At 70.0% G+C, this 56335-nt stretch carries 53 protein-coding genes (1 of these 53 cut by a window edge); 40 read left to right on the top strand and 13 right to left on the bottom strand.

All coding sequences use genetic code 11. The features are described from left to right. Nucleotides 1-683: the 3' portion of a WXG100 family type VII secretion target gene (locus ACT3T9_RS00265; RefSeq protein ID WP_441445086.1), read on the top strand. It extends 616 nt beyond the left edge of the window; 683 of the gene's 1299 nt are visible here — the last part of the coding sequence; the start codon falls outside the window, past its left edge; its stop codon occupies nucleotides 681-683. Nucleotides 684-894: 211 nt separating this feature from the next. Here ACT3T9_RS00265 and ACT3T9_RS00260 read toward each other — a convergent pair whose 3' ends face one another. Both ACT3T9_RS00260 and valS read right to left on the bottom strand, forming a co-directional pair. Continuing rightward, nucleotides 895-1386, bottom strand: coding sequence for a hypothetical protein (locus tag ACT3T9_RS00260; RefSeq protein ID WP_441445087.1), 492 nt, complete (start codon nucleotides 1384-1386; stop codon nucleotides 895-897). Between the two features lie 150 nt (nucleotides 1387-1536). After that, nucleotides 1537-4209 carry a valine--tRNA ligase gene (gene valS / locus ACT3T9_RS00255; RefSeq protein WP_441445088.1) on the bottom strand — a complete coding sequence of 891 codons (2673 nt, stop codon included), beginning with the start codon at nucleotides 4207-4209 and terminating at the stop codon, nucleotides 1537-1539. Between the two features lie 107 nt (nucleotides 4210-4316). Between valS and ACT3T9_RS00250 the strand changes: the two genes are divergently transcribed. Beyond that, entirely contained in the window at nucleotides 4317-5087 is a 771-nt protein-coding gene (locus ACT3T9_RS00250; RefSeq protein WP_444501708.1) for a metallophosphoesterase family protein, read from the top strand. Between the two features lie 23 nt (nucleotides 5088-5110). Here ACT3T9_RS00250 and ACT3T9_RS00245 read toward each other — a convergent pair whose 3' ends face one another. The 5 genes from ACT3T9_RS00245 to ACT3T9_RS00225 all read right to left on the bottom strand — a co-directional run bounded on the left by ACT3T9_RS00245 (nucleotide 5111) and on the right by ACT3T9_RS00225 (nucleotide 10278). After that, nucleotides 5111-6169, bottom strand: coding sequence for a lipoyl protein ligase domain-containing protein (locus tag ACT3T9_RS00245; protein ID WP_442331922.1), 1059 nt, complete (start codon nucleotides 6167-6169; stop codon nucleotides 5111-5113). Nucleotides 6170-6211: 42 nt separating this feature from the next. Further along, nucleotides 6212-7507 (bottom strand): hypothetical protein, encoded by a 1296-nt coding sequence (locus ACT3T9_RS00240; protein WP_441445090.1) that lies wholly within the window; start codon nucleotides 7505-7507, stop codon nucleotides 6212-6214. A 110-nt stretch (nucleotides 7508-7617) separates the two neighbouring features. Beyond that, nucleotides 7618-8619 (bottom strand): ABC transporter ATP-binding protein, encoded by a 1002-nt coding sequence (locus ACT3T9_RS00235; protein ID WP_441445091.1) that lies wholly within the window; start codon nucleotides 8617-8619, stop codon nucleotides 7618-7620. Continuing rightward, a complete protein-coding gene (locus tag ACT3T9_RS00230; protein ID WP_441445115.1) occupies nucleotides 8616-9401 on the bottom strand; it encodes an ABC transporter permease in 786 nt (261 codons plus the stop codon). Before ACT3T9_RS00230 ends, ACT3T9_RS00235 begins: the two co-directional genes overlap by 4 nt. Nucleotides 9402-9483: 82 nt before the next feature. After that, nucleotides 9484-10278, bottom strand: coding sequence for an ABC transporter permease (locus tag ACT3T9_RS00225; protein ID WP_441445092.1), 795 nt, complete (start codon nucleotides 10276-10278; stop codon nucleotides 9484-9486). Between the two features lie 181 nt (nucleotides 10279-10459). On the opposite strand from ACT3T9_RS00225, the gene ACT3T9_RS00220 reads away from it, so the two are divergent. From ACT3T9_RS00220 to ACT3T9_RS00195, 6 genes are all read left to right on the top strand, one after another. Continuing rightward, nucleotides 10460-11740: a dicarboxylate/amino acid:cation symporter gene (locus tag ACT3T9_RS00220; RefSeq protein WP_442331911.1), complete on the top strand. Its 1281-nt coding sequence runs from the start codon at nucleotides 10460-10462 to the stop codon at nucleotides 11738-11740. 117 nt (nucleotides 11741-11857) lie between these two features. Beyond that, nucleotides 11858-12253 carry an ArsR/SmtB family transcription factor gene (locus ACT3T9_RS00215; protein WP_444605741.1) on the top strand — a complete coding sequence of 132 codons (396 nt, stop codon included), beginning with the start codon at nucleotides 11858-11860 and terminating at the stop codon, nucleotides 12251-12253. Next, nucleotides 12250-13158, top strand: a complete 909-nt coding sequence (locus ACT3T9_RS00210; RefSeq protein WP_442331913.1) for a cation diffusion facilitator family transporter — start codon at nucleotides 12250-12252, stop codon at nucleotides 13156-13158. Before ACT3T9_RS00215 ends, ACT3T9_RS00210 begins: the two co-directional genes overlap by 4 nt. A gap of 53 nt (nucleotides 13159-13211) precedes the next feature. Beyond that, nucleotides 13212-14018, top strand: a complete 807-nt coding sequence (locus tag ACT3T9_RS00205) for an SDR family oxidoreductase (RefSeq protein WP_441445104.1) — start codon at nucleotides 13212-13214, stop codon at nucleotides 14016-14018. After that, nucleotides 14018-15949 carry an ABC transporter ATP-binding protein gene (locus ACT3T9_RS00200; RefSeq protein ID WP_442331914.1) on the top strand — a complete coding sequence of 644 codons (1932 nt, stop codon included), beginning with the start codon at nucleotides 14018-14020 and terminating at the stop codon, nucleotides 15947-15949. Before ACT3T9_RS00205 ends, ACT3T9_RS00200 begins: the two co-directional genes overlap by 1 nt. 208 nt (nucleotides 15950-16157) lie before the next feature. Beyond that, the gene (locus ACT3T9_RS00195; protein ID WP_441445106.1) at nucleotides 16158-16382 is read left to right on the top strand and encodes a hypothetical protein; all 225 of its coding nucleotides are present in this window, start codon (nucleotides 16158-16160) and stop codon (nucleotides 16380-16382) included. A gap of 69 nt (nucleotides 16383-16451) precedes the next feature. On the opposite strand, the gene ACT3T9_RS00190 is transcribed toward ACT3T9_RS00195, so the two are convergent. Both ACT3T9_RS00190 and ACT3T9_RS00185 read right to left on the bottom strand, forming a co-directional pair. After that, nucleotides 16452-16724 (bottom strand): 2Fe-2S iron-sulfur cluster-binding protein, encoded by a 273-nt coding sequence (locus tag ACT3T9_RS00190; RefSeq protein ID WP_441445107.1) that lies wholly within the window; start codon nucleotides 16722-16724, stop codon nucleotides 16452-16454. Nucleotides 16725-16880: 156 nt separating this feature from the next. Continuing rightward, nucleotides 16881-17138, bottom strand: coding sequence for a hypothetical protein (locus ACT3T9_RS00185; protein WP_444605740.1), 258 nt, complete (start codon nucleotides 17136-17138; stop codon nucleotides 16881-16883). 483 nt (nucleotides 17139-17621) lie between these two features. Between ACT3T9_RS00185 and ileS the strand changes: the two genes are divergently transcribed. The 3 genes from ileS to ACT3T9_RS00170 all read left to right on the top strand — a co-directional run bounded on the left by ileS (nucleotide 17622) and on the right by ACT3T9_RS00170 (nucleotide 23359). Beyond that, complete coding sequence (ileS, locus tag ACT3T9_RS00180; RefSeq protein WP_444605739.1) at nucleotides 17622-20918, top strand: isoleucine--tRNA ligase; 3297 nt, start codon at nucleotides 17622-17624, stop codon at nucleotides 20916-20918. A 207-nt stretch (nucleotides 20919-21125) separates the two neighbouring features. Beyond that, nucleotides 21126-21887 (top strand): hypothetical protein, encoded by a 762-nt coding sequence (locus ACT3T9_RS00175; RefSeq protein WP_442331916.1) that lies wholly within the window; start codon nucleotides 21126-21128, stop codon nucleotides 21885-21887. Further along, nucleotides 21884-23359 carry a hypothetical protein gene (locus tag ACT3T9_RS00170; protein WP_442331917.1) on the top strand — a complete coding sequence of 492 codons (1476 nt, stop codon included), beginning with the start codon at nucleotides 21884-21886 and terminating at the stop codon, nucleotides 23357-23359. Before ACT3T9_RS00175 ends, ACT3T9_RS00170 begins: the two co-directional genes overlap by 4 nt. Nucleotides 23360-23413: 54 nt before the next feature. On the opposite strand, the gene ACT3T9_RS00165 is transcribed toward ACT3T9_RS00170, so the two are convergent. After that, nucleotides 23414-23827: a hypothetical protein gene (locus ACT3T9_RS00165; protein ID WP_442331918.1), complete on the bottom strand. Its 414-nt coding sequence runs from the start codon at nucleotides 23825-23827 to the stop codon at nucleotides 23414-23416. A 239-nt stretch (nucleotides 23828-24066) separates the two neighbouring features. Here ACT3T9_RS00165 and ACT3T9_RS00160 point away from each other — a divergent pair, with 239 nt between their 5' ends. Continuing rightward, nucleotides 24067-25491: an S-layer homology domain-containing protein gene (locus tag ACT3T9_RS00160; protein ID WP_442331919.1), complete on the top strand. Its 1425-nt coding sequence runs from the start codon at nucleotides 24067-24069 to the stop codon at nucleotides 25489-25491. 56 nt (nucleotides 25492-25547) lie between these two features. Beyond that, entirely contained in the window at nucleotides 25548-25991 is a 444-nt protein-coding gene (locus ACT3T9_RS00155; RefSeq protein ID WP_441443611.1) for a hypothetical protein, read from the top strand. 52 nt (nucleotides 25992-26043) lie between these two features. Here the strand turns inward: ACT3T9_RS00155 and ACT3T9_RS00150 are convergent, their stop codons facing one another. After that, nucleotides 26044-27654: a WXG100 family type VII secretion target gene (locus ACT3T9_RS00150; RefSeq protein ID WP_441443610.1), complete on the bottom strand. Its 1611-nt coding sequence runs from the start codon at nucleotides 27652-27654 to the stop codon at nucleotides 26044-26046. Then, a complete protein-coding gene (locus tag ACT3T9_RS00145) occupies nucleotides 27651-28268 on the bottom strand; it encodes a hypothetical protein (protein ID WP_441443609.1) in 618 nt (205 codons plus the stop codon). The genes ACT3T9_RS00150 and ACT3T9_RS00145 overlap by 4 nt, the downstream gene beginning before the upstream one ends. 391 nt (nucleotides 28269-28659) lie before the next feature. On the opposite strand from ACT3T9_RS00145, the gene ACT3T9_RS00140 reads away from it, so the two are divergent. The 25 genes from ACT3T9_RS00140 (at nucleotide 28660) to ACT3T9_RS00020 (ending at nucleotide 52983) form a co-directional block, all read left to right on the top strand. Beyond that, entirely contained in the window at nucleotides 28660-30009 is a 1350-nt protein-coding gene (locus tag ACT3T9_RS00140) for a bifunctional folylpolyglutamate synthase/dihydrofolate synthase (protein WP_444501716.1), read from the top strand. A gap of 2 nt (nucleotides 30010-30011) precedes the next feature. Next, nucleotides 30012-30428, top strand: coding sequence for a DUF4233 domain-containing protein (locus ACT3T9_RS00135; RefSeq protein WP_444501717.1), 417 nt, complete (start codon nucleotides 30012-30014; stop codon nucleotides 30426-30428). Between the two features lie 63 nt (nucleotides 30429-30491). Beyond that, nucleotides 30492-30917: a nucleoside-diphosphate kinase gene (ndk, locus tag ACT3T9_RS00130; RefSeq protein WP_441443606.1), complete on the top strand. Its 426-nt coding sequence runs from the start codon at nucleotides 30492-30494 to the stop codon at nucleotides 30915-30917. 123 nt (nucleotides 30918-31040) lie between these two features. Then, nucleotides 31041-31196, top strand: coding sequence for a hypothetical protein (locus tag ACT3T9_RS00125; RefSeq protein WP_441443605.1), 156 nt, complete (start codon nucleotides 31041-31043; stop codon nucleotides 31194-31196). A 166-nt stretch (nucleotides 31197-31362) separates the two neighbouring features. Continuing rightward, the gene (gene ftsY, locus ACT3T9_RS00120; protein WP_444501718.1) at nucleotides 31363-32922 is read left to right on the top strand and encodes a signal recognition particle-docking protein FtsY; all 1560 of its coding nucleotides are present in this window, start codon (nucleotides 31363-31365) and stop codon (nucleotides 32920-32922) included. A 323-nt stretch (nucleotides 32923-33245) separates the two neighbouring features. Then, complete coding sequence (locus ACT3T9_RS00115; RefSeq protein WP_441443603.1) at nucleotides 33246-34628, top strand: ammonium transporter; 1383 nt, start codon at nucleotides 33246-33248, stop codon at nucleotides 34626-34628. Next, nucleotides 34625-34963: a P-II family nitrogen regulator gene (locus ACT3T9_RS00110; protein WP_441443602.1), complete on the top strand. Its 339-nt coding sequence runs from the start codon at nucleotides 34625-34627 to the stop codon at nucleotides 34961-34963. The genes ACT3T9_RS00115 and ACT3T9_RS00110 overlap by 4 nt, the downstream gene beginning before the upstream one ends. After that, entirely contained in the window at nucleotides 34953-37304 is a 2352-nt protein-coding gene (locus ACT3T9_RS00105; RefSeq protein WP_441443601.1) for an HD domain-containing protein, read from the top strand. The genes ACT3T9_RS00110 and ACT3T9_RS00105 overlap by 11 nt, the downstream gene beginning before the upstream one ends. Nucleotides 37305-37480: 176 nt before the next feature. Then, nucleotides 37481-39091, top strand: a complete 1611-nt coding sequence (gene ffh, locus ACT3T9_RS00100) for a signal recognition particle protein (protein ID WP_444605738.1) — start codon at nucleotides 37481-37483, stop codon at nucleotides 39089-39091. 541 nt (nucleotides 39092-39632) lie between these two features. Then, a complete protein-coding gene (locus tag ACT3T9_RS00095; protein WP_441443599.1) occupies nucleotides 39633-40544 on the top strand; it encodes a DUF559 domain-containing protein in 912 nt (303 codons plus the stop codon). 126 nt (nucleotides 40545-40670) lie between these two features. Beyond that, complete coding sequence (locus ACT3T9_RS00090) at nucleotides 40671-41783, top strand: amidohydrolase family protein (RefSeq protein WP_444501720.1); 1113 nt, start codon at nucleotides 40671-40673, stop codon at nucleotides 41781-41783. Nucleotides 41784-42076: 293 nt separating this feature from the next. Further along, nucleotides 42077-42556: a 30S ribosomal protein S16 gene (rpsP, locus tag ACT3T9_RS00085; protein ID WP_441443597.1), complete on the top strand. Its 480-nt coding sequence runs from the start codon at nucleotides 42077-42079 to the stop codon at nucleotides 42554-42556. Between the two features lies 1 nt (nucleotide 42557). After that, nucleotides 42558-42800: a KH domain-containing protein gene (locus ACT3T9_RS00080; RefSeq protein WP_345082588.1), complete on the top strand. Its 243-nt coding sequence runs from the start codon at nucleotides 42558-42560 to the stop codon at nucleotides 42798-42800. 208 nt (nucleotides 42801-43008) lie between these two features. Then, nucleotides 43009-43827: a hypothetical protein gene (locus ACT3T9_RS00075; protein WP_441443596.1), complete on the top strand. Its 819-nt coding sequence runs from the start codon at nucleotides 43009-43011 to the stop codon at nucleotides 43825-43827. Then, complete coding sequence (gene rimM / locus ACT3T9_RS00070) at nucleotides 43824-44408, top strand: ribosome maturation factor RimM (protein ID WP_441443595.1); 585 nt, start codon at nucleotides 43824-43826, stop codon at nucleotides 44406-44408. Before ACT3T9_RS00075 ends, rimM begins: the two co-directional genes overlap by 4 nt. 8 nt (nucleotides 44409-44416) lie before the next feature. After that, nucleotides 44417-45139 carry a tRNA (guanosine(37)-N1)-methyltransferase TrmD gene (gene trmD, locus ACT3T9_RS00065; protein ID WP_441443594.1) on the top strand — a complete coding sequence of 241 codons (723 nt, stop codon included), beginning with the start codon at nucleotides 44417-44419 and terminating at the stop codon, nucleotides 45137-45139. A gap of 332 nt (nucleotides 45140-45471) precedes the next feature. Continuing rightward, nucleotides 45472-45822, top strand: coding sequence for a 50S ribosomal protein L19 (gene rplS, locus ACT3T9_RS00060; protein ID WP_010551346.1), 351 nt, complete (start codon nucleotides 45472-45474; stop codon nucleotides 45820-45822). Nucleotides 45823-45830: 8 nt separating this feature from the next. After that, a complete protein-coding gene (gene lepB / locus ACT3T9_RS00055; protein ID WP_441443593.1) occupies nucleotides 45831-46409 on the top strand; it encodes a signal peptidase I in 579 nt (192 codons plus the stop codon). A gap of 30 nt (nucleotides 46410-46439) precedes the next feature. Then, complete coding sequence (gene lepB, locus ACT3T9_RS00050; protein WP_441443592.1) at nucleotides 46440-47213, top strand: signal peptidase I; 774 nt, start codon at nucleotides 46440-46442, stop codon at nucleotides 47211-47213. Continuing rightward, entirely contained in the window at nucleotides 47210-48052 is an 843-nt protein-coding gene (locus ACT3T9_RS00045; RefSeq protein WP_441443591.1) for a ribonuclease HII, read from the top strand. Before lepB (ACT3T9_RS00050) ends, ACT3T9_RS00045 begins: the two co-directional genes overlap by 4 nt. Further along, on the top strand, nucleotides 48049-48351 hold the full coding sequence (locus ACT3T9_RS00040) for a DUF2469 domain-containing protein (protein WP_441443590.1): 303 nt from the start codon (nucleotides 48049-48051) through the stop codon (nucleotides 48349-48351). Before ACT3T9_RS00045 ends, ACT3T9_RS00040 begins: the two co-directional genes overlap by 4 nt. A 205-nt stretch (nucleotides 48352-48556) precedes the next feature. Beyond that, nucleotides 48557-49087 (top strand): YraN family protein, encoded by a 531-nt coding sequence (locus ACT3T9_RS00035; RefSeq protein WP_441443589.1) that lies wholly within the window; start codon nucleotides 48557-48559, stop codon nucleotides 49085-49087. Then, nucleotides 49087-50628 carry a YifB family Mg chelatase-like AAA ATPase gene (locus tag ACT3T9_RS00030; protein WP_441443588.1) on the top strand — a complete coding sequence of 514 codons (1542 nt, stop codon included), beginning with the start codon at nucleotides 49087-49089 and terminating at the stop codon, nucleotides 50626-50628. The genes ACT3T9_RS00035 and ACT3T9_RS00030 overlap by 1 nt, the downstream gene beginning before the upstream one ends. Next, a complete protein-coding gene (dprA, locus tag ACT3T9_RS00025) occupies nucleotides 50625-51857 on the top strand; it encodes a DNA-processing protein DprA (RefSeq protein WP_441443587.1) in 1233 nt (410 codons plus the stop codon). Before ACT3T9_RS00030 ends, dprA begins: the two co-directional genes overlap by 4 nt. Before the next feature lie 136 nt (nucleotides 51858-51993). Beyond that, nucleotides 51994-52983 carry a tyrosine recombinase XerC gene (locus tag ACT3T9_RS00020; RefSeq protein WP_441443586.1) on the top strand — a complete coding sequence of 330 codons (990 nt, stop codon included), beginning with the start codon at nucleotides 51994-51996 and terminating at the stop codon, nucleotides 52981-52983. Nucleotides 52984-53064: 81 nt separating this feature from the next. Here the strand turns inward: ACT3T9_RS00020 and ACT3T9_RS00015 are convergent, their stop codons facing one another. Continuing rightward, nucleotides 53065-53799 carry a peptidoglycan DD-metalloendopeptidase family protein gene (locus tag ACT3T9_RS00015; RefSeq protein WP_441443585.1) on the bottom strand — a complete coding sequence of 245 codons (735 nt, stop codon included), beginning with the start codon at nucleotides 53797-53799 and terminating at the stop codon, nucleotides 53065-53067. A gap of 581 nt (nucleotides 53800-54380) precedes the next feature. On the opposite strand from ACT3T9_RS00015, the gene rpsB reads away from it, so the two are divergent. Further along, nucleotides 54381-55334, top strand: a complete 954-nt coding sequence (gene rpsB, locus ACT3T9_RS00010; RefSeq protein WP_441443584.1) for a 30S ribosomal protein S2 — start codon at nucleotides 54381-54383, stop codon at nucleotides 55332-55334. Nucleotides 55335-55435: 101 nt separating this feature from the next. Further along, nucleotides 55436-56260, top strand: a complete 825-nt coding sequence (gene tsf / locus ACT3T9_RS00005) for a translation elongation factor Ts (RefSeq protein ID WP_441443583.1) — start codon at nucleotides 55436-55438, stop codon at nucleotides 56258-56260. Nucleotides 56261-56335: the final 75 nt, after the last annotated feature.

The raw sequence follows: 56335 nt of genomic DNA, 5'->3' as shown, positions 1-56335 counted from the left end.
ACGGCAACTACACCGCGAGTGCAGGTGCTCGGGCCGGCGCCGAGGTCGGCTTCGACGAGATGGTCTACGGCCCTGACGGCAAGCCCCTGATCTCGGCCGACGGACGCATCGGCGCGGAAGCCTATGCTGAGGGCGGTGCCAGCCTCGGCCCTGACGGGGCGAGCGCCGGCGTCCGCGCCGGAGCGGGGGTCTACGGCGATATCTCGAACACCTTCCACGGGCCGATGGGCTCGAGCTACGAGATCGGTGTCGAAGGCTATGCGGGCGCCCACGCCGAGACCAACGCCTACGCGAACCTGACCCGCAACGAGGACGGCCAGGTCAACGGCGCTGAGTGGGGCGCGGGAGCTGAGGCCTTCGCAGGCGCCGAGGGTGCGGTGAAGTTCGAGCGGACCAGTCCCGGAGGCTGGTTCTCCAGCGAGGGTTCTGTGGGCGGCCAGGCAGGTTTCGGTGCTGGCGCGTCGACCGGCGGCTCCGTCTCGACCGATGAGATCTCCTTCGGCCTCGGTGGCGAGTTCGCCGTCTACGGGGGAGGTACCGGTAACCTCTCGGTCGCGATCCACCCCAACGCCATCGTCGACTCCTTCACCCCCGGTGACTACAACATCGATGACGCGCTCGGTGATGCCTCCGGAGCAGCTCGCGATGCCGGACATTGGGTGGCGGACCGGTGGCCCTTCTGAGCGCTCCTCGGTGACGACGAGACCGGGCAGGGGAGTTCCCCCCATGGGCATCTCCGCACGGGAGATATAGGCCCTTCGGAACGGGCGAGTACGACCTCGAGAACATCATCGACGACGCCTCCGGCATCTTCGACGGGGCGAAGAACTTCGTCGAGTAAAACTGGCCGTTCTGACCTGGCCGGCTCAGCCCAGCAGCCCCGGCCGGGCGGGCTCAGCGCCCGGACTCGGGGTTCTGCGCAAGCCACTGCTGATGCGCCCTGATCACAGCGGCACCGGCACGCACGTACCACGGATGAGGGCCGGTGCTGTCGCCGGCGCTCTGCGTCTTCCGCAGCGGCGTGATCGGCACCATGGAGCCGTCCCGGAGCCACAGCAGCACCGAGTCGCCTCGCTCGTGCATCCCTGGGACCACGACCTGGTGGACCTGCTCCCAGGGCACGAAGCTGCGAGCTCCGAACATCGTGGACCAGGCGACCCCGCGGGCATCCAGACGTGCGCAGGCCCGGCGGGCGAGCAGGAACAGGGCGACCCCGACCCCGACCACAAGCAGTCCGAGCAGCACCACGAGCACGGCACCCAGCACCTCACCCTGGACGATCAGGGCCACGGCGAACAGCGCAGTGAAGACTCCGGTGGCGGCGACCGCGGCACCGGCCCACATGAGTCCGGAGCTGGATCCTGCCCGGACGGTGGCGAAGCCCATGGGGTCTCCTTTTCACAGCGCCGGCCACTCAGCTCCGGCGACGATCGGGTCTGCACAGACTGAGTCGGGTCTGCACAGGCCGAGTCGGGTCTGCGCAGACTGAGCCGGGCCTGCGCAGACTGCGACTGTGCAGAACGAGCCTGCGCGGGCTCAGCCCTGGTTCCGGGGCTGCTTGACCGGCGGCTCGCCGAGCTCGACATCGCGGGTGAGGATCCCTTCGACCTCACCGGCGACCAGCTCGAGCTTCTCGATGCGGCCCAGCGCCGTGAGGTCACCGGCGGCGGCCTCGAGGTGGGCGAGCGCCGCCTGTGGGGCCACGACCGTGACGGACAGGATCGGGGTCTTCTGTGAGACCTTCGCATCGGACTTGATGCGCCGCAGCGTGATCGCGGCCTGCGCGACCGTGTCCACGAGCGCCGCGTCCTGACCGGCTGCCGCTTCCCGCAGGGGAGCGGCCTCGGGCCAGGCCTGGGTGTGCACGCTGCCACCCCGCCACCACGACCAGACCTCCTCGGTCGCGAACACGACCACGGGGGCGAACAGCCGCAGCAGCACCTCGAGCGTGATCGCGAGCGCGGCCCGGGCCGAAGCTGCCCCGGCCTCACCGGCGGGGGAGTTGCCGTGGGCACGCTCCTTGACCAGCTCGATGTAGTCATCGCAGAACGCCCAGAAGAACGGCTCGATGACCTCGAGCGCGCGGGCGTAGTCCATGTCGTCGTTCGCGGCGGTGGCCTGCTCGATGACATCCGCCAGCTGTGCGAGCAGCGCCCGGTCCAGCGGATCGGTCACCACGGCAGGATCTGCGGCGAGGCGTCCGGCGGGATCGGCCGGGGCGTCCCCGAAGCCGAGGGCGAACTTCGAGGCGTTGAGGATCTTGATCGCGAGGCGTCGGCCGATCTTCATCTGCCCCTCGTCGAAGGCGGTGTCCACGCCCTGACGGGCACGACCGGCCCAGTAGCGCACCCCATCGGAGCCGTGCTGCTCGAGCAGACCGATGGGGGTGACCACGTTGCCCTTGGACTTGGACATCTTCTTGCGGTCCGGGTCCAGGATCCAGCCGTTGATCGAAGCGTGCTTCCAGGGCAGCGAGTCCTGCTGCAGGTGGGAGCGCACGATCGTGGAGAACAGCCAGGTGCGGATGATGTCGTGGCCCTGGGGCCGCAGATCCATCGGGTACACCTTGGAGAAGAGCTCCGGGTCGGAGTTCCAGCCACCTGCGAGCTGCGGGGTCAGCGAGGACGTGCCCCAGGTGTCGAGGATGTCGGGGTCGGCGACGAAGCCGCCGGGCACGCCGCGCTGGGACTCCTCGAAGCCGTCGGGCACGTCGATCGTGGGATCGATCGGCAGTGACTGGACCGACGGAGTGAGCACGGTGTCGTAGTCCGTCTCGCCATCGGCGCCCACCGCGTACCAGATCGGGAAGGGCACACCGAAGAAGCGCTGGCGGGAGATCAGCCAGTCACCGGCCAGGCCCTCGACCCAGTTGCGGTAGCGGGACTCCATGTACGTGGGGTGCCAGGTCAGCTCCTTGCCACGGGCGATCAGCTCGTCGCGCAGGCCGCCCTCGGACTGATCACGGCCTCCGTTGGTGAGGTACCACTGGCGGGAGGTGACGTACTCCAGCGGCTTGTCGCCGTTCTCGTAGAACTTCACCGGGTGGGAGATCTTCTCGATCTCGCCGGTGAGGTCTCCGGACTCGGTCGCCATCTCCACCACGCGCTTCTGCGCGCTGAACACGGTCAGTCCCGCCAGCTCGGAGTAGTTCGCCTGGCCCTCGGGCGTGGTGATCCACGGCGCCTCGGTCAGGAAGCGGCCGTCGCGGCCGATCACGGAGCGGGTGGGCAGCTCGAGCTCGCGCCACCAGGTGACGTCGTTCGAGTCGCCGAAGGTGCAGATCATCGCGATGCCCGCGCCCTTGTCGGGCTGGGCGAGGGGGTGCGCCAGCACGGGCACCTCGACCCCGAACAGGGGAGAGGTGACGGTGCTGCCGAAGAGCCCCTGGTAGCGCTCATCGTCCGGGTGGGCCACAAGAGCCACGCACGCGGGCAGCAGCTCGGGGCGGGTGGTCGCGATGACGACCTGCTCGCCGGTGCCGTCGGTGCGGGTGAAGCCGAGGCGGTGGTAGGCGCCGTCGCGGTCGCGGTCCTCCTGCTCGGCCTGCGCCACCGCGGTGCGGTAGGTGACGTCCCACATGGTGGGGGCCTCGGACTGGTACGCCTGACCGGCCTCGAGGTTCTCGAGGAAGGCACGCTGGGAGGTCGCGCGGGAGTGCGCGTTGATGGTCTGGTAGCTGTAGTTCCAGTCCACCGAGAGGCCGAGGGTGCGGAACACTTCCTCGAAGGACTTCTCGTCGATCGCGGTGAGGCGCTCGCACAGCTCGATGAAGTTGCGGCGCGAGACGGGCACCTGGTTCCCGGGCTTGGAAGACTTGTTGTCGCCGCCCTCCTGCGGGGGCGTGTAGTCCTCCACATAGGGCAGCGAGGGGTCGCAGCGCACGCCGAAGTAGTTCTGCGCCCGGCGCTCGGTGGGCAGGCCGTTGTCGTCCCAGCCCAGCGGGTAGAAGACGTTCTTGCCGCGCATGCGCTGGTAGCGCACGATCATGTCCGCCTGCGAGTAGCCGAACACGTGGCCCACGTGCAGCGAGCCCGAGGCCGTGGGCGGCGGGGTGTCGACGCTGAAGACCTGGTCGCGGGTGGTGTCGGGGTCGAAGGCGTAGAGCTGCTGCTCGCTCCATACGCCGTCCCACTTGTCCTCGAGGCCCTCGAGGGAGGGTCGATCGGGGATGGACGTGGCGGTGTCAGGGCGCGGTGCAGTGTCGGTCATGGGGACATTGTTCCAGGTCTGTGCTCGGGTGCAACGCAGGCGGCGACAGTGTGAGCGCCCTCGCGTACGAGGCGGGGCGCAGCGGGGGCGGGCCGTACCGTGGAGGGATGTCCTTCGAACGCCTCGCCGTGGTCTCCGACGTGCACGGCAACCTCACCGCCTATGACGCTGTGCTCGCCGACATCGCCGCGCGCGGCATCACCCGGATCCTGAACCTCGGCGATGTAGTGGGCAAGGGCCCCCGCGGCGCCGCCTGCTCGGCGCTGACCCGAGAGCGCTGCGAGGCGACCGTGCGCGGGAACTGGGAGGTGTTCGTCGCCGGAGATGGCGAGCTGCGCAGCGAGGGCCAGGCCTGGTGGCGGAAGGAGATTCCCGCGGAGGACAGGCAGTGGCTGTTCGCCCTGCCCGGCAGCCTGGACCTCGAGCTCTCCGGGAGACGGGTGCGGGTGCTGCACGCCTCGCCGGTCGATGAGTTCACCCGGGTGCACCGCGAACACGGTGCGGAGCAGTTCGCGATGATGTTCGCTCCCACCCCGTTCACCGGGGACGGCGGCCCCGCGGATGTCGTCGTCTACGGCGACATCCATGACCCCTTCCTGCGCTCCGGCAAGGAGGGGACGCTGGTGAACGTCGGCAGCGTCGGCAATCAGCTCGACGATCCGACACCCTCCTACGCGATCCTCGAAGGCGACCCGGACGGCGGGAAGGACGCACCGTTCGGGATCCAGTTCGTACGGGTGCCCTATGACGTCGAGGCCGAGATCGCGGCGGCCCGTGCGCTCGGCATGCCCGAGCTCGAGGCGTACGAGATCGAGCTGCGCACTGGGGTGTACCGAGGGGACCACGCGGCGCTCGGGCTCAGCACGCCGCGTGGCTGAGCCTCACCGCGCATCTCGAGCGCTCACGGCACCCGCGCGGTCCACTCCTCGGTCCCGAACTTCGTCTCCACCAGCTCGCGGGCCTTGGCGAGCTCATTCTCGGTGTAGTCCGAGTCGACGGTGTCATAGCGGGCGCGGAAGAAGTCCAGGAACCCGGCGATGATCTGCTCACGGGCCAGGCCCGTCTGCGAGCGCATCGGGTCCACGCGCTTGTTCGCGCTCTTGGTGCCCTTGTCGGAGAGCTTCTCGCGGCCGATCCGCAGCACCTCGCTCATTTTGTCCGCGTCGATGTCGTAGCTCATCGTCACGTGGTGCAGCAGCACCCCGCCCGCGAAGCGGCGCTGGGCGGCGCCGCCGATCTTGCCCTGCTCGGAGGCGATGTCGTTCAGCGGCACGTAATGAGCCTTCACCCCGATCTCCGCGAGGGCGCCCATCACCCAGTCGTCGAGATAGGCATAGGACTGCTCGAAGTTAAGTCCCTCCACCAGGGAGGTGGGCACCACCAGCGAGTAGGTGATGCAGTTGCCCTGCTCCATGAACATCGCGCCGCCGCCGGTGATGCGGCGCACCACCCCGATGCCATGCCTCGCTGCGCCCTCGGCGTCGATCTCGTTGCGCAGCGACTGGTAGGAGCCGATCACCACCAGCGGGGAGTCCCAGTCCCAGATCCGGAAGTGAGGGTTGCGACGCCCGGCGATCACCTCGTTCGGCAGCACCTCGTCCAGCGCCACGTGCATCACCGGCGGCAGCACCTGTGGGCCGATCACGTCGAAGGTGAGGTCGTCCCAGCTGGTCGCGTGTCCGAGCGCCCGGCGCACCGCGATCGCGACCGCCTCGACGGAGAAGCCGATCATCTGCACCGGGTCCGGGCGGGTCTCGAGCCGGGTGGTGAGCGCCGCGCCGAGCTCGGCGGCGGTCGCGTCGGTGGGCATCCCCTCCAGCGCGGCGTTGAGATCCTCGAGGGCATCATCCGGCTCGAGGAAGAAGTCCCCGAAGACGTGGGCGGTCGCGATCCGGCCGCCCGCGACGGTGACGTCCACCGAGACCAGCTTGCCGCCGCGCACCTTGTACTGGCCGTTCATCACCGTGCTGTCGTTGCGCTCTTCCATGCCTGCCATTGTCCCTCAGTGGATCGTCAGCGACCGCAGAGCGCGGTGGACCTCCCAGACGAAATCCGCGGTGGACTGGCTCTTGCGCGGCGCGATCGCGTAGGTCTCGGCGGGGCGCCGTGAGGTCTCCTCACGAGTGACGCGGGGGATGAGGTTCTTCCACTCGCGCTCCCCGCCCACCCACAGGCGGTACTCGGTGCCGGACTCGTCCCCCCTGTGCAGCAGCCGCATCCCCATCGACGTCGCGGTCAGTGCCGGCTGGCGCTTGGCGGCTGCCGGCTCGAAGCCGCGGTCGCGCAGCAGCATGGGATTGAACAGCGCCCACAGCAGCAGCCGCGCTCCCTCCAGCTCGGGGGACGCGGGCGCGCCTATCAGCTCAGCGGAGACAGGCGGGCTCCCCGCCTCCGTGCGCCACGCGGTGCGACGGGAGAACATCGCCAGGCGCTGCGTGACAGCCTCCCGCTCCTCGTCGGTCTCGATCCGGCCGATGCCCAGCGGGACGGGGTCCTCGCCCGTGCGCAGGAAGTGCACCGGGGTGCCCTGCTCGACCTCTCCGAACTCGAGGCCCGTGCGATGCCGTCCCACACCCGCCTGGAGGTGGGCGCCGGTCTGGCCGCGACGGGTCGAGAAGTGCGGGCTCGTGCCGAGCAGGGTGCGGCTGGCTAGGTGGAGCACGTCCAGGTGGGCGCGGAACTCGCGGGCGGTGGAGGTCTTCGTCAGCAGCTTCTTCGCATCGACGGGGAACTGCACGACGGGCCGCCCGGCGTTCTCACCCACCTCGCCGAGGGTCTCCCACAGGTGGGCGTGGCCGGGATCGGCCTTCGGCATCCGCCTGGCCACTCGGGCCCAGCTGGTGGCGACGACCCCGTCGGGGACTTCGCCGTCGAGTTCGGCGCGGTCGGTGTGTCGGGCGATCGCGACCAGCAGGTGCTGGGGTGAGGGGCCGAGCGCCGCTCGCATCTCCCTCAGCCGGGTGGTGGAGAACGGGCCGCCGACGCGCAGAGCGATGCCCAGACGGGCGCCGTCGTCGGTTTCCCCTGCGGTGGGCAGCAGCTCGGCGAGCAGATCGGGGGAGGTCTTCCGCAGCCGTGGGGCGGCGGCGATCGAGCCGGTGGTGTGCTCGGTGCGGGCGATCGTGCGCAGGAACGCGTCCCGACTGCGAGGGGACATCAGCACGAACTCGAGCATGTGCCGCAGGATCACCTCGACCCGCACATGGCGCTCCGCCGAGGACTCCAGATCGGGGGAGAGCGCGGAGCGATCCACGGCATAGGTGAGCATCTGTCCGACGGTGGCGTACGAGCGGGCCATGATCCTCCTTCTCCAGGGCGGGCACAGGCGGTCCGGGCTGTGGTGGTGGGCCATTATCCTCCTCCTACAGTGTGCATCGTCGCAGGTGGAGGGTCTAGGCGTGTCCCGGGTCAGAGCCTCCCGTCGCGGGCGTAGATCTGCCGCACCAGGTCCTCGATCGCCGGTTCGGTCAGCGACAGGTCCCGCACCTGGGCCTGGGCACCGATCGCGGTGAGCAGCGCCGGGACCGTCAGCTCGGCGCCCGAGAACGCGATCCGGTGGCGGATCCCGTCGGCCTCCACCGCGAGGGTGCTCGCGGCGGTCGGGAGGGTGAGCGCGGCGAGGGGCTCCTCGAGATCCACGATCAGCTCGCGGGGAGCACCGAGGCGCGCACGGAAGGAGGCCAGCGCCCCGTCGTACGCGACGGTGCCCGAGTTCACCACGACGATCCGGTCGCACAACCGCTCCACGTCCCCCATGTCGTGAGTGGTGAGGAACAGGGTGGTGCCGCGCTCGGCGCGGTCCTCGCGCAGGAAGCGGCGCAGCCCCTCCTTGGAGACCATGTCCAGCCCGATCGTCGGCTCATCGAGCACCACCAGCTCGGGCGAGTGCAGCAGCGCTGCCGCCACCTCGCCGCGCATCCGCTGCCCGAGCGACAGCTGCCGCACCGGGCGGTCCAGGAACCCGCCGAGGTCGAGCCCTTCCACCAGACGCCCCAGGCGCTGCTCGCGGCCACGGTCGGTGAGCCGGTGCATCGCCCCCAGGATCCGGTAGCTGTCCCGCAGCGGCAGGTCCCACCACAGCTGGGATCGCTGGCCGAAGACCACCCCGATGTCGCGGGCGAGGTGACGGCGCTCGGGCACCGGGTCGCGGCCCAGCACCCGGACCGTGCCGGCGGTGGGCTGCAGGATCCCGGTCATCATCTTGATGGTGGTGGACTTCCCCGCGCCGTTGGCACCCACGAACCCGACCGTCTCACCAAGGTCGATGCGCAGGGTGACGTCGTCCACCGCGCGCACCAGCTGCCGTCGTCGCCGCCGGGAGCCGGCGACGGGAGTGCGGACAAGGTAGTCGCGACGCAGCCCCGCGAGCTCCACGGCGGGGGACTGCGGTGACGGTTCAGGGGTGCTCATCCACCGGCTCCTGTGTATCTGCGGACTCCCGCGCGCCAGAGCAGACCGGCGACGATCCAGGCCAGGACCGTGGCCGGCAGGCCCAGCCACCCGGCCCAGGCGGGGATCAGGGCCGGGCCGGGCAGGTCCAGCAGCGCGAGGGTGGGGGCGTAGGCGATCAGCGTCGCCGGGATGACGAAGGTGAAGAAGGCGCGCATCGGCAGTGCGAAGACGGCGCCGGGGGTGGTGGCGACGTAGTTGCCGCCGTAGGTGAAGGCGTTGGCGAACTCGCGGCCGTCGACCAGCCAGAACTGCAGGGCGCCGGCCACCGTGAACAGGGCGCCGAAGAGCAACGCGCCGGCGAGCGGTGCGAGCACGGCCAGCAGCAGCGTGGCCCCCGTCGGCTGGAAGCCGGCGAGCACCAGGGCGGTGACGTACATCGCCAGGCCCACCACGATCCGGCCGATGCGGCGCAGCGAGAGATCCAGGCTCGAGATCTGCAGCAGCACCGGAACGGGGCGGATCAGCAGGGTCTCGAGCTTTCCGGACCTGATCTGGGTGGAGAGCCCGTCGATCTCCCCGAAGAGGATGTCCCCGATCCCGAAGGCGAGGGCGCCGAGTCCATAGACCACGGCGACCTGCGTGAGCGTCATCCCGCCGAGCGTGCTCACCTGCGAGAGGATCACCCACAGCTCGAGGAACTCGGTGCCCACGATCAGCACCTGCCCCAGGAGGTCGGTGAGGAAGCTGGTGCGGAAGGTCGCCTGTGAGCGGATCCGGGAGCCGTACAGGGTGCGGACCATCCGGGCTGTGGAGACGGGGCGGTCCAGGGGATCGGGGCGGGCCGCCCGGGCGGCACGATCCGCAGGCGAGGGACGGGGCTGCTCAACCACCCTGCACCTCCACGCTCCGCACCCCGGCGTGCAGCATCGCCAGAGCCGCGGCGGTGAGCACCGCGATCCAGCCCAGCTGGGTCCCCAGCAACGGCAGCGCCTCCAGCGGGGACACCCGGCCGGAGAGGGTGTCGATCGGGGTCTGGATCATCGAGGGGAAGGGCGTGGCGCGGGCGATCGTGAGCAACCAGTCCGGAAACCACACGATCGGGATCAGGAAGCCGGAGAGCAGATTCATCACCGCGGTGTAGACCACGGTCAGACCGCGAGTCTCGAGCAGCCAGAAGGCGGCGAGGTTCACCAGCATGTCCGCGAGGAATGCGACCGTGATCGCCAGCAGCAGGGAGAGCGCGCCGAGCAGGTAGGACAGCGGATCCTCCGGCAGCGCGAGGCCGGTGAGCAGCGCGCCGATCAGCAGCGGCGGCACGCCGCGGCCGAGCAGCAGGAAAGCGGCACGTCCCAGCTTCTGCGCGTAATAGAGGCCCAGGAAGGAAGTGGGGCGCAGCAGGTCTATCGCCACATCCCCCTGGTGGACGCGCTGGGAGACCTCACGGGTGCCGAAGGCCTCGATAGGGGCCAGCAGCGCCTGTCCGAGCCAGACGTAGGTCGCCGCCTGGGCGATGGTGTACCCGCTGAGCTCGCCGCCGGCGGTGGTGATCGCGGCGAACAGGATCGAGGCGCGGATCAGGCCGAAGATCGAGTTGGTGAATACCCCGGCGGCCGTTGCCAGACGGTAGGTCGAGTACTGGCGGAAGGCCGCAGCGGCGATCGTCCAGTACGTGGGCACTCGCGCGAGCCTAGCGAGCTGTGGGAGGTGCCACAAGGTGAACGTGGAATCCGTGTCCACCTGGGCCGGGCCGCGCTGTCCCTCCGGGTGGCGAGCGATCGGGTCGAGGGCGCAGCCGGCGTGCGCACCGCCCGGGTCTACGCTGTTCCGGTCCCCACCCGACCCCTGTGAGAGCCGGCCCATGCACACCTACTCCGACGCCTCCTCCGACGCTCCCTCCGACACCGCCGTCGACCCCTCCGCGCGCGCACCTCGTCGGAAGCGCTTCGGACTGCTTCCCCGGATCCTCCTCGCGATCGTGCTGGGGATCCTGCTGGGCCTCGTGATGCCCGAGGCGCTCGCCCGCATCTTCACCACCTTCAACGGGGTCTTCTCCGGGTTCCTCGGGTTCCTCATCCCGTTGATCATCGTGGGCCTGGTGACGCCGGCGATCGCGGAGCTCGGCCACGGGGCCGGGAAGATGCTCGCCGCGACCGCCGGGATCGCCTACCTCTCCTCCATCCTGTGCGGGCTGTTCGCGCTGGCGCTCTCCCTGTTCCTGCTGCCGCGGATGCTGGGCGGGGCGCGCATCGACTCCCTCGAGAACCCCGAGGACTCCGCGATCGCGGCCTTCTTCGAGATCGAGATCCCGCCGGTGTTCGGCGTGATGACCGCGCTGGTCCTCTCGTTCTGCCTCGGCATCGGGCTCACGCTCGTGAAGAAGGGTGCGCTGCAGGAGTCCTTCGTGCAGCTGCGCACGATCGTGGTGCGCATCATCGAGGCGATCATCATCCCGCTGCTGCCGCTCTACATCTTCGGCATGTTCCTGGGGCTGACCATGAACGGCCAGATCTGGACCGTGATCGGCACTTTCCTCACCGTGATCCTGCTGGTCTTCGGGATGACCGTGGTGGTGCTGCTCGCGCAGTACGCCGCGGCCGGCTGGGCGATGGGCCGCAATCCCCTGAAGATGCTGTGGACGATGCTGCCCGCCTACATGACGGCGCTCGGCACCAGCTCCTCGGCCGCGACCATCCCGGTGACCACCGAGTGCACCAAGCGCAACGGCATCCCCGACGCGATCGCCGACTTCGTGATCCCGCTGTGCGCCACGATCCACCTCGCCGGCTCGACGCTGAAGATCACCACCTTCGCCGTCGCGATCATGATCGTCACCGGTATGCCGCTGAACATCGGCGCCCTGGTGGGCTTCGTGTTCATGCTGGGCGTCGTGATGATCGCGGCGCCGGGCGTGCCCGGTGGCGCGATCATGGCCGCCGCCGGTGTGCTCGCCTCGTTCCTCGGCTTCGGTGAGGCTGCCGTGGGCCTCATGATCGCCGCGTACATCGCGATCGACTCCTTCGGCACCGCCACGAACGTCACCGGGGACGGCGCGATCGCGGCGCTCATGACCAGGTTCTCCAAGGGACGCATCAGCGGCGACATGACCGCGCAGCACCATCCGCAGGTGCACGGCGTCTGAGCTGTCGAGTGAGCTCGGCCGTCGTGAAAGCGGGCCCGTCAGCACCCTGCGAGGTGCGGGCGGGCCCGCTTCTGTTCGTCAGCCGCTCGCACCTGAAGCATCTGCCATACTGAACATATGAGCAATCGTTCAGATGTTGAGGTGCGGTCCGCCGAGATCGCCGACCTCGCCGACGTCTTCTCCCTGCTGGGGGATCCCAGCCGCCTGCGCCTGCTGTTCGCGCTGCGCGGGGGCGAGGTGAGCGTGGGGGAGCTGTCGACCCTCACCGGGCAGTCGGATTCCGCGGTCTCGCATGCGCTGCAGCTGCTGCGCGCCCACCGCATCGTCCGCGTGCGTCGGGAGGGGCGGCGCGCCTTCTACCGTCTGGACGACCCGCACGTGCGGATGCTGCTCGAGGTCGCCCTCACCCACACCGAGCACAGCGAGCTCCAGCATCCCGAGAGGCGCACCGTGGACGCGCCGCAGGAGCGTGCGGGCTCGCCCCACGAGCCGGTCGAGCAGGCAGTCTCATGAGCCATTCCCACGGGGGCGGCGCCACCGGCCACGCCGGGGCCGCGCACCGCTGGCGGCTGATCGTCGCGGTGGTGCTGATCGGCGGGTTCTTCGTCGTCGAGCTGGCGGCCGGGCTGCTCTCGGGCTCCCTCGCGCTGCTCTCGGACGCCGGGCACATGGCTGCGGACGTGGTCACCCTGTCCGCGGCGCTCGCCGCGACGGTGTTCGCTGCGCGTCCCTCTCGTGATGGCCGGCGCACCTTCGGCAACTACCGCCTTGAGACCTTCGCCGCCCTGCTGGCGGTCCTGATCATGCTGGTCGTCGCCGCCCTCGTGACGATCAGCGGGATCAGCCGGCTGGGTGCCGAGGTCCACGTCGACACCACGCCGATGCTGATCGTCGGCGGGCTCGGCCTGGTCGTGAACCTGGTGGTGCTGCTGATGCTGCACGGCGGGGCGAAGGAGAGCCTCAACGTCAAGGGTGCCTATCTCGAGGTCCTGGCCGACACCCTCGGCTCGGTCGGGGTGATCGTCGCAGCGGTGCTGATCCGTCTGACCGGAGCGAGCCTCATCGACACGATCGTCGCGCTCGCGATCGGGGCGTTCATCGCGGTGCGTGCCGTGCTGCTGGCCCGCGAGGTGCTCACCGTGCTGGGCCAGGCCGCACCCGCAGACATCGACCCCCAGCAGGTGGAGGACGATCTGCGGGCCCTCGACGGGGTCGCCGATGTCCACGACCTGCACCTGTGGACCCTCACCTCCGGGATGGAGGTCGCCACCGTCCATCTGGTGACCGCGCCCGGAGCTGATCCGCACCCGGTCCTCGACGCCGCCCAGGAGCTGCTCAGCACCACGCACGACATCGCCCATGCGACCGTCCAGACCGAGCCGACCGACCACCACGGCTGCCTCGAGATCGGCTGGTGACCTGCAGGCCGGACCGCCGGATGAGAGCGTCGGGCTCCGCGTACGCTGGGGCCATGACCTCTACGACCTCCATGAATGCTGCGAAAACTGCTGGCAACGACCCCACCCGTCTGACCGCCGTCGTCACCGGCGCCTCCTCCGGCATCGGCCGCGCCACCGCCGTGCGCCTGGTGGCCGAGGGCTGGCGCGTGCTCGCTGTCGCGCGCCGCGAGGACCGGCTGCGCGAGCTCGCCGAGCAGACCGGCTGCGAGGTGCTCGCCGTCGACATCACCTCCGATGACTCCGTCCAGCGCCTGGTCGAAAGGGCCGCCGAGCTGTTCGGCGGCTCCCTGAACGCCGTGGTGCATGTGGCCGGCGGCGCCCTCGGCGTCGAGACCGCCGCCGAGGCGGACCTCGAGAAGTGGCAGCGCATGTACGACATCAACGTGCTGGGCACGGTGCGGGTCACCCGCGCCCTGCTGCCGGCACTGCGGGAGAGCGGCCGTGGAGACCTGCTGTTCGTCACCTCGGTGGCCGGTCACGAGGCCTACCCCGGCGGTTCCGGCTACAACGCCGCCAAGGCCGGGGAGCACATGCTCGCCAACGCCCTGCGCCTCGAGCTGAACGGGGAGAGGATCCGCGTCATCGAGATCGCCCCCGGAATGGTCCGCACCGAGGAGTTCTCCCTCACCCGCCTCGGCGACCAGGACGCGGCCGACGCCGTCTACGACGGAGTCGAGCAGCCGCTGACCGCGGAGGACTGCGCGGACGTCATCTCCTATGCGCTCAATGCCCCGCATCACGTGAACCTCGATCTGGTGACCGTCCGTCCCCTCGCGCAGGCGGCCGCCCACCGCGTCGCCCGCCACCAGGGAGTCTGATGGTCCACGGCGGGATGGGCGGCCCCGGCGGAGGGATGGGCGGCGGGGGCGGCCGGATGCGCGACGACCTCAAGCTCGCCCCCGGCCAGCGCCCCGACCTGCGACGGGTGCTGTCCCTGTTCCGCCCGTATCGCGGGATCCTCACGGGGGTGCTGGCACTGATCGTGATCGGTGCCGCCGTTGGGGTGGTCTCCCCGTTCCTGATCCGCGAGATCGTGGATGTCGCCCTGCCTGAGCAGCGCGCCGACGTGCTGGCATGGTCCGTCGGCGGGCTGATCGCGGTGACGGTGATCTCGAGCGCGCTCGGGGTCACCCAGTCGATGCTCTCCACCCGGGTGGGCCAGTCCGTGATGCACGACCTGCGGGTCTCTGTCTTCTCCCACCTGCAGCGGATGGGGCTGGGATTCTTCACCCGCACCCGCACCGGAGAGATCCAATCGCGGATCTTCTCCGACATCGGCTCCATGCAGGCCGTGGTCACCTCCGTGATGACCCAGATCGTCTCCTCCGGGGCGGGGGTGGCGATGGCGCTGGTGGCGATGTTCGCCCTGGACTGGCGGCTGACCCTTTTCTCCCTCATCGCATTGCCCTTCGCGGTGTGGATGAACCGCCGGGTGGGCCGCCGCAGACGAGCGATCGTGAAGACCCGCCAGGAGAAGGCGGCGGACCTCTCCGCCGGGATCCAGGAGTCCCTGTCCGTCTCCGGCATCCTGCTGGGGGTCACCATGGGGCGCACGCAGGCGCTCAGCCAGGCCTTTGCCACCGACTCGCGGGAGCTCGCGGACCTCGAGGTCCGCTCCGAGATGGCCGGCCGCTGGCACATGGCCGTCTTCACGACCCTGATGGCGCTGTTCCCGGCCCTGACCTACCTGCTCGGCGGCCACCTGCTCTTCGGCGACCCCGAGGGCCAGGGCGTCACCATCGGCACTCTGGTCGCCTTCATCGCCCTGCAATCCGGCCTGTTCCCCCAGATCAACGGGCTGCTGCGCGTCGCGACCCAGGTCAACAGCTCCCTGGCGCTGTTCGCGAGGGTGTTCGAGTACCTCGACGCTCCGATCCTCATCAGCGACGCGCCGGAGGCCCTGGCGCTGGACCCGGTAACCGTGCGCGGAGAGATCCGCTTCGAGGACGTCACCTTCACCTATCCGGGCGCGGAGGCGCCGGCGCTGCACGGCATCGACCTGGTGGTTCCGGCCGGGAAGCACACCGCGCTGGTGGGGGCCACCGGCTCGGGCAAGACCAGCACCGGTTACCTGATGGCGCGGCTCTATGAGCCCAGCTCCGGCCGGATCACCCTGGATGGTCACGACCTGCGGGAGATCACCATGGATTCGCTCGCGGCGAGCATCGGTGTGGTCACCCAGGAGACCTATCTGCTGCACGCCTCGATCGCCGACAACCTGCGCTTCGCCCGGCCGGAGGCGAGCGATGAGGAGCTGCGGAAGGCCTGCCGGATCGCGCAGATCCACGACCACATCGAGTCTCTGCCGCAGGGCTACGACACCGTGGTGGGGGAGCGCGGTTACCGGTTCTCCGGCGGGGAGAAGCAGCGTCTGGCGCTTGCGCGCACGATCCTGCGGGACCCGCCGGTACTGCTGCTCGACGAGGCGACCTCCGCGCTGGACGTCGCCACCGAGCGTGCGATGTCCGGTGCGCTCGACGCCGCCGCCCGTGGCCGCACCACCGTCTCGATCGCCCACCGGCTCTCCACCATCCGGCACGCCGATCAGATCATCGTGATGCAGCACGGCCGCATCCTCGAGCGCGGCACCTACGAGGAGCTGGTGACGCGAGGCGGGATCTTCGCGCAGCTCGCGATCCAGGACGCCCGACGGGACAGCGCCGCGCCCGGACCAGGGGACGGCGAGGCTTTGCAGCCGTGGGCGGCGAGTGACGATGCCGAGGACCCGGCCCCGCCGCTGCGGAGCTGAGCCGGTCCGCGGCCAGCTGAGCCGGTCCACGGCCAGCTGAGCCGGTCTACGACCCGATGTGCCGGTCTACGACCAAAGGGGGAGGGACATCTCCACCCTGCGCAGGATGTGGGAGACCTGCCGCCCGGGGGAGGATCTCTCCATGGAGAGGCGCCGCACCCCCACCGGACGGCGGCCTCTCGAGCATCCGAGCAGAGAGGTCCCCCTGATGACGACGACGCATCTCGGCCATGTCGAGCAGGCACGATCCGGGGCCAAGCCCGCCATGGGCAGGCCGCTGCTGTTCGCTCTGCTGCTCGCCGTCGCCGCTGCCGGAATGCTGCTCCTGCTGGTCACCGGCCCCAGCATCGCGCTGCCGTTCGCGGTCGGTGCCGCGACGGCGCTGATGATGCTGGTGGGCGTGGCCTGGGTCGTGGCTGGTCCCCGGCTCTGACGCACTCCGATCACGGAGATCCCGATCCGATCAGCGAGATCCCGGTCAGAGGGATCCTGAGGGACGTCCTCAGATGTCGATCTCGATCTCGCCCTCGCCGCGGGATACGCAGGTGATCATCTGGTCCGCGTGCTCGTCGTCCATCAGGAACTCGTCCAGGTGCTCGACCTCGCCGGAGACCAGCGGCACCACGCAGGTGCCGCACACGCCGCCCTCGCACGAGTAGTCCATCGGGATGTCAGCGTCAAGCAGCGCCTGGAGGAGGGATTGACCCTCGCCGATCTCGAGCGTGACGCCCGACTTCAGGCACTTGGCGGTGAAGGGCTCTCCGAACAGCGACATCCTCGCTCCTTCTGCGTCGACCACCCCGTGACGCGGGGCGGGATCGTGGAGCTCTCAGTCTTCCATGACCTCGCCTCCTCCACGAGGTGAGTCTTGCCTCCTCACCCAGCGCCTCGCCCAGCGCGTTGCAGAGCCCAGAGGGACATCAGCGGCAGCTCACCTGAGGGAGCCGTCGTCCGCGTCGGCCGTTTCACGAAGGCTCCCGGGACTCGCCGTCATCGGCGCGGGAGCGACAGACACAGGAGCCGAGATCGCGGCCCGCACGCTCGGCGTGCCCGGGTCGGAAGGTGTCAGCGCGAGCGCCGACGGACCGAAGCTGAGCACGAGCAGGGCCGCCGCGCCGAGTGCCGAGGCGCTCGCCGTGGCCCGGCTGCGCCGTGGGCCGGCATCCTGGGCACCGGTGTCCTCATCCATGCGACCTCCTCGATGGGGGAGCGGCAGGTCGAGCCGCTGCCTGTATTCGACGTCCCGCGGCTGGGCAGGTGCTGTGCATCTCACCCGGATCTGCTGGGACGCGAATGGGATGCGCAAGGAGGGGACACGTAAGGAAGGGACGAGGGAGGGGGAGCCGGGCTGTTCCGCGCGTCTCTTCCCCGCCCGGCCGCGTGACCGTCCTCGGGCCGCCGCGTACACTGACCGCCATCGGCATCGACCCGGCCATCACCGGCGAGCCGCGGGAAGAACCGCCCGTTGTCCGTTCGCGGGCACGGGCCTAGTAGAACCCGCCGGGACCAGCCCGTCACAGCTGAGGAACAAGGGGAGGCCCCTGGATCGCCACCGGCGATGCAGCGGACGTCAACCGAGGTGGTACCGCGCCACCGGCCCTGCGCCGGGAAGCGTCCTCGGACTGCGTGTTGTCCCAGCTCTTACCCTTGTTCTGCCTCGGAGGTCCGTCCCATGGTCTACCCGGTCAGCGGAGACCCGCTCGTCCCCTCACCGAACCTGCCCTCGCTCGAGAACGCCATCCAGGAGTTCTGGCGGCAGGACGACACCTTCCGTGCTTCGATCGCCCGGCGCGAGGGTGCCGAGGAGTTCGTCTTCTACGACGGTCCTCCCTTCGCCAACGGCCTGCCGCACTACGGCCACCTGCTCACCGGCTTCGTCAAGGACGTCATCCCGCGCTTCCGCACCATGTGCGGGAACAAGGTGGACCGCCGCTTCGGCTGGGACACCCACGGGCTGCCCGCCGAGCTCGAGGCGATGAAGGAACTCGGGATGACCGAGAAGTCCGAGATCGAGGCGATGGGCGTGAAGGAGTTCAACAACGCCGCCCAGGCCTCGGTGCTGAAGTACACCAAGGAGTGGGAGGACTACGTCACCCGCCAGGCCCGCTGGGTCGACTTCGAGAACGACTACAAGACCCTCGACGTCACCTTCATGGAATCGGTGCTGTGGGCGTTCAAGACCCTGTACGACAAGGGGCGGGCGTATGAGGGCTACTACGTGCTGCCCTACTGCTGGAAGGACCAGACGCCGCTGTCCGCGCACGAGCTGCGGATGGACGATGACGTCTACAAGGAGCGCCAGGACCAGACCGTCACCGTCACCTTCCCCTTCACCGGGGAGAAGGCCCAGCAGCTGGGCCTTGACGGCGTGAAGGCGCTGGCCTGGACCACCACTCCCTGGACCCTGCCCACCAACTTCTCCCTCGCCGTCGGTCCCGAGCTCCAGTACTCGGTGGTCCCCGCGGGGCCGCTGGGCGCCGCCGACGGCACCGCCGCAGGTGCAGGCCGCTACCTCATGGCCACCGCGCTGCTCGGCTCCTACACCAAGGAGCTCGGCTACGAGAGCGCCGAGGAGGCGCTCGCCGCCTGCGAGGAGCGCGTGTACGCCGGCTCCGAGCTCGAGCACGTCGCCTACGAGCCGCTGTGGACCGTCTATTCGGAGGACCGGGCGAAGTGGGGCACCGAGAACGCGTGGATCGTCACCGTCGCGGACTACGTCTCCACCGATGACGGCACCGGCGTGGTCCACCAGGCCACCGCCTACGGTGAGATCGACCAGCAGGTCAACGCCGAGTACGGCATCCCCGTGATCGTCTCCGTGGACGAGGGCGCCCAGTTCCTGGACTACTTCGCCGGCACCGCGCTCGACGAGATCGCCGGGGTGCAGGTGTTCGAGGCGAACCGCCCGATCATCCGCAACCTCCAGCAGGCCGGACGCCTGATGCGCGAGGCCAGCTACGTGCACTCCTACCCGCACTGCTGGCGCTGCCGTAACCCTCTGATCTACAAGGCCGTCTCCTCCTGGTACGTGAAGGTCGCCGACCAGCGCGAGCGCATGCTCGAGCTGAACGAGCAGATCGACTGGGTCCCCGGGAACGTCAAGCACGGCCAGTTCGGCAAGTGGCTCGAGGGTGCCCGCGACTGGGCGATCTCCCGCAACCGCTACTGGGGCACCCCGCTGCCGATCTGGAAGAGCGACGATCCGAACCATCCCCGGATCGACGTGTATGGGTCCCTCGCCGAGATCGAGGAGGCCTTCGGCACCCTGCCGCGCAACGAGCTCGGCGAGGTGGACCTGCACCGTCCGTACATCGACGAGCTCACGCGCCCGAACCCCGACGACCCCACCGGGCAGTCCACCATGCGTCGTGTCGAGGAGATCTTCGACGTCTGGTTCGACTCCGGCTCGATGCCGTTCGCGCAGATGCACTACCCCTTCGAGAACACCGAGCGGTTCGAGTCCCACAACCCGGCGGACTTCATCGTGGAGTACATCGGGCAGACCCGCGGCTGGTTCTACGTCATGCACGTGCTCTCCACCGCACTGTTCGACCGGCCCGCCTTCACCTCGGTGATCTGCCACGGCATCGTGCTCGGCGAGGACGGGCAGAAGATGTCCAAGTCGCTGGGCAACTATCCCGACGTGCGCGAGATGTTCGACAAGTACGGAGCCGACGCGATGCGCTGGTTCCTCATGAGCTCCCCGATCCTGCGCGGCGGGAACCTCGTGGTCGATGAGCCGAAGATCCGCGATGCCACCCGTCAGATGGTGCTGCCGCTGTGGAACGTCTGGTACTTCCTGGGGCTGTACGCCAATGCTGCGGGCCAGAAGGACGCGGCCGGGAAGCCGACGGGCTACCTCGGGAAGACCCGCTACGACTCCAGCGATGTCATGGACCGCTACCTGCTGGCCCGCACCGGCGACCTCGTGCGCGAGGTGAAGGAGGCGATGACCGCGCTCGCGATCGCGGACGCCGCCGAGCTGGTCCAGGACTACCTGGACATGCTCACCAACTGGTACGTGCGCCGCTCCCGCGACCGTTTCTGGGAGGGCGACGAACAGGCGATCGACGTGCTCTCCACGTGCCTGTCGACCCTCTGCCAGGTGGCGGCGCCGCTGCTGCCGATGGTCACCGAGGAGATCTGGAAGCAGCTCACCGGCGGGCGCTCCGTGCATCTGACCGACTGGCCCGATGCGGACCTGTTCCCCCGTGACGCGGAGCTGGTGGCACAGATGGACGATGTGCGCGCGATCGCGAGCGTGGGCAACTCCCTGCGCAAGAAGGGGCAGCTGCGGGCGCGGCTGCCGCTCGCCGAGCTCACCGTGGTCCACCACGCCCCGAGCACGCTGGAGGCGTTCTCGGGGATCATCGCCGACGAACTCAACGTCAAGGCCGTGCGCCTGCTGGACGTCGCGAGCGAGGAGGCGCAGGGGATGGGCGTCGAGCAGCGGCTCAGCGTCAATGCCCGCGCCGCCGGCCCGCGCCTGGGCAAGCAGGTGCAGACGGTCATCAAGGGCTCCAAGTCCGGTGACTGGTCCGCTGACGAGAACGGCGTGGTCATCTCCGGCGGCATCGAGCTCGCCGAGGGCGAGTACACGCTCGACCTGGTCGCGGGCGAGTCCGCGGCGATGGAGGGCCGGGCCGTCGGCGTGCTGCGAGGCGGGGACTTCGTCGCGCTCGATACCCGGGTGACCGCTGAGCTCGAGGCCGAGGGCGTGGCCCGGGACGTGGTGCGCGCGATCCAGTCGGCTCGCCGCGAGGCAGGCTTCGACGTCTCGGACCGGATCCGACTGACCGTGGACGGCGACGAGTCCGTGACCGCTGCCGTCGCCGTGCATCGGGAGCTGGTCGCCGGTGAGGTGCTCGCGGTCGAGGTCTCTGTGCCGGCCGGACCGGCCGAGGGTGCGCACGCAGCGAGCGAGAAGGTCTCCGGCGGAACTGTCACGGTATCCGTGACCCGCGCCTGAGACTGCCTCCGTCCTCGAGCGGCCCCAGACCGGATCAGACCGGTCTGGGGCCGCTGCGCTGCTGGACCCGGCCGCGGGGCCGGAGAGCGCGATCGGGGGTGCGGCAATCCGCCGAGGTGGGCACTTCTCCCCATCGCGCAGAGCAGGCCCTCCTGGATAGCGTGACGGCATCGACGTCGGCGTGCACTATGAGCTCAGGGGACCTTCATGACACGTTTTCGCTCCCACCTCGAACCGGCGCTCAGCGCCGCCTTCGCCCGACTGCGCGAACCACGGCGGATCAATCCCACCTGGCTGCCCCAGCTCGACGGTGCCGCGCTGGGGCGACCCGACCTGGCCCCCGGGGAGCAACGGCTCGCCCAGCGTGCTCTGATCGCCCCCGTGGTCACGGTGCTCACCGCCACGACCCCGGAAGAGACGGAAGAGCTCCGCATCGTCCTGGATGCCGACGGCGCGATCGCGCTGACCCGGATCGGGGACGGCCCGTACGAATGGTGGGATGCCCCCACCGACGTGATCCCCCACCTGGTGCTCACGCTGCTCTCCTCCTCTTCACGACTGTCCGCCGCACCACAGATGACGACGCGAGGCCCGCACAACGCCCTCACCATCACGCTCGAGCAGCGGCGGTCGATCGCCGCGCGCATCGCCGAAGGGACACCGGCACATGCGGCCATCGCCGCACAGACCGATCTCAGCGAGCCGCTGCGCGACGCCCTCCTGAGCGACCGCGACAGGGCCACCTTCGATATCTGCATGCACGTCCCACCGAGCACGCACGCTCCGATGCTGCGATTCCACCTGCTGCGTCGTTGGAATGCGGGCGTCCACGGCCTGTACAGCGCCGACGGCGACACCGGATTCAGCGACGACCTCCATCAGGTCGCCGATGGTGACGTGCTCGCCACCGTCCTGCCCCTTCTGGAGGAGGGCGCCGGACTGGCGTCCGGCACGGAGATAGTGGCATGACCTTCTACGGCATGGTCCCCGAGGAGGTCCGCGCACAGGCGGACCGCTGTGCGAACGGCGCCGAGCAGGTCAGCAGCCTGCAGCAGCGCCTGGACGGCATCGTCCAGGGCACGTCCTGGACCGGCCCTGACCGCGACGACTTCCTCTCGACCTGGACGAACCACGCTGCGCCCGGTCTGGCGCGCCTCGAGATGCTCCTGACCGAGCAAGCTGGAGCACTGCGCGGCGAAGCCGACGAGCAGGACAGAGTCTCGGGAGAGGAGACGGGGGACCCCCTGGCGAACCTCTTCGAGGATGCCGGGGACTGGCTCCGGGACCGGGCTGAGGACGCCGGGGATTGGCTCCGGGACCGGGCCGGGGACGTCGAGAAATGGTTCAAGGACAGGGTCGAGGACGTCGAGGACTGGTTCCGAGACCGGTTCCACGACACCTTCGGCGACGCCTCCGATCCCGACCGGCCCTGGGCGGAGATCTTCGCCCAGGACATCGTCGATGAGCTCGTCGAGGGGGAGAAGCTCGACCACCCCACAGAGGTGGAGGTCCTCGGCTCACGCGAGATCACCGACAGCGACGCTCCGGAGAGCCTCGAGGACCTCGTGCTCGACAACGACGAGAGCCGTCGGACGATCCCCGGCACTGAGCCCCCGCGAGAGTATGACCCTCTGGATGAGGCACAGATCCGTATCCAGACGGTGACGGGTGCCGACGGCGTCGAGCGGTACATCGTCCACGTCCCTCCCACTCAGGGCGCGCCGCTGCAGGAGAAGGTCAGCGTGCTCGGGCATGAGACGCCGATCCCCGACGTGGACGCCACGCTCGAGGGATGGAACGAGCAGGGGCAGCCGTTCGGATGGGACAACAACCTCTACGCGATGGCGGGCAAGGAGAACGCAGGAGCGAACGCCGTGAAGGAGGCGATGCAGGAGGCCGGGATCCCGGAGGGCTCCGAGATCGCGTTCGTCGGCCATTCACAGGGAGGTCTCGTCGCCGCGCAGCTCGCCGATGACCCCTCCTTCAACGGTGGCAGCTACCAGGTCACCGACATCTTCTCGGTGGGCTCCCCGGTCCAGACCTACACCCCGGCGAACTCGGACACCGACGTGCTCAACATCCAGCACGTCGAGGACGGCGGGAACCAGGGGGACTTCGTCCCCACCCTCGACCTCGAAGGCAGCTCGCATGCTCACCCGGACGGCAATCCGGCACCCAACGTCCGCGACGTCTCCTTCGGCACACCGAATCCGTCGGACGGCTACACCCCGGAGAGCGACAACCACCAGGCGCACAACTCAGTGCTGTGGAACGAGGACGGCACCGCCCACGATCCGGATTCCGCGTACTACGGGACGGTGCGGAACAACGGTGACGATCCCGCACTCGCGGCGAAGGAGGAGCGGATGCAAGGGAAGTACTTCGGGGAGGGAACGTCCATGGATGAGGACGTCGTGGTCGATGTCAGACGCACGCCGTGAGCTCGGGTGCGCGGCTCGGGTCAGCAGCAGACAACGCCGACCCACGAGCACGGGTCAGCTGATCCCGTAATGGTCGTAGAAGTGGCCCAGGGTGGCGAACGTCGACTCACCCAGATCGACCAGCTCGGTCGCGGTGACCTCGGCGCCCTCTGAGCCGATCCCGGCGACTTTGGCGACTTTGATCCCGCGGTCGCCCCCGTACCTGCGGTGGAGGACCTCGACGCCGAGGCCCCAGGCTTCGTCGAAGGCGTCACGCAGCTGGTCCGCAGCGACGTCGAGCTCGATGCTCCCGGAGATCAGGGAGCCCAGCCCGCCGCCGGCACCGAAGCTGATCTCTGCGCCGGTGACTGCCGGGGCGCCCTCGATGGCGTCCTCCACAGCCTGCTTGCCGGGGCGGAGCACCCCGCAGCCGGTGAGCATCGAGACCAGGCCCATGGCACCTCCAGCCAGTGCAATCCGGCGGTTCATGTGCATCGATCCTCTCGGTATCGCCCGCGGAGCACAACGGTACCTCGCATGATCGCCACGATCGACCCCAGGCGGTGTGTTGCAAGTCGGTATCAGCTGGTCATCACAGCTTTCCAAGCGGGTTTTCCGGACCTATCCTGAGCGGAGGATCCACTCCTCGGGATCCTTGGACATCGGAGATCATGATGGTTCGCCCCGCCCCCCTGCCATTTCCCTCATCCGCGGCGTCGGCAGGTCCGGTGACAGCGCCACCATCACCCGAGCGCACCCATGGATTCCGCGTCCTGCTGCTCGCCGTCTCCCTCTTCGTGCTCGCGGGTTCCGTGCTCGCCGGCTCCCCAGGAGCCCGGGCCGAGACGCCACCGCCCGGGCTCGGCGGTTTCTCTCCGGGCTTCCTCATCACCGATACCCGGATGTTCGACTCCACCGCGATGGACCGTGCAGGAGTCGACTCCTTCCTCGACGCGCAGGGGGCGAACTGCGTCGACGGCACCGATGGCGCTGACTGCCTGAAGAATCTGACGGCGGACACGCCGCAGCGAGCGGCCACCGCCTACTGCGCCGCGATCCCGGCGGCCAACAACGCCACCGCAGGCAGGATCATCACCGATGTGGCCCAGGCCTGCGACGTGAACCCGCAGGTGATCCTCGTGATGCTCCAGAAGGAGCAGGGACTGATCACCACCCGGAATGCGACGCCGACGCAGCTGGAGAAGGCGCTCGGCTTCCGCTGCCCCGACTTCCAGGCCTGCGATCCGGCGTTCGGTGGTTTCGTCCACCAGATCTACCACGGCATCTCCCGCCTGCAGGAGTACGGCGACCCTGCCCGTGGTGATCGCTACCAGGCGGGGCGGACCTACGACATCCAGTACAGCCCTTTTGAGTTCTGCGGCTACGGCGAGGTGAAGATCTTCAACCGGGCGACGGCAGCGCTGTACAACTACACGCCGTTCACCCCCACCGAGGCCACCCTCGCCGCAGGTGCCGGCGCGGTCCCCGACGATGTCTGTGCGACCTACGGCAACCGCAACTTCTTCCGCACCTTCTCGCTGTGGTTCGGCTCGCCGACCGGCGCCCCTGAGGACCGCTACCCGATCACAGCACCCTGGGGGAAGGACCCTGCCGCACCGTTCACCGATGTGCCCTACGGCAGCTCGATCTTCTTCACCGAGATCGCATGGATGAAGCACACGGAGCTCTCCACCGGCTGGGCCGACGGCACCTACCGACCGCTGCAGCCGATCGCCCGCGACGCGATGGTCGCCTTCCTCTATCGCGCCGCCGGGGAGCCTGCCTTCACGCCTCCGCGCACGTCTCCTTTCAAGGATGTGCCGCGCAGCTCGCAGTTCTTCAAGGAGATCGCCTGGGCCGAGTCCGAGGGGATCACCACCGGATGGTCCGATGGGACCTTCCGTCCCCTGCAGCCCGTGAACCGGGATGCGATGGCGGCGTTCCTCTACCGTTCCGCCGGGGAGCCTGCCTTCACGCCTCCGCGCACGTCTCCATTCACGGATGTGCCGCGCAGCTCGCTGTTCTACAAGGAGATCGCCTGGGCGGAGGACGAGCGCATCACCACCGGCTGGTCCGATGGGACCTACCGGCCGCTGCAGTCGATCAACCGGGATGCGATGGCGGCGTTCATCTACCGGATGACGATCGACTGACTCCGGGCACCGTGCATGACATGCTCAGGGCTGAACCTTCCGACGAGGGGATGAGCATGGTGAGCAGACGTGGAGTTCTGGGCGGGGCCGCTGCCGCGACGGCACTGCTGCTGGGCGGGTGCGGGTTCGGGCGCAGGAATCTCCTCGCCGCGGCAGAGGAGGCCGCGGCCGGGGTCGAGGGCGTCTCCGCAGTGGAGCTCGAGATGGCCGATGGCGCGAACTTCGAGCGCCTCCTGCGCGGCACCGTCTCCCTGGAGGCGGAGGACCGTGACAGTGGCCTCGTGCTCTTCGACCAGGTGATGCGCGAGGTCGTGACGGTCATCCATGCAGAGCTCGACGATCCGGAGGCTCGCAGCCTCAGGGTCGGGGGGATCACCGCAGCACTCGATGGCGGGGAGGAGCTGACCCCGCTGGATCTTCTCCCCGACCTGTCGATCCCGAATCCACGACGGGATCGGGTGACGGCCGAGTCGTTCTACGAGAAGTACGGACTGAGCTGAGCACGGGATGGCTGGGCGACCGGCGTTCCGCTCGGGCCTCCGCACGGGGCGCTCACAGCGCGCCGCGCCCCACCGTCACGACCTGGGACTGTGCGACGTAGGTCCCTTCCCCGAGATACCTCCCCGTGAGGTCCTCCTGCAGCGCGGAGAGCGTGGGATCGCTGGCGGTGGCTCGGCCCACGCTGCCTGAGTACCCACCCTCGGCGCCACCGCCCGGGCTCATCGAATCATGGTTCGACTCGAGCACGGTGACGGGATGGAGCGAGGAGACCGGATAGCCCGGCAGCGATACCTCGTGCCGGTTCTCCGCCACCAGGGTCCCGCCGTCGACCTGCGCACCGTTCAGGTCGAGCGCCGCGATCAGGTCCCCGCTGGCCCCGCCGGTCCCGATCGTGCTCTCGTGGTTCACGTTCACCGACTGCGTCGACAGCTGCGCGGGGACGACTGTCTGCACCGGCGAGCCCACCGAGAAGGTGTGCGTCACGTCGTAGGTGCCCGGCTGTCCGGAGGCGCTGTTGAAGGTGGGATCGGCGGAGAGATGATTCGCGACGATGCCACCCTGGGAGTGGCCGACGATCATCACCTCCGCACCCGGCGGCACCCCGGCGGCCTCCAACGCGGCCCGGACGTCATCCATCGCGGCCGGATGCTGGCCGGAGACCAGGCGCAGATTCGATCCCCAGTCGCGGGAGTTCCCCTGCGCGCCGTAGGCGCCGGGGGCATCCAGGACGCTCGCTCCTTCGGTGGGCGGGATCTGGATGATGAACGCCGGCTCCCCGCCCTCGAGGCCGCGCACCTCCTGAATGCCGATCTGCCCGTGCTCCAGCGGACCGCCCGGGTTGTCGATGCGCACCGCATCGTTCTGCTCGACCAGCTCCTGCAGGGTCTGAGGGCTCTGCGCCGGGCCCGCATCGACGGTCACCGACTCGACGATGCCGCCGGGCCGGTCATCCAGGAACGGGGTGTCCTGGCCGGTGAGGGCCTCGAAGACTCCGGTGCCGGCGGATCCTGCGGTGACCAGGCCTGCGGCGGCGACCTCGGCGATGGTCGGCACCCGCTCGCCGGTGGCCCAGTCCTCGAGGATCTCCCCGAAGTGGCCGGCGTCCCGCTGGAACTGTGCGAACCCCTCCGTGCGCACCCCGAGCCGATCCAGACCGTCGCCGAGCAGGTCCATCCCGGTGGTGACGCTCCAGCCGATTCCGTCGGAGACCCTGCCCGCCGGCCCCGAGGCCGCTCCGTCGACAGGGATCTCGAGCCACTCCGGGATCCAGGGACCGCCCTCGCGGAGGTGCCCGCCGCTCGTCCCCGAGGCGTCCCCGGGTGGAATCGCGGAGATGCTCGGATCCGTCGGAGCATCCGGGTCAGCGGCGGCATCCGGGACAGCGGTGGCGCCGTCCGGGCTCGAGGCGACGTCCTGCTGATCCGCCTCGTGGAGCGCGTCATCGCCCAGGGCCAGGAGCTCGCCGCACATCTCTTCCAGCCGACTCGCGGCCAGTGTCATCCAGCGAGCCCGGAACGCCTCCGCATCGGAGCCCGTCCATGGCGCCCCCTGCACTGTGCTCCCGAGGCGAGCGGTGAGGCCCTCGACCTCGTCGGAGGCCGTGCGCAGGTGCTCGGCGTGACCGCGCAGCTGCGCGGTGTCCATCCCCCAGAAGGTGTTCATCGCGCGCTGCCTGACCCGGCGCAGGCGCCGGCGAATCGCAGGCCCTCCTCGAGAAGTGGGAGGAGGGTGCCGAGCACGTCGCCACCACCCACCGGATGGACGGCCAGGGAAGGGCCCGAGGGCTGGTCCAGGCGACACAGGCCCTTCTGCCCGGTCACCCAGAGCCTGGACCAGGTCACCGGTCGCTCTGTCACCAGCCCTCTCGGATCGTGGAGGGTCAGGGCGAGGGAGATGCGCGGGCCGGTCGCAGTCAGCGCATCCCGCAGGGTGTCGTCGAGATCCGGGATCGCGGCGAACGCCCCCTCGGGAGGGGCGCCCCGGGTGAGTGCGGCGTAGGCCATGCGGCTCTGCACCGGGGTGAGGCGGAGCGCGTGGGTGCCGCGCACGATCGACAGCTCGGCGGGGTCCAGGTCCACCCCGGACTCCTCGAGCAGCCGGATGACCCTCGCGGGCACGTCCTGGATGCTGAGCTCGGACCACCGCGAGGGCTGGTCCGGATCTGCCTGTTCGACGGTCGTGGCAGCGGGATCCACACCGATCCGCAGCCGTCGCGTCCGCTGCCCGTCCGTCACCGCCACGACCAGCAGCGCAGAGGCCGTGAGCTGTCTCTGCATGAGCTCGAGGCTCGCGCCGTCAGGGAGATCCGCTGGTGGCAGTGGAGTCGGTGCAGAGCCTTCGGCCAGCGCTCGATACACCGGATTCCAGGATGCCTCCGGTCCCGTTCCCCTGCGCGCCCATTGCGAAGCGTGCTCCACGGTCGCGATCACCTCGGTCATCGCACCCCTCCTCGTCTCCGGCGCGACCCCGTCGGCCGCCGGTCCTGCTGCTGAGGCTATGAGCGGGGCCGCATGCCGGTGACGGGCAGCACTCTTCCTGTGGACCGGCACCCGGTGGGGAGGAACGGTCCCAGCCCTGCCTCGTACACTGAACGACGCCCGTTCACCCCTCGTCCCCGCAGGAGCCGCTGTGCAGAAATCTCCCCGCCAGGGGCCATCCCGTCAGGCCATGTCGCCCGCAGTGCGGGAGGTCTACGCGGCGCTGCTCGAGCGCGCGCCCGAGAACCAGATCGAGCCCGACCTCAGCCGCATCACCCGGGTGATGGAGCTGATGGGGGACCCGCAGAACTCGTACCGCTCCATCCGCATCGCCGGCACCAACGGGAAGACCACCACCGCTCGGATCCTCGAGCGGATCCTGCGCGAGGCCGGTCTGCGGACCGGGCGCACCACCAGCCCCCACCTGCGCTCTCCCGTCGAGCGGATCGCGATCGACGGAGCCTCGATCGACGAGGAGGGCTTCCTCCAGGCCTATCGCGATGTCGAGCCCTTCGCTGCGATCGTCGATGCAGAGTCGGAGGCCGCAGGAGGCCCGCCGCTGACGTACTTCGAATATCTGACCGCCATGTCCTTCCAGGCCTTCGCCTCGGCGCCGGTCGACGTCGCCGTGGTGGAGACCGGCCTCGGCGGCACCTGGGACGCGACCGGCGTGGTTACCCCCGACGTCGCCGTGATCACCCCGATCTCCCTGGACCATCAGGAGTACCTCGGGGAGACCATCGCCGAGATCGCGGGGGAGAAGGCAGGCATCCTCACCGCGGAGGCCACCGCGATCATCGCCTCCCAGCCCTATGAGGACGCCGCCGATGTGCTGCGGGCACGGATCGGCGAACTGGGCGCGGAGGCGGCCATCGAGGACCAGCAGATCGGCGTGCTCTCCCACACCCCGGGGGTCGGTGGCCAGATGCTGACCCTCCAGGGCATCGCGGGCCGGTACGAGGATCTCTTCCTCACGCTGCTCGGTGAGCACCAGGCCCGCAACGCCCTGCTCGCGGTGGCTGCCGCGGAGGCGCTGCTCGGGGACGGCAGCACCGCCCTGGACGGGCCGCTGCTCAGCGCCGCGCTGTCGAGCGTCACCTCGCCGGGCCGCGCTGAGGTGGTGCGGCAGGCGCCGACGATCCTGCTGGACGCCGCCCACAACCCGGCGGGAGCGCTGTCGCTGGTCGAGACGGTCCGGGAGAACTTCCGCTTCACCCGCACCATCGGACTCATCGGGATCCTGCAGGGGAAGGACGCCGCCGGGATCCTCGACGTGCTCGAACCGCTGCTGGACGCTGTGGTGATCACCCAGTCGAGCTCCCCGCGCGCGATTCCTGCCGACCAGCTCGCGGACCTCGCCCGTGACATCTTCGATGATGAGGACCGCGTCTTCGAGCAGGGGAGCCTGCCCGATGCCATCCAGGCCGCCGTGGACCTCGCCGAGATGGAGGGGGATCAGTTCGGAGGCGTGGTGGCTGCCGGATCGGTGACGCTCGTCGCCGAGGTGCGAGAGCTGCTCGGCGCGCCGGGAGAGGAGTGACGATGGACCTCGATCTCACCCCCTCCGCGCGCCCCCATGGCGCACAGCGGATGATCGCCTCGACGCTCCTCGTCATCGAGGCCTTCGTGGTGTTCTTCGCCGCGCTCGTTGCCCACCAGCTCGCTCCCGGGGACCGGCTGCTCACCTGGACCTGGAGCCTGCTGGCCATGCTCCTCCTGGTGCTCTGCTCCGGGCTGCTCCGGCGTGGTGCCTGGCCGTACTGGCTGGGGCTGGTGCTGCAGCTGCCGGTCATCCTGCTCGGGATCCAGGTGACCGCGATGTGGGTGGTGGGCATCCTGTTCGCAGCGCTGTACGCCTATGGCATTTTCAAGGGCCACCAGCTGGACGGCGAGAAGGACACGGTCGACGCCGAAGTGTGGGCGGCCCGTTCCCGGGATCCGGACGGCCCCACCTCCTGACCGTCCCGGCCCCACGGAGCTGCTCCGCACTTCGACGGTCCCGCTCGTGGGTACCCTGGTGCCATGACCGCACAGCGCACACTCGTCCTGCTCAAGCCCGATGCCGTTCAGCGCAGCCTGCGCGGGGAGATCATCCGCCGCATCGAGGCCAAGGGCTACGACATCCTCGCCCTCACCCAGCGCTCCGCCACCGCGGAGGAGCTCTCCTCGCACTACGCCGAGCATGAGGGCAAGCCCTTCTATCCCGGGCTCGTCGATTACATGGGCTCCGCCCCGCTGGTCGCCATCGTTGTGGAGGGGGAGGGCGCGATCCCCGGATTCCGCTCGTTGGCCGGTGCCACCAACCCCACCGAGGCAGCCCCCGGCACCATCCGTGGCGACCTCGCCCGCGAATGGGATCTCCCCGTCATCCAGAACCTCGTCCACGGCTCGGACTCCGAGGAGTCCGCGGCCCGCGAGATCGCGATCTGGTTCCCCGAGCTGGGCTGAGCCTCCCTGAGCTGGACCTCTCCGGCTCTCTGCACCGCAGGACCCGCACGCCACGGCGAGGGTGAGGCGCGCCGCATCCCGCGGTCCCGCTCCGCCCCCGCTGCGGCGTGCACAATGACGAGCATGGAACTGCCCTTCGTCGTCATCCTTTTTCTGGTGCTTGCCGTGCTGCTCGCCGCAGGGATCCTGATCGTGGTCGCACTGCCGCATCTGAAGAGCCGCGCGAAGCATGACCAGCAGGAGAGCGACCCCCGGCACAGCTCCCGCACACGTCGGTGAGCACCCGTCGGCGCGCTGAATCGCAGTCAGCACCGGGGCTCGCCGGGACGCACAGCAGTGCGGAGGCGTCCCTGGGAGATCACTGTCCAGGGTGCCCGATGCTCGCGGCCTAGACTGGCGGCTGTCCTCGCCGCTTCGTCGGCTTCCCCGACCTCGGAGGTGACCCGTGGATCCCGATGCCCTACTCGCACTGATCGCTGGCAGCGGCGGAGGCGTGCTCGTGCTCGGCGCCGGCGCCTGGGCCTATATCCGCAGCCGCGGGCGGAAGAAGTCCTCGGACGACACCGCCTCGCAGGACCCCACCGGCCATGGCAGCGATACCCAGCCCTCCCGCACCGCCACCGCGGTCAAGGAGCGGCCTGCCGCGCCGACCTGGGCCGACACCCTGTCACCGGCTCCCACGAAGCCCGCTGCACAGGACTCTCAGGCCACGCCACCTGCGCCTGCCGCGGCCCCGGGCTCGACCTCCGAGTCCCATGCCGCAACCCCTGCGAGCGCTCCGGAGTCCACCGCACCGGCGGATGTTCCCTTCGACCAGGAGAACGCCCCCGCACCTTCGGCCATCGACGAGCCGCCTGCCGCTGCTGCCTCCCGCACCGCTGAAACCTCCAGCAGGACTGGCACGACGTCCACCGACGCTGACGTCGCGCCTTCGACGGACCCTGCAGGCCCGGCCGTGGACCCTGCAGAGGCGGAGACGCCGGCAGCCCCGGCAGCGGGCGAGACCGCGACCCCGGTGCAGGGCACGTCCGCCACCCCGGCCCTCGACACCCCCGAGGCCCCGGCCGACCGCATGGTGCGCCTGCGCGAGCGGCTCTCCCGCTCCGGCGCCCTGGGTCGCGGCATCCTCACCCTGCTCACCCGCGGCAGCAGCGTGGACGAAGACACCTGGGACGAGATCGAGGAGACGCTGCTGCTGGCAGACCTCGGCCCGGACGCCACCGACGAGATGCTCGAGAACCTCCGCCGCCGCATCCAGGTGCTCGGCACCGACGATGCCGCCGCGGTGCGCGAGGTGCTCCGTGAGGAGCTCGTGGCCCTGGTGGACCCGGACCTGGACCGCCGCCTGGCCGCCACCCGACGCACTGCACCGGACGGCACCGAGGTGCCCTCGGTGATGCTCATGGTCGGGGTCAACGGCACCGGCAAGACCACCACCGTCGGCAAGCTCGCCCGGGTCCTGGTCGCCGCCGGTCGCACCGTCGTGCTGGGCGCGGCGGACACCTTCCGCGCCGCGGCCGCCGACCAGCTCCAGACCTGGGGCTCGCGCGTGGGCGTGGACACCGTGCGCTCGGACCGGGACGGCGCGGATCCCGCCGCCGTCGCCTTCGACGCGGTCAAGGAGGGGATCGCCCAGGGTGTCGATGTGGTCATCATCGACACCGCCGGCCGCCTCCAGAACAAGAAGGGGCTGATGGACGAGCTGGGCAAAGTGCGGCGGGTGGCCGAGAAGGGCCTGCACGGCGATCACGTCGCCGAGGTGCTCCTGGTCATCGACGCCACCACCGGCCAGAACGGCATGCAGCAGGCGCGAGTGTTCTCCGAGGCGGTCAACATCACCGGCCTCGTGCTCACCAAGCTCGACGGCACCGCCAAGGGCGGGATCGTCGTCAACGTGCAGCGCGAGATCGGCGTCCCGGTGAAGATGGTGGGCCTCGGGGAGGGCATGGACGACCTCACGCCCTTCGACGCCTACGGCTTCGTCGACGCTCTGCTCGAAGACTGACTGCTCGAAGGCTGACTGCTCGAGGGCTGAGCACGTCGACCGTCACCTGAGCAGGCTGCCCGTGGCCTGTGCACGCTGCCCGTGGCCTGGGCACCGGCCCGGAAGGCTCCTCCTCTCGGACCCCCGTCGCTCGCGGCGGGGGTCCGTCGTGCTCGGCCCTGTCCAGCGCGCGGGACGGTGGGTCACGGAACGGTCACGGCGACCTTCCGGCCTAGGCGCTCATCAGCCCCGGCAGCACGATGAGGCCACGGCCCGCACGGCCGTTCGGCCCGGGGTCGAGGTACTCGTCCCGGGACCGGTCCTCCTCACTCCCAGGAGCTGCCATGCCCTTCGTCCTCGACACCGGAGCGACCGCCTGGATTCTCACCAGCGCCGCTCTGGTGCTGCTCATGACGCCAGGCCTGTCCCTGTTCTACGGCGGCATGGTCCGTGCCCGCACCGTGCTGAACATGATGCTGATGTCCTTCAGCGCCATTGCCGTGGTGGCCGTGGCCTGGACCCTCGCCGGCTATTCGATCGCCTTCGGCACCGACATCGGCGGCCTCTTCGGCAACCCGCTGGACCACCTGGGCCTGGCAGGCACCGACGAGCAGTCGCTGCTCGGCGGCAGCGGCGTGCCCTTCCTGGTGGCGGCCGGCTTCCAGATGACCTTCGCGATCATCTCCACCGCGCTGATCTCCGGTGCCATCGCCGATCGCGTCAAGCTCGGGACCTGGATGGTGTTCGCCGCGATCTGGGTGCTCATCGTGTACGCACCCCTGGCCCACATGGTCTGGGGCGGCGGACTGCTCAGCGGTGACGGCCCCTTCGCTGCGATCGCCGAGCCGATCGACTTCGCCGGCGGCACCGTCGTCCACATCAACGCCGGCGTCGCCGGTCTGGTGCTCGCGCTCGTGGTCGGCGTCCGTAAGGGCTTCGGCAAGGAGGCGATGAAGCCGCACAACCTGCCGCTGGTCATGCTCGGCGCTGCCCTGCTGTGGTTCGGATGGTTCGGCTTCAACGGCGGCTCCGCCGGCACGGCCGACGCCACCGCGGGCCTCGCCTGGGTCAACACCACCGTCGCGACCGCCGGGGCGATGCTCGGCTGGGCGCTCGTGGAGCGGATCCGCGACCAGCACATCACCTCCCTCGGCATGGCCTCCGGAGTGGTCGCGGGCCTGGTCGCGATCACACCCGCCGCCGCCGCGCTCACCCCGCTCACCTCGATCGTGCTGGGCCTGGTCGCAGGCCTCGCCTGCGCCCTCGCCGTCGGCCTCAAGTACCGCTTCGGGATCGACGACTCCCTCGACGTGGTCGGCGTCCACCTGGTGGGCGGCCTCGTCGGCACCATCGGCATCGGCGTCCTCGCGGCCGACGGCGGACTGCTGTTCGGCGGCGGCGTGAGCCTGCTGCTGGTGCAGATCCTCGTGGCACTCGCCGCGATGGCCATCTCGGGGGTGCTCACCCTCGCCATCGCCCTGGTGCTCAAGTACACGATGGGCTGGCGGGTGCCCGAGGCGGACGAGCGCGCGGGTATCGACATCACCCAGCACGCCGAGTCCGGATACGATCTCGCCGGAGCGCTGTCCTCCCGCCGTGACCGTCCCGCCCCCGTCCCCTTCGCCGGGACGGAGGTTGCGGAACCCCGCAACCCGGCCCCGACGCCCCTCGCCGCCCCCTCGGTCGAGGCGGACCCCACCCCGGTCACCACAGGAGAGACTCGATGAAGCTCATCACCGCGATCATCCAGCCGCACGCGCTGCAGGCGGTCACAGACTCCCTGCGCGAGTACGGGGTCAGCGGGATCACCGTCACCGAGGTCGCCGGCTACGGTCGCCAGGGCGGCCACACCGAGGTCTACCGCGGCGCCGAGTACACGATCGACACCATCCCGAAGATCAAGCTCGAGGTGCTCGCCGAGATCATCGACGAGCCCGCGATCATCGACCTGATCGTCGCCGGCGCCCGCACCGGGCGGATCGGGGACGGCAAGGTCTGGACCACCGAGGTCGGCACCCTGGTGCGAGTCCGCACCGGTGAACGGGGGGCGGATGCCCTCTGAGGCGCTCTCCTCCCGCCGGATCTCCCAGGTGCTCCACGAGGGCTTCGCGGATCCCGCTGCCGGCCCCTCCCGTCGTCTCGCCCAGTCCGATCTCGTGGACGACTGGCTGCGCGAGCTGTGGGAGCGGGCCGGCGCCCCCGCGTCCGGCACCGGGGCGGCGCTGGCCGCCATCGGCTCTCTGGGACGGCGCTCGCTCGGTCCCGGCAGCGACCTCGACCTGGTGCTGCTGCTGGATCCCGAACGGGTCGACCAGCCGGAGGCGGCCCGGCTCGCGAGCGCGCTGTGGTATCCGATCTGGGATTCGGGCACCTCGCTCGATCACTCGGTGCGCAGCCCCGCCGAGTGCGAGGAGGTCGCCCGGAAGGACCTGCGGGCCGCGATCTCCCTGCTGGACCTGAGGGTGGTCGCGGGTGATGCGGAGCTCGTCGAGGACACCGCGAGGCGCCTGCGCAGCCAGTGGCGTAGTGAGGCCCGGCGCCGGGTGGGGGAGCTGGTCGACCTCGCGACCGACCGCGTCCGCCGCCGCGGATCCCTCGCGCATTCCTCCGAGCCGAACCTGAAGTCCGACCGCGGCGGCCTGCGGGACATCACCGTCATCCGCGCCCTCGCCGAGAGCTGGCTGGCCGATCACGACCACGAGGTGGTCGATGACGCCTCCCGCACCCTGCGCGACGCGCGCGACGCGCTGCAGGCCGTCACGGGATCCTCCGGCACCCGCCTGGGCCGGGCGGACCAGGACGCGGTCGCAGCGCTCACCGGCTACCCGAACGCCGATGACCACCACGCCGTGCTCGCCGAGGCCGCCCGCGCCGTGACCTGGGAGCTGCACCGAGCCGTCCGCGCCGCCGAGGCCGCGATCGCCCCCGGCGGCGCCGCCACCCGTGGGCAGGGCGCCGAGCGCCGTCCTGCCCTGACCCGGCTGCCCCACGGCGTGCTGGTCCAGGCCGGCGAGGTCTCCGTCGACCCGGACTCCCGCGACCTGCTGCGCGACATGGCCGCGGTCCGCCACGCCGCCACCACCGGCCTTCCGTTGGCCGACGCCACGCTCGCCCGCATGGCCCAGGGCACCGCCGCGCCGCTGCTGCCCGCCCAGCGGGACGTTCTGGTCGACGCACTGGCGGGGGAGCACTTCGCCGAGGTCTACGAAGCGCTCGACGTGAAGGGCATCTTCGAGCGGTGGGTGCCGGGATGGGCCGAGATCCGCAACCGCCCGCAGCGCTCGGCCGTGCACCGCTTCACGGTGGACCGCCACCAGGTCGAGACCGTGCTCGAGGCGCAGCGGTTCCTGTCCCGGGTCAGCCGCCCCGACCTGCTGCTGGTCACCGCCCTGCTGCACGACCTCGGAAAGCGGCCCGGCAGCCGCGACCACGCCGCCGAGGGTGCGCCGCTGGCCGAGAAGGCCGCCCGCCACCTCGGCTTCGACCGGGACGACGCCCGACTGGTGGGGGTCCTGGTGCGGGAGCATCTCACCCTGATCGAGCTCTCCACCGGCCGCGACCTCGCCGATCCCACCACCCTGCGCGAGCTGCTGAGCGCGGTCGATGAGAGCCTCGAGGGTCTCGAGATCCTCCGTGCCCTCACCGCGGCCGATGCCATCGCGGCCGGCCCGTCGGCCTGGTCGACCTGGCGCGCGGACCTCGTCGAGCACCTCACAGCAGTGGCCCGCGACGCCCTCAGCGGCACCGCCGCCGCTCCGCGCACCCGGCTGGCCCCGCAGCGACCCGCGCAGGAGGCGGTGCGGGCCGCTGTGCTGCGCGCCGGTGGTGCTCAGGTGCTCTACCCGGCGCACCTCGAGGACGAGCCGATCTCCCAGATCTGCCTGGGTGCCCCTGACGGCGCCGGGGTCTTCGCCGCCATGGCGCGGGTGCTGGTGCGGCTGCGGCTGGACGTGCACAGCGCGGTGGTGATGACCATGGACGGCGTCGCCGTGAACACCTGGTGGGTGGCCGGTGCTCCGTCGGAGCTCCCTCACCCTTCCGTGCTGCGCACCGCACTGGATCGCGAGCTCGCCCACCGCGACCGGGCCGACGCCCGGGTCCTCGAGCTGCCGCCCGCCCCGCCGCCCCGCACCACCGAGGACACCCCGGTGGTGACGCTGCTGCCGGGGGCCTCCCGGGAGGCCACCGTGGTGCAGGTCAACGCGCGCAACCGCCCCAGCCTGCTGGCCGACGTCGCCGGGGTGATCGCCGACCACCGCATCCAGGTGCGCAGCGCCCACGTGATGACCCTGGGCCGGCGTGCGGTCGACGTGCTGTACCTGACCGACCAGCACGGGAGAGCGCTGGACCCGCCCACGGTCGGCCGGATCGTCGCGGCGCTGATGGAGGCCGCGGGCACCTGAGCGGTCGCGCGGTCGGGACGTCGCCGGATCATGACCCGCCGCCGGGCCGGGACCCGCCGCCGGGCCGGGACGGTCAGGGTGGCGGTTCTCTCCTGTGGGCCTGACCGCGCATCCTGGGGCGGCGGCGCCGGGCGCACTACACTGAGGCGGTCCATTCGACCAAGGGGAAGCGCTTCGTGTTCAACAACCTCTCCGATCGCATCACAGCGTCGCTGAAGGGTCTGCGCGGCCATGGCCGCCTCACCGAAGCGGACGTCGACAAGACGATCCGCGAGATCCGTCGTGCCCTGCTCGACGCCGACGTCGCCGTCTCGGTGGTGCGCGAGTTCACCGGGCGCGTCCGCGAGCGCGCGCTCGGCGAAGAGGTCTCCAAGGCTCTGAACCCTGCCCAGCAGGTCGTCAAGATCGTCAACGACGAGCTGGTCGAGGTGCTCGGCGGGGCCACCGGTGAGCTGCACTGGGCGAAGAACCCGCCCACGGTCATCATGCTCGCCGGCCTGCAGGGCGCTGGCAAGACCACCCTCGCCGGCAAGCTCGCGAAGTGGATGAAGTCCGAGGGCCACACTCCGCTGCTGGTCGCCGCTGATCTGCAGCGCCCCAATGCCGTGACCCAGCTGCAGGTCGTCGGCGAGCGGGCCGGGGTGCCGGTCTTCGCCCCCGAGCCGGGCAACGGCGTGGGAGACCCGGTGCTGGTGGCGATGAACGGCGTCTCCACCGCCCAGTTCCAGCAGCATGACGTGGTCATCGTCGACACCGCGGGCCGTCTCGGCATCGACGAGGAGATGATGGAGCAGGCGCGGAACATCCGCGACGCCGTCAATCCTCACGAGACCCTGTTCGTGGTCGACGCGATGATCGGTCAGGACGCCGCCCGCGTCGCCGAGGCCTTCCGCGATGGCGTCGGCTTCACCGGCGTGGTGCTCTCCAAGCTCGACGGCGACGCCCGTGGCGGCGCGGCGCTGTCGATCACCGGCGTGACCCAGCGCCCGATCCTGTTCGCCTCCACCGGTGAGAGCCTCGACGAGTTCGAGCGCTTCCACCCGGACCGCATGGCTAACCGCATCCTCGATATGGGTGATGTGCTCACCCTGATCGAGCAGGCGGAGAAGGCCTTCGACCACGAGGAAGCGGAGAAGGCCGCCGCGAAGCTGGCCTCCGGCGAGGACTTCACGCTCGACGACTTCCTCTCCCAGATGCAGCAGCTCAAGAACATGGGCAGCATCAAGAAGATGCTCGGCATGCTGCCGCACAGGGGCCAGTACCGCGAGGCGCTGGACAACTTCGACGAGGGAGAGATCGGCAAGGTCGAGGCGATCATCCGCTCGATGACGCCGCAGGAGCGCAACGACCCCAAGCTCATCAACGGCTCGCGCCGCAACCGCATCGCCAAGGGCTCCGGCACCAGCGTGCAGCAGATCAATCAGCTGCTGGAGCGGTTCAAGCAGGCCCAGCAGATGATGAAGACGATGGGCAAGGGCATGGCCGGCGGTGGCATGCCCGGGATGCCCGGCGGCCCCGGCATGGGGATGGGCAAGAAGTCCCGCGGCAAGCAGGCCCCGCAGAAGCAGCTCAAGAAGGGCAAGTCCAAGAACCCCGCCAAGGCTGCACGCGAGCAGGCCGAGGCCGCGAAGCGGGCCGCAGCAGGCGGCGGTCCCGGTGGCCAGGGCGGATCGGCCTTCGGCGGCGGCGCCGGTGGAGGAGCCCAGCAGGCCGGCCAGCCGGATCTCTCCGACTTCGACCCCAATCAGCTCCCCCCGGAGATGCAGAAGCTGTTCGGCGGCAAGTGACTGCCGCGGCTGCCGGGCTCGGCGTGGCTGCTGGGGTCGACGTGGCCAGATGAAGAAAGGTGCCAGGAGACTGGCACCTTTCTTCATCTGACCAAGCCCGGCCGGGGCCCGACCCCCGACAAGGGCCTGCGGTTTTCTGGCCCCGCCGCGGGCCAAAAAGTTCCAGCAATCCGGCACTTATCTTCGCCTGGCCAAGCCCGGCGCCCGCCACGTGCCGAAAGGTTCCAGGAATCTGGCACGTTTCTTCATCTGGCTGGGCCTTGCCTGGATCGACCCCTTCTCGGGCCCGCGCCCAGGTCCGCCGCAGGCCCAAGCCCAGGTCCGCCGCGGGCCCACGCCCGGGTCCGCCGCTGGTCCACTCCCGCCCACGGGCCGAAAGGTTCCAGGAGAGTGGCACGTTCTTCCCCGGCGGGCCGGTCTGAGACTCTCGAAGCCACTCTCGACCTGGCCCCAGCACCTGTCTCTTCCTCCACAGCCGTGCATCATCCACAGCGGGGGTGAGCCCGGCCCAGGCCGGTCCTCTCCTCTTTACGCTCGAGCAATGTCACTTCGACCCGAGGACCTGCGCAGGGGCGTCTTCTACAGCCGTGCGCGCCTGCTCGAGGACGGTATGCATCGGCGTGACCTCGCCTCGCACGCCATGCGCCGGGTGCTCCCCGGATGGTGGGCCCGCTCCGATGCCGAGCTGGCCTTGGAGGGGCTCGCCCGGTTCTTCGTGACGCACGTCCGGCCGGGGGCGGTGCTCAGCCACCAGACCGCGGCCGAGATCCTCGGCGTGCCGCTGCCTGTGCCGCTCACCCTCGTGGGCGGGTCCGCTCTGCACTGCAGGGGGCCGGGCGGCACCGGCGCGACGGCGGGATCGCTGGTCGTGGTGCACGCGGCTCTCGCTCAGCGGGAGATCTCCCATAAGGGTCTGCCGATGGTCCATCCGCTCCTCGCCCTGCAAGACATCGCCGCGCGCCTGCGGCCGGTGGATCTCGTCGTGGCGCTCGACGCACTGGCGACCGATCGCTTCGGCGCGAAACGTCGGGTCCGCATGGCTGAGATGGCAGAGATCGTCGAGGAGCTGCGTGGCCGGGGCGCCCCGGCGCTGCGGAGCGCGCTCCCGCACGTGCGTGAGCGCTCGTGGTCCCCGATGGAGACCAAGGTGAGACTGCAGCTGCTGCGGCACGGGTACCCGGAGCCCGCGCTGAACCACCCCGTCGTCGAAGCGTCCACGGGGATCGAGTACTTCATCGATCTCGCCTACCCGGAGAAGAGGATCGCGATCGAGTACGACAGCGAGGATCACCGCCTCGATCGCAGAGCGTGGCAGCACGACATCAACAAGAACGATGTCCTCCACGAGTCGGGGTGGAAGGTCATCCGGGTGACGGTCGCGGACCACCGTCGGCCGCAGGTCTTCTTCGCCCGCCTGGACGATGCACTGCAACGCCGACGAGGCCCCGGATGACACCCCTGGCGCCGACGAAGCACTCGCCCGGCCGGACAGGACGGGACAGGACGGGACAGGACGGGACGGGACGGGACAGGATGGCCGGACCCGAGGTGGCCCCCGGTGCTCAGATACCCTCGGATCATGCGCATTCCCGTCGGCCCATCCCCGGTCCTGCACCTGCGCGGGCCGGTCCTGCTGGGCCCCGACCGCGAGCTGCCGGAGGCGTGGGTGGCAGACGGCCGGATTCATCATGAGCGCCCCGAGCTCCCGGCCGGCGAGGAGGTCCTCGCGCTCGACGGCTTCACGGTCCCCGGCCTCGCGGATCTGCACTGCCACCTCGGGATCGCCGACGGCGGCGGGGGCACCACGCTCGAACAGGCCCGTCAGCAGGCGCTCACGGACCGCGACACCGGCGTGCTGCTGATCCGCGACGCCGGTTCGATCATCGACACCTCTCCGCTCCAGCAGCACAGCGACCTGCCGCGGCTGATCCGCTGCGGCCGACACCTCGCCCGCACCCGCCGCTACCTGATCGGCTACGCCGACGAGGTCGAGCCTGAGGCCCTCCCGGCCGCGGTGACTCGCGAGGCGCACCGCAGCGACGGGTGGGTGAAGCTGGTGGGGGACTGGATCGACCGCAGCCTCGGCGACCTGGCCCCGTGCTGGGACGCGGAGGACTTCCGCGCAGCGGCCGATGCCGCTCATGATGCGGGCGCCCGCATCACCACGCACACCTTCGACGAGGCGACCCTGTCGCTCGCCCTCGACGCAGGCTTCGACTGCCTCGAGCATGCCACCGGGCTCACCGACGCGACGATCGCCCGCGCCGCCGAGGCCAGCGTGCCCGTAGTCACCACGCTCGTGAACGTCGACGAGTTCAAGGCTTATGCGAGCCAGGGGGAGCGGAAGTTCCCCGCCTACGCCGCGCACATGCGTCGCCTGCGGGCGGGCCGGTTCGAGCGCACCCGCGATGCGCACGACGCCGGCGTGCAGCTGCTGGTCGGCACCGACGCCGGGGGAGTGCTGGGCCACGGCATCATCCACGACGAACTCGACGAGCTGGCCCGCGCCGGACTCACTGCCGCCACGATCCTGGACGCTGCCGCCTGGGCACCGCGCCGCTTCCTCGATGTGCCCGGGCTGGAGGAGGGGGCCCCGGCTGATCTGCTGGTGGTGCCGCGGGATCCGCGTGAGGACCACCGCGCGTTGCGGGAGCGCAGCCGGGTGGTGCTGGGCGGCAGGATCGTCGCCTGACGTCGTGCGCGAGGCGGTGAGGTCCGTGCACCACGGCGGGCGCGAGGCCAGCGTGTCTGTGCACCGGGGCGGGCACGGCTGCGCCAGCGGGTGACGCGCTGCGAGGCGTGTGCCCCGGCGCACACGGATCGGGGTGGAACGTCGACCCGGATCCCTGGCATAATCAACCCCTGTATGTGCATGGACCGGCCCTCTACCAGCCTGTGCACGACACCCCGAGAACCGCCAGCGCCCGCATGACCCCACAGGCTGCGGCGGGACTCACCCGAACATCTTTGAAGGAGTCCACCCACGTGGCTGTCAAGATCCGTCTGAAGCGCATGGGCAAGATCCGTGCACCGTACTACCGCATCGTCGTCGCCGACTCGCGCAAGAAGCGCGATGGCGCCGTGATCGAGGAGATCGGCAAGTACCACCCGACCGAGCATCCCTCGGTCATCGAGGTCGAGTCCGAGCGTGCACAGTACTGGCTCGGCGTCGGCGCACAGCCGACCGAGCAGGTCGCTGCGCTGCTGAAGATCACCGGCGACTGGCAGAAGGCCAAGGGCGAGGGCGACGCCGCCGGCACCCTGAAGACCGCCGAGGTCAAGAAGACCGCCGAGGAGCTCATCGCCGACGCCGACAAGGCTGCCGCCGAGTCCCGCGAGGGCGCGAAGAAGGCCAAGGACGCGAAGGACGCCGAGACCGCAGAGGTCGAGGCCGGTTCCGAGGAGGCCCCGGCCGAGGGCGAGACCACCGCCGACGCCGACGCCGCGGCGACCGACGAGGCCTGAGATGAGCGCCCGCGCCGACGCACTCGACCACCTGGTCCGGGGCATCGTCGATGACCCGGAGGCCGTGGCCGTGACCGAGAAGTCCACGCGACGCGGTCCGCTCCTCGAGGTCCGGGTCGGCGCCGCCGACCTCGGCCGTGTCATCGGACGGTCCGGCCGCACCGCCCGTGCCCTGCGCACGGTCACCGCAGCCCTGTCGGATGACGATGTGCGGGTCGACATCGTCGACGTCGACCGGCGCTGAGTTGCCTCGAGCCACTTCACGGAGCGGTGCTGCCTATCGGACCGAGAGGTCCGGGCAGCACCGCTCCTGGCTTTCCGGGTCGCGTCAGCCACAGGCGGTCGGATCCCGCGACCCGAAGGCTGTCGCCTCCCGCGTTGGTGCCGTCCTGCTGGGCCTGACCTTGCTGCTGGCAGGATGTGCAGCCGGTGGCACGAGTACCGAGGAGACCGTGCCCGGCACCGGAGCCGCCAGCACCGGCACCGTGGAGGAGACGCTCACCGAGGACCCCGCCCTCGATGCGGCATGCGCAGCCTTCTGGGGCGATCCGGATTACACCGATCCGCTCTCCAGGACCACCCTGGACCGAGCCGCGACCGCCCCGGAGGCGGGACCTACGGACCCTTTCTTCTATGAGATGACCGGGGACGACATCGACAGTGCTTTCGACGCAGCCCCCACGGCGGCGAAAGAGGCCGCAGCGGCACTGTCAGAGTGGTTCCGCACGGAGCCCGAGCGGGGCGCCGAGGCGGATGGCGACGCCTTCCGCATCGCCTGGGACGGAGTGGCCGGCAGCTGCAGCGGAGTCTCCGCCGCGGCGAGCTGGGCCGTGGGTCCAGGAGCCGACGGCACCAAACCGGCGGCCCTGGTCTGTGCTGATGTGTTCGACACGCCCGGCACCCTCACCCATTTCGGCAACGCCAATGTGCTGACCTCGAACATGTTCAAGCTGGTGGGGCTCTCTGCCCGGGAGGTCCCTGCGGATCGGATGGACGAGGTGCGGGAGACCTCGGACCTGCTGACCGCGGAGATCCTGGCAGTGGACGATGACGCGGTGGCCACAGCCCTCGAGCAGGTCCGCGTTCCGTTCCAGGACGCACTGGCGGGTGACTCCTGGTCGGACGGCCTGGATCAGCCGCTGACCGCGCTGAGCACCGCCTGCACTGACGCCGGGTACTCCTCACCGGACCCCGGGGAGATCGAGAACGGCGCCGTCATCGGCGCGAACGCCGCCCGCGAGGACGGCATGGACTACGGAGAAGGCTCATGAGCACACTCGACGTCATCGTCGCGACCATCGGCAGAGCGCATGGACTGCGCGGCGAGGTCGCACTGATCCTGCGCACCGACCAGCCCGAGGAGCGCCTGCAGGATGGCACCGCCTTCGACGTGCACGTCGACGGCCGTGCCCGCACGCTGACCGTGGGGCGATCCAGGCGCCAGCAGGACCGCTGGTACGTGAGCTTCGACGAGGTCGCTGATCGCACCGACGCCGAGTCCCTGCGCGGCGTGGACCTGACGATCGCGGTGGATGAAGAGCAGGAGGCCGACGAGGACCCCGAGGCCTGGTACCCGAGCCAGCTCAAGGGCCTGATCGTGCGCCATGTGGACGGCCGTGAGCTCGGCACCGTCATGGGAGTGGAGCACTACCCGGCACAGGACCTGCTGGTGGTGCGCACCCTGGACCGCCGTCGGGTCCAGCTGCCGCTGGTCGACGAGCTGGTGCCCGAGGTAGACATCGAGGCGGGCGTGGTGATCGCCGATCCTCCCGGCGGACTCTTCGACGCCCTTCCCGAGGACGAGCAGGGCCCGGAGCCGGAGACCTCCGCACCCCCGCGCGGGAAGCGCTGAGACCGACGATGCGCATCGACGTCATCACGATCTTCCCCGAGTACCTCGCGCCGCTCGAGCTGTCCCTGATCGGCAAGGCCCGTCGCGAGGGCCTCGTCGACCTGCACGTGCACGATCTGCGGCAGTGGACCCATGACCGCCACCGCACTGTGGACGACTCTCCGCTGGGCGGCGGCGCCGGCATGGTGATGAAGCCCGAGCCCTGGGCAGCAGCTTTCGCCGGGGTGCGCGTCGAGGGCCAGGAATCCCTCGGGGTCGACGTCGAGCCCCTGATCGTCTTCCCCAACCCTGCCGGGGCTCCCTTCGTCCAGGCCACCGCCCAGGAATGGTCACAGCGCGAGTGGATCATCTTCGCCTGCGGCCGGTACGAGGGCATCGACGAGCGGGTCTACGAGCATCTCGCCGATATCGGCTGCGAGGTGGCGCTCGCTTCCCTGGGCGACTACGTGCTCAACGGCGGCGAGGTCGCCGTGCTCGCGATCACCGAAGCGGTGGTGCGCCTGGTCCCCGGGGTGGTCGGCAATGCCGAGTCTCTCGTCGAGGAGTCCCATTCCGACGGACTGCTCGAGTACCCGCTCTACACGAGGCCCGCCAGCTGGACCGATCCCCTCGGGATGGTCCGGGAGGCGCCGCCGATCCTGCTCTCCGGGGACCATGCGAAGATCGCCGCCTGGCGTCGTGAGCAGTCCGTCCAGCGCACCGGTGAACGCCGCCCCGACCTGCTCCAGTGACCCGGACACCCGCAGCCGCCCGGCCTGCGTGACGCAGACGACAGTTCCGTACGCTGTGACCAGCGGCGACGAGAGGTCAGGGGCTTGCCGCGACTGGTCCCGCGCTGGCACAATGACCTCTTGTGCGCACCGCGCGCTCCTCTGCCTCAGGGGAGGGGCGCAGCAAGCGGTCGGGATGTTCCGTGGCGATGGGAGTCGCCGCCAGAGTCCCAGCACACCGGTACGGGGAGTTCGCTCCTCGCCGGATCGACAGTTCATGACGGGCCTCCCGCATCTCGGGAAGCTCGACGAACGAAGCTGTCCGACCTGAGGCGGAGGGCTGGAGAAGCATCATGCAGAAGCTCGATGAGCTCGACAAGGCCTCGCTGCGCGAGGACGTCCCCGCGTTCCGCGCCGGCGACAACGTCAAGGTCCACGTGAAGGTCATCGAGGGCAACCGCTCTCGTATCCAGGTCTTCCAGGGCTACGTCATCGGCCGTCAGGGCCACGGCGTGGGCGAGACCTTCCGCGTCCGCAAGATCTCCTTCGGCGTCGGCGTGGAGCGCGTGTTCCCCGTGCACGCACCGACCGTCGACAAGATCGAGGTCGTCACCCGTGGCGACGTCCGTCGCGCGAAGCTGTACTACCTGCGCAACCTCACGGGCAAGAAGGCCCGCATCAAGGAGAAGCGCGACCACTCCTGATCTCAGGAATGTCCCGCGACAACGCGAACGGACGGCGGCGGCCCCACTCGGTGGTGGCCGCCGCCGTCTGCGTCGTGCTGCTGCTGGTGATCGCACTGCTGGCGCGGGAGTTCGTCGCCCAGCCGTTCCGTGTCCCCTCGGCGTCGATGTCGCCGACCCTCGAGCCCGGTGACGTGCTCCTGGCGGACCGATCGCAGCGCGGCACCGCGGAGCGCGGTGACATCGTGGTCTTCGACGGCATCGGGTACTTCGCCCCGTCCGCGTCCGACGGCGACCGCTACTGGGTCAAGCGTGTGATTGCGATCGATGGAGACCGCGTCACCTGCTGCGATCCGAACGGCGCGATCACCGTGGATGGCGTCCCTCTGGAGGAGCCCTATCTGCCCGAGGGCACGGTCCCCAGCGAGATCGAGTTCGATCTGCAGGTCCCAGCAGGTCATATGTTCGTGCTCGGCGACAACCGCGCCGACTCCACCGACTCCCGTCACCTGCTCGGCGCTCCGGGCGGTGGGATGGTCCCGCTGGACCGCGTCGTGGGGGAGGCGGATCGCATCGTGTGGCCTCTCACTCGCAGCGGTGCCCTCTGACGCCCAGCATCTGCCGATAGGATCACCGCGATGAACGCGTCCGAAGAACCTCGCCCTGCTGTGTCCGATTCTGCGGACCCCGCACCTGGTGAGGACCGCTCCGACGCGGAGCGCGACTCCGAGCGCACCCACCGCCGTCAGCGGATGCCGCTGTGGCTCGACACCCTGGTCACCATGGCGGTCGCCCTGGTCATCGCCGTGCTGGTGAAGACCTTCCTGATCCAGCCCTTCTACATCCCCTCCGCTTCGATGAACCCGACCCTGCTGGAGAACGACAAGATCCTCGTCTCCAAGCTCAGTCCCGGAGTGTTCGACCTGCAGCGCGGGGACGTCATCGTCTTCGAGGACCCCGATGATTGGATCCCGGGCGACGCCACGGAGAACCCCACCCCGCGGGTGCGGGTGATGATGCTGCTGAGCATGGTGGGCCTCGCGCCGGACCCCTCCCAGGACCACCTGGTCAAGCGGCTGATAGGGGTGTCCGGCGACCGTGTCGTCTGCGAGGAGCAGGGCGGTGTCCTGGAGGTCAACGGCACGCCGCTCGAGGAGCCCTACATCAACCCTCAGACCTCTGCCTGCCAGGTCGCGTTCGATGTCACCGTCCCGGAGGGGAAGGTGTGGGTGATGGGCGACAACCGCTACGCCTCCGCGGACTCCGCCTGGCATGAGACCCAGGGAGACGGCGGCTTCGTCGACGAATCCGACATCACCGGCCGGGCCGAGGTCATCTTCTGGCCCACCAGCAGCTGGGACCGCCTGAACGACGGCCGCGAGACCTTCGCGACCGTTCCCGAGACGCCGTGAGCAGCCCTGCCCCCACCCTCGACCTCGAGCTCGCGCTGGCTGCCCGTCGAGGGCCCGGGCCTCGCATCGTCGTCGGCATCGATGAGGTGGGCCGCGGTGCGCTCGCAGGTCCGGTCGCCGTCGGCGCGTGCGCGATCAAGGTGGTCGACGGTCGAGCCCTGGCACTCCCCGAGGGTGTGAGGGACTCCAAGAAGCTGACCGCTCGGCGCCGCGAGGCGCTGGTGGACCCTATCCGCGCCACCGCCGCAGGCTCTTCGGTGGGCTGGGCGAGTGCCGGAGAGGTCGATGAGATCGGCATCATGCCTGCCCTCACCCGTGCCGCGCTGCGCGCGCTCGGTGCCCTCGAGCTGGAGATCGACGCGATCGTGCTGGACGGCGACGTCGATGTGCTCTCCGCCGCGCTGAGCACCGGCTCCGGACCGGCGCCGCTGGTCGAGCTGAGGGTCGCCGCAGATCGCGACTGTGCGAGCGTCTCGGCGGCCAGCGTCCTGGCGAAGGTCGCGCGTGATGCACACATGGTCGAGATCGACGCTCTGGCACCGGACTACTGCTGGGCCTCCAACAAGGGCTATGGCTCCGCTGTGCACCGCGAAGCCATCGACCGGCTCGGTCCGCATGAGCATCATCGCCGCAGCTGGCGGCTGAGCTCCACCGTTCCAGCGGCGTCGCCGACGCGCACGCTCTCTGTACCGACTGCGCTCTCTGTGCCGACTGCGCTTCCTGTGCCGACCGAGCCGGAGCCGTCTGACCCAGCGCTGGTGGCGGCAGCAGCCTCGACCACCGCTGGCGTACTGTGGGACGACGATTGGCACCTGTACGAGGGGAAGGAGCGTCGGTGAGCGCCCAGGAACTCGAGAATTACGAGTCAGACCTCGAACTCCAGCTGTTCCGCGAGTATCGCGATGTGGTCAGCCTGTTCACCTACGTGGTCGAGACCGAGCGCCGGTTCTACCTCGCCAACCAGGTGGACCTTCAGGTTCGCTCCGGCGGCGGCGAGGTGTTCTATGAGCTGCGGCTGGCGGATGTCTGGGTATGGGACATCTACCGTTCCACCCGGTTCGTGCGTTCGGTGCGGGTGGTGACGTTCAAGGACGTCAACATCGAGGAGCTCAACAAGCAGGACATCTCCCTGCCCTGAGCCGAGGGTCCGGGCTGCGCCAAGCCGGGCTGCGCCGGGCCATTCTGCGCCGGGCCTTGCTGCGCCGGGCCTTGCTGCGAAGGGGCGCGTGATCCGAGCGGTTCCGCACCGCGGCGGCGCGCGACCGTTCCTCCACAGCCCTCCGTCATCCCCAAGATCCGCGCACCGGTACCGCGCTCGCTGAGCTCCCACCAGGCTGACTGGCATGAACAGTCTCGCCACAGCTCCTGATCCCTCGGCAGGGCGCCGCCCGGACCGCCGCCCCCGGCCCGCCGCCTCGGCAGCAGCCGACGGGCCCAGGCCGCCTCAGATCCCGGGCCCTGCAGCGCAGCCGCCGGTCATCGGCCCGGTCGCCGTGCCCAAGCCACGACGCGTGCGGGACATGTCCACCCGCGAGCTCGGGCAGGCGGGGGAGGACCTTGCTGCGGAGCATCTGCAGGCCTGCGGGTGGCAGATCGTGGAGCGCAACCTGCACCTGCGCCAGGGAGAGCTCGACATCGTCGCCCTCGCGCACACCACGCTGGTGTTCGTCGAGGTCAAGACCAGGCGTTCCTTCGTCACCGGCGTGCCGCAGGCCGCTGTCACCCCCGATAAGCTCCGAAGGCTGCGACGCCTCGCGGGTGAGTACTTGATGGAGCGATCGACCCCGCATCGAGATGTGCGGATCGATGTGGTGGCCGTGCACGCCCATCTCGATGGGACCTTCTCCCTCGAGCATCTCGAGGCGGTGTCCTGATGGGACACGCGCGCACCCTCTCGATCAGCCTCACCGGCCTGGAAGGAACTCTGGTCGAGGTCGAGGCAGACGTCTCGATGGGGCTGCCGGCCTTCTCCCTGGTGGGACTTCCGGACTCCTCGACCCTGCAGGCCCGTGAACGCGTGCGCGCCGCGGCAGCCCGCAGCGGGGTCCGGCTCGCCTCGCGCCGCATCACGGTCAACATGACTCCGGCCTGGCGGCCCAAGCGAGGTTCGGGTTTCGACCTCGCCATCGCGATGGCGGTGGTCGATGCCCAGGGCGACCTTCTCGTCCATGTGCCGGCGGACACCGTGCTGCTGGGGGAGCTGGGTCTCGACGGGCGCCTGCATCCGATTCCAGGAGTGTTGCCCGCACTGCTCGCAGCCCGCTCGCTCGGCATCACCCGCGCCATCGTCCCTGAGGAGAACCTGCCTGAGGCGCGCCTGGTGGAAGGGATCGAGATCGATGGCGCCGCCGACCTCACCAGCGTCCTGCACCGCTACGGCGCCGACGTCCCGCCCTCTCCCGTGCGAGACCCGAGCACTCCGACGCCTCCCGAACCGGTGGCGTCAGCGGAAAGCGGACTCGCACTGGACTTCTCCGATGTGATCGGCCAGGCCCAGGCGAGGCGCGCCGCCGAGGTCGCGGCCGCCGGCGCGCATCACCTGCTCCTGACGGGCCCGCCAGGAGCAGGGAAGACCATGATCGCCTCCCGTCTTCCCGGGATTCTCCCGCGACTCGGCAGCGCGGACTCCCTGGCCGTCTCCGCGATCCACTCCCTGGCCGGCCGCTTTGATGCCCGTGCCGGACTGCTGAGATCCCCTCCCTTCGAGAATCCCCATCACACAGCCTCCACCGCGGCCGTGGTCGGGGGAGGGTCGGGACTCGCCCTGCCCGGTGCGATCTCCCGTGCCCACGCCGGGGTGCTGTTCCTCGATGAAGCACCGGAGTTCTCCTCGCGAGTGCTGGAGGCGCTGAGGGAGCCTCTTGAGACCGGAGACATCACTCTCCACCGGGCCCGAGCGGTCACCCGTTACCCGGCACGCTTCCAACTGGTCTTAGCGGCGAATCCCTGCCCCTGCGGGATGGCCTACGGCAAAGGAGACCTCTGCCGCTGCACACCTCTGCAGCGACGTCGTTACCTGGCACGGCTCTCGGGGCCCGTGCTGGACCGGATCGACATGCGGGTCGAGGTCCGTCCCGTCGATGTCCACCGGGTCGAGGCGGAGCTCGCAGAGCCGAGCGAAGTGATCGCCGCCCGGGTGGCCACAGCTCGTGAACGACAGCTCGCCCGCTTCAAGGGCCGGGCGTGGTCAACCAACGCTCACCTGCCCGGTCCGCTGCTGCGGAAGGAGTTCTCTCCAGCCCCGTCCGAGCGCCGCCTGCTGGACCACGCCGTGGCACAGGGCCGGCTCACCCTGCGCGGGCACGATCGCGTGCTGCGACTGGCCTGGACCCTCGCCGACCTGGCAGGGGCGCTGCGCCCCACCGCTGAGCACATCGGACTTGCCCTCACCCTGCGCGAAGGAGAACCACGATGACCACCCCGACATCACCGGAGAGCGCGCCGGACCGCTACGGCGCCCGGGCATCGGCTGAGCAGGATGGTGCGGCCCGGATCACCTGGTCCGTGATCGCGGAGCCATCGGATTCGGTCGCGATGCTCGCCTGCACCCTCCTCGGACCGGTGGCGGCTCTCGATCTGGCCCGGCACGGCAGCAGCACAGATCTGCACCGCGCCCTCGGCGGCCAGCTGCCCGCACAGGCCTCGGATCCCGCCCCGGGAACGAGCCGTTCACGCGCCGAGCGAGCGCTCTCGCGGTGGCGGGCCCGGCTGGAGACCATCGTGCTCGAGGAGATCCTCGACGATGCCCAGCGGCGACGGATCAGGATCCTCACGCCGCAGGACGCCGAATGGCCTGCAGCGTTGGACGACCTACAGGAGACGCGTCCGCATTGCCTCTGGCTGCAGGGGCCGGGCCGGCTCGACCAGCTGGCCGGTGAACGATGCATCGCCCTGGTGGGCTCGCGGGCCTCCACTCCGTATGGCGAAGACACCGCCGGTTCCCTGGCTGCCGCCTTCGCCGCCGGTGGCGGTACCGTCGTCTCGGGCGGGGCGTACGGGATCGACGCCGCCGCTCACCGCGGTGCGCTCGCCGCCGACGGAGGAGCAACCCTCGCCATCCTCGCCGGAGGCCTGGACCGGCTCTATCCGCGAGGCAACTCCGATCTGCTGGAGCGGATCCGAGACCGGCACCTGCTCCTCAGCGAAGCGCCCCCGGGCACCGCCCCGACCCGATGGCGGTTCCTGGCCCGCAACCGCCTGATCGCCGCCCTGTCCCGGGCGACGGTCGTCGTGGAAGCGTCCTGGAGATCCGGAGCGCTGTCCACGGCTCGGCTGGCAGATCAGCTCTCGCGGCCGGTCGGAGCTGTGCCCGGACCGATCACCTCCGCAGCCAGCGCCGGCTGCCACCGCCTGATCAGGGAACGCGGCGCAGTGCTGGTGACAGAGTCAGCGGATCTGTTGGATCTGCTTCCCGGTGGCCCTGCCGCCGGGGAAGGCAGCTGGGCGGTGCAGGATGAGCTGGACCTGCTCAGTCCCGCAGACAGAAGGGTGCTGGACGCCGTGCCGCCGAGGTCGAGCATCTCCCCAGCCCGGCTCACGGACGAGATCGGCTTCACCGCTCAGGAGGTGGAGGCGGCCCTGGCGCGGTTGGGACTGCTGGGGCTGGTGGTGCGGACCGCGGAACGTGTCCGGCGCGCCCCCTGACCCACCGCGCTCCCGACACGATGCATCTCGACGCGCCCGGCCAGCGGCGCACTCACCTCTCCCACGTCTGCGTTTCGCCACGCCTGCCTTTCGCGTGGGTGCACGGCACGGACCTGGATGCACGACACTGAGGGGTATGAGCACCGAGTCCGGGCACGCAGAGGGGACTGTCGTCGAGGACTTCGTCGCGCACCTCCGCCTCGAACGGGGACGTTCCGAGCACACCGTGCGCGCATATCGCCAGGAGGTCGCCGGGCTGGTCGAACATCTGCGGGATGCCGAACGCATCCCCGTGGCTGAACTGGACGTCGCGGCGCTGCGTTCCTGGCTCGCGGAGCGGGCCGACACCGGGGCGAGTGCGAGCACCCTTGCCCGCTCCGCGGCGGCGGCACGGACCTTCACCTCCTGGCTCGCGGCGACGGGACGGATCCCGCACGACGTCGGGGGAAGGCTGCGCGCACCACGGCGAGGTCGCCACCTGCCCACCGTGCTCACCGGAGACCAAGCGGGCGAGCTGCTCGATGGGTTGAGCGCACCGGAGCCCGCCCTCGAGCACGCAGGCGCCACTTCTCAGGACGCCGCGCCCCCGGACCCGGTGGAACGAGCGGTGAGGCTCCGTGATGCAGCTGTCCTGGAGCTGCTCTACTCCTCCGGGCTCCGGGTCTCCGAGCTGGTCGCCCTGAACCGTTCCGGCATCGACCACGGCCAGCGCACCGTGAGAGTGCGCGGAAAGGGAGACAAGGAGCGGATCGTCCCTGTCGGGCTCCCTGCGCTCAAGGCCATCGAGCAGTGGCAGGAAGCTGGTCGGCCGGTGCTGCTCGAGGCCGCGGGCGCGGCGGCCGGCGCCGACGATGCACTCTTCCTCGGTGTGCGCGGCGGACGGCTCGGCGATCGCGCGGTGCGCACCCTGGTGGATCGTCACGCGTCCGAGGCCGGGATATCCCGGCACATCTCGCCGCACACCCTGCGGCACAGCGCTGCCACCCATCTCGTCGAAGGCGGAGCAGACCTGCGCAGCGTGCAGGACTTCCTGGGACACTCCTCCCTGGCGACCACACAGATCTACACCCACGTCAGTGCCGAGCGCTTGCGCCGGACAATCGATCAGGCCCATCCTCGCGCGTGAGCTGCCGCCGGTCAGACAGCCGATGATCTCCGCTCATACGACGTGCTCATGCGACGTCCTCATGCGACGGAAGCCTGTCGCTCAGGCGCGGGAAGCCTGTCGCAGGCCGGGCCGGTGGCTGCGGACTCCACCTCCCGAGATCCACGTCCCGCTGCCGTTCTCTGAGACCGTCTCCGCGTCCCCGCGAACCCCGGAGGGCACCAGTCGCGGGGAAGTCCCGCCGACGGGGCTCGCGCCTGGGCCCGTCGGCGGCTGCACGCCACCTGCGCCGCCGACACCCGATCGCCCATCAGCCCAGGGCAGCAGGACGCTCGGCCCGCGCCCTCCGAGCAGGAGCAACGGGTCCACATAGTCCTCGCCCCGTCGAGCCCCCAGATGGAGGCACTCGGTACCCGGGCAGTGAGAGAGCTCCGATTTGTCCACGAGCGTCCCCAGCGTCGTCCCTGTGTCCACTTGATCGCCCGCCGCGACAGTCCCGGTCACTGGCTCATAGGTCGAGATGAGTCCGTCCGCATGGGTGACCGAGACGACCCCGCGCCCTGCCACCATCCCGCTGAACCTGACAGTGCCAGGAGCCACCGCGCGCACCACGACGCCCGCGACTGGCGCTGCGATGTCGATTCCTCGGTGGCCGGGACCGTAGCGATGCTCCGGTGCCTCGAAGGGCGCGATCACCTGATGGGGAGGGGGGAGCGGCCACTGCCACGGCGGCGCATCCGCCTGCGCGGGCGCGACACCCGCGAAGAGCAGCAGCAGACTCACCAGCCCCAGACGCAGCACGGCAGCCGGAGACGGGGCGAGGAATGAGATGGCCATGAGCGCCATCCTCCTCAGCAGTGTCCGCCGGCCGCTCGCGTCCAGGTCGTGCTGTGGATGGCGCGTCGCTGTGGAGGAACCGTCGGCGAACCAGCGTCCGCAACGAGTCTCCGCAAAGACTCTCCGCGACGAGTCCCTGCAATGATTCTCCACGACGAGTCCCCGCAACGAGTCCCCGCAACGAGTCCCCGCAACGAGTCCCCGCAACGAGTCCGCGCAACAAGACAGGGACGAGCCCGCGACATGCCCGCGATGAGCCGTTGACGAGCCCGTGAGGAGCATGCATCGCGGTCGCGAGGTGACGCACGACGCGCTCGGGCAGGTTGCTGCGTCAGATAGACTCTTCTCAGCATCCGGTCCGTCCGGATGACTTCGCGTGCCCATCAGGGCTCGTCGGCCAACGGTCCTCGGCCGTTCTCGCACCTCGTGTGCGGGATGCTCCGAGGCGGCCGGCACCCGGGCACCAGGCCCCACACCGTCCGGTGGTGGGGGAACAACCGAGAATGCAGGTCCTGCGCGATGACTGCGGACGCCCACGGGCGCGCCGTGCGAGCCCAGGCCCGGAGAACAGAGGCATCATCATGGCAGTAGTCACCATGCGCCAGCTCCTCGAGAGCGGCGTCCACTTCGGTCACCAGACCCGTCGGTGGAACCCGAAGGTCCGTCGCTTCATCTTCACCGAGCGCAACGGCATCTACATCGTCGACCTCATGCAGACCTTGACGTACATCGACAAGGCATATGACTTCGTCAAGCAGACCGTCATCCACGGCGGCACCATCCTGTTCGTCGGCACCAAGAAGCAGGCTCAGGAGTCCGTCCAGGAGCAGGCCACACGTGTGGGCATGCCCTTCGTGAACCAGCGCTGGCTCGGTGGAATGCTCACGAACCTGCAGACGGTCTCGCAGCGTGTGAACCGCCTCAAGGAGCTCGAGCAGATCGACTTCGAGGATGTGGCCGCCTCCGGCCGCACCAAGAAGGAGCTGCTGATGATGCGCCGCGAGAAGGACAAGCTCGAGAAGACCCTCGGCGGCATCCGCGACATGGGCAAGGCGCCCTCGGCCCTCTGGGTCGTGGACACCAACAAGGAGCACCTCGCGGTCGATGAGGCTCAGAAGCTCAACATCCCGGTCGTCGCGATCCTGGACACCAACTGCGATCCCGACGTGATCACGTACCCGATCCCGGGCAACGACGACGCGATCCGCTCCGTCACCCTGCTGACCCGCGTGATCGCGGACGCCGTGGCTGCTGGTCTGCAGGAGCGCCACGCCAAGAGCACCGGTGGCGAGAAGAACGTCTCCGCCGTCGCGGCCGAGCCCCTGGCCGAGTGGGAGCAGGAGCTGCTCAAGCAGTCCGAGGTCCAGCAGCAGGACGCTCCCGCCGAGGAGTCCGTCGCCGCTGCTGAGGAGACCCCCGCCGCAGAGGAGACCCCCGCAGTCGAGGAGACCCCCGCAGCTGAGGCTCCGTCCGAGGATGCTCCCGCCGAGGAGTCCACCGAGGAGAAGTCCTCCGAGGCCCCCGCCGCCGAGTGACCCACGGGCCCGGGAACGACAGCGTCGCTCCCGGGCCCCTCCACGGGGAGGCGCACGCCGCCCCCGCCCCTCCCGCAGCAGCTCTGACAAGGAAGAGGAACATGGCCAACTACACGGCAGCAGACATCAAGGAAATCCGCGAGTCCACCGGCGCGGGCATGCTCGACGTCAAGAAGGCGCTCGACGAGGCGAACGGCGACAAGGTCAAGGCCGTTGAGCTGATCCGCGTCAAGGGTCTCAAGGGCATCGCCAAGCGTGAAGGTCGCACCGCGTCCGAGGGCCTCATCGCCGTCGACATCCGCGACACCGAGGGCGGCCAGACCGGCACCCTCGTCGAGCTCAACTCCGAGACCGACTTCGTGGCCAAGAACGACAAGTTCGTCGCCCTGGGCGACGAGGCCGTGGCCGCGGCCGTCGAGTCCGGGGCCAGCGAGCCCGAGGACCTGGCTTCGACCCCCTTCGGCGAGGCCCTGACCAACGCCGGCGCCACCATGGGCGAGAAGATCCTGGTGCGTCGTATCGGTCGCGTCTCCGGCGAGTCCGTGTCCTCGTACATGCACCGCACCAACAAGGACCTGCCCCCGCAGGTCGGCGTGCTGGTCGCCACCGACAAGGCCGGTGCAGAGGTCGCGCGCGACGTCGCCATGCACATCGCTGCGTTCACCCCCGCCTTCCTCTCCCGTGATGAGGTCCCCGCGGACCAGGTCGCCAACGAGCGTCGCATCGCCGAGGAGACCGCGAAGAACGAGGGCAAGCCCGAGAAGGCGATTGAGAAGATCGTCGAGGGTCGTCTGAACGGCTTCTTCAAGGAGAACTGCCTCCTGGACCAGGCTTTCGCCAAGGATCCGAAGAAGTCCGTCGGCAAGATCGTGGAGGAGGCCGGCGGCACCATCACCGGTTTCGTCCGCTTCCGCGTCGGCAGCTGACCACACCGGGGCCGGACCTTCCAGGGTCCGATCCCGTCGGCCGCGCGTGAGCGTGGCCACCGCCCCGCGGCCCCC

This window comes from Brachybacterium sp. AOP29-B2-41, assembly GCF_052378395.1.
In the GTDB taxonomy this organism is placed as follows: domain Bacteria; phylum Actinomycetota; class Actinomycetes; order Actinomycetales; family Dermabacteraceae; genus Brachybacterium.
Note: the sequence above shows the minus strand (reverse complement) of the source record. Positions and strands in the feature narration are given on the sequence as shown.

Bases quoted from the DNA above. Each gene is read 5' to 3' on its own strand.
- ACT3T9_RS00230 (WP_441445115.1), bottom strand. From the start codon at position 9,401: ATGGTCCGCACCCTGTACGGCTCCCGGATCCGCTCACAGGCGACCTTC.
- ACT3T9_RS00155 (WP_441443611.1), top strand. From the start codon at position 25,548: ATGGTGAGCAGACGTGGAGTTCTGGGCGGGGCCGCTGCCGCGACGGCA.
- ACT3T9_RS00185 (WP_444605740.1), bottom strand. From the start codon at position 17,138: ATGGATGAGGACACCGGTGCCCAGGATGCCGGCCCACGGCGCAGCCGG.
- ACT3T9_RS00145 (WP_441443609.1), bottom strand. From the start codon at position 28,268: ATGCAGAGACAGCTCACGGCCTCTGCGCTGCTGGTCGTGGCGGTGACG.
- ACT3T9_RS00110 (WP_441443602.1), top strand. From the start codon at position 34,625: ATGAAGCTCATCACCGCGATCATCCAGCCGCACGCGCTGCAGGCGGTC.
- ACT3T9_RS00115 (WP_441443603.1), top strand. From the start codon at position 33,246: ATGCCCTTCGTCCTCGACACCGGAGCGACCGCCTGGATTCTCACCAGC.
- ACT3T9_RS00135 (WP_444501717.1), top strand. From the start codon at position 30,012: ATGGACCTCGATCTCACCCCCTCCGCGCGCCCCCATGGCGCACAGCGG.
- ACT3T9_RS00240 (WP_441445090.1), bottom strand. From the start codon at position 7,507: ATGGCCCGCTCGTACGCCACCGTCGGACAGATGCTCACCTATGCCGTG.
- ACT3T9_RS00090 (WP_444501720.1), top strand. From the start codon at position 40,671: ATGCGCATTCCCGTCGGCCCATCCCCGGTCCTGCACCTGCGCGGGCCG.
- ACT3T9_RS00020 (WP_441443586.1), top strand. From the start codon at position 51,994: ATGAGCACCGAGTCCGGGCACGCAGAGGGGACTGTCGTCGAGGACTTC.
- ACT3T9_RS00095 (WP_441443599.1), top strand. From the start codon at position 39,633: ATGTCACTTCGACCCGAGGACCTGCGCAGGGGCGTCTTCTACAGCCGT.
- ACT3T9_RS00190 (WP_441445107.1), bottom strand. From the start codon at position 16,724: ATGTCGCTGTTCGGAGAGCCCTTCACCGCCAAGTGCCTGAAGTCGGGC.
- ACT3T9_RS00175 (WP_442331916.1), top strand. From the start codon at position 21,126: ATGACACGTTTTCGCTCCCACCTCGAACCGGCGCTCAGCGCCGCCTTC.
- ACT3T9_RS00080 (WP_345082588.1), top strand. From the start codon at position 42,558: ATGAGCGCCCGCGCCGACGCACTCGACCACCTGGTCCGGGGCATCGTC.
- ACT3T9_RS00035 (WP_441443589.1), top strand. From the start codon at position 48,557: ATGAACAGTCTCGCCACAGCTCCTGATCCCTCGGCAGGGCGCCGCCCG.
- ACT3T9_RS00195 (WP_441445106.1), top strand. From the start codon at position 16,158: ATGACGACGACGCATCTCGGCCATGTCGAGCAGGCACGATCCGGGGCC.
- ACT3T9_RS00235 (WP_441445091.1), bottom strand. From the start codon at position 8,619: ATGAGCACCCCTGAACCGTCACCGCAGTCCCCCGCCGTGGAGCTCGCG.
- lepB (WP_441443593.1), top strand. From the start codon at position 45,831: ATGTCCCGCGACAACGCGAACGGACGGCGGCGGCCCCACTCGGTGGTG.
- ndk (WP_441443606.1), top strand. From the start codon at position 30,492: ATGACCGCACAGCGCACACTCGTCCTGCTCAAGCCCGATGCCGTTCAG.
- ACT3T9_RS00150 (WP_441443610.1), bottom strand. From the start codon at position 27,654: ATGAACACCTTCTGGGGGATGGACACCGCGCAGCTGCGCGGTCACGCC.
- ACT3T9_RS00015 (WP_441443585.1), bottom strand. From the start codon at position 53,799: ATGGCCATCTCATTCCTCGCCCCGTCTCCGGCTGCCGTGCTGCGTCTG.
- trmD (WP_441443594.1), top strand. From the start codon at position 44,417: ATGCGCATCGACGTCATCACGATCTTCCCCGAGTACCTCGCGCCGCTC.
- ACT3T9_RS00215 (WP_444605741.1), top strand. From the start codon at position 11,858: ATGAGCAATCGTTCAGATGTTGAGGTGCGGTCCGCCGAGATCGCCGAC.
- ACT3T9_RS00250 (WP_444501708.1), top strand. From the start codon at position 4,317: ATGTCCTTCGAACGCCTCGCCGTGGTCTCCGACGTGCACGGCAACCTC.
- lepB (WP_441443592.1), top strand. From the start codon at position 46,440: ATGAACGCGTCCGAAGAACCTCGCCCTGCTGTGTCCGATTCTGCGGAC.
- rimM (WP_441443595.1), top strand. From the start codon at position 43,824: ATGAGCACACTCGACGTCATCGTCGCGACCATCGGCAGAGCGCATGGA.
- ACT3T9_RS00030 (WP_441443588.1), top strand. From the start codon at position 49,087: ATGGGACACGCGCGCACCCTCTCGATCAGCCTCACCGGCCTGGAAGGA.
- ACT3T9_RS00205 (WP_441445104.1), top strand. From the start codon at position 13,212: ATGACCTCTACGACCTCCATGAATGCTGCGAAAACTGCTGGCAACGAC.
- ACT3T9_RS00210 (WP_442331913.1), top strand. From the start codon at position 12,250: ATGAGCCATTCCCACGGGGGCGGCGCCACCGGCCACGCCGGGGCCGCG.
- ACT3T9_RS00245 (WP_442331922.1), bottom strand. From the start codon at position 6,169: ATGAACGGCCAGTACAAGGTGCGCGGCGGCAAGCTGGTCTCGGTGGAC.
- valS (WP_441445088.1), bottom strand. From the start codon at position 4,209: ATGACCGACACTGCACCGCGCCCTGACACCGCCACGTCCATCCCCGAT.
- ACT3T9_RS00105 (WP_441443601.1), top strand. From the start codon at position 34,953: ATGCCCTCTGAGGCGCTCTCCTCCCGCCGGATCTCCCAGGTGCTCCAC.
- tsf (WP_441443583.1), top strand. From the start codon at position 55,436: ATGGCCAACTACACGGCAGCAGACATCAAGGAAATCCGCGAGTCCACC.
- ACT3T9_RS00220 (WP_442331911.1), top strand. From the start codon at position 10,460: ATGCACACCTACTCCGACGCCTCCTCCGACGCTCCCTCCGACACCGCC.
- dprA (WP_441443587.1), top strand. From the start codon at position 50,625: ATGACCACCCCGACATCACCGGAGAGCGCGCCGGACCGCTACGGCGCC.
- ACT3T9_RS00260 (WP_441445087.1), bottom strand. From the start codon at position 1,386: ATGGGCTTCGCCACCGTCCGGGCAGGATCCAGCTCCGGACTCATGTGG.
- rplS (WP_010551346.1), top strand. From the start codon at position 45,472: ATGCAGAAGCTCGATGAGCTCGACAAGGCCTCGCTGCGCGAGGACGTC.
- ACT3T9_RS00140 (WP_444501716.1), top strand. From the start codon at position 28,660: ATGTCGCCCGCAGTGCGGGAGGTCTACGCGGCGCTGCTCGAGCGCGCG.
- rpsB (WP_441443584.1), top strand. From the start codon at position 54,381: ATGGCAGTAGTCACCATGCGCCAGCTCCTCGAGAGCGGCGTCCACTTC.
- ACT3T9_RS00165 (WP_442331918.1), bottom strand. From the start codon at position 23,827: ATGAACCGCCGGATTGCACTGGCTGGAGGTGCCATGGGCCTGGTCTCG.
- ileS (WP_444605739.1), top strand. From the start codon at position 17,622: ATGGTCTACCCGGTCAGCGGAGACCCGCTCGTCCCCTCACCGAACCTG.
- ACT3T9_RS00200 (WP_442331914.1), top strand. From the start codon at position 14,018: ATGGTCCACGGCGGGATGGGCGGCCCCGGCGGAGGGATGGGCGGCGGG.
- ACT3T9_RS00170 (WP_442331917.1), top strand. From the start codon at position 21,884: ATGACCTTCTACGGCATGGTCCCCGAGGAGGTCCGCGCACAGGCGGAC.
- ACT3T9_RS00125 (WP_441443605.1), top strand. From the start codon at position 31,041: ATGGAACTGCCCTTCGTCGTCATCCTTTTTCTGGTGCTTGCCGTGCTG.